Source organism: Sphingobacterium sp. MYb388 (genome assembly GCF_037479535.1).
Classification (GTDB): domain Bacteria; phylum Bacteroidota; class Bacteroidia; order Sphingobacteriales; family Sphingobacteriaceae; genus Sphingobacterium; species Sphingobacterium anhuiense.
Map to the genome: position 1 here is coordinate 1 of NZ_JBBGYV010000006.1, position 57671 is coordinate 57671.

Consider the following 57671-nt stretch of genomic DNA (forward strand, 5'->3'; position numbering starts at 1 on the left):
TTCGCTTATTTCTAAATAATAAGGTTAACTAACTGTAACATTGGGTGATTCATTTATAAGCTATAGATCTATAGCAAGACATCTGGAATAAAAAAGGACTGATTCCTTCTTTTACAAGGTATTTTTGACTGCTATACTTGAACTCCATTTCAATAACTAATTGCTGCAATCCCATAATATATATTGGTATAATGCTCAAAAAAATATTCGCTAATCTGAGAAAAACAATGATTCGCGCCCACTACAGACGTGCTCAGATAAGCATTTAATGCAGATCTTTTATAATTAACGGGAAATAGCCGATCATTTAATAGGGAATGTACATTTCAGTAGTCTAACTTTTAGCACCCGATATGTGGAGCATCAAAAGATCTTCACTTACATCTTATCCGTAACAAAAACCTTTACGTAATGAACGAAAATCTTATCTGGAACGCACATCGATTTATCAAATGCAGCATGTCGTGCTATTTTCTTGAGTCTCCCGCCCTGCTCAACCACTCCCGATGAAGACTATTTTATCTAAACATTCGAACTGGTGTTGAACGATCATCAACACTAAGCCGTTAACCTCTGTTGCTACTGAATTCAGTATACTATGCTTAGATTGAGGCTTTGCTGATGTTTCTCAAAAAGTAGTAAATGCCTATTCACCAAGAGGTAACTGAAACCAAATAGCATTCATTCTTTAACAAGGTTAAAACTACAACAGGCATATATACAAGAGTCGCAGTATAATGTTAAACAAAAAAAGGGTTGCAAATAAAATCTGCAACCCTTTTACGTATTATTAAAAATTATTAATCTTCTTCTTTCGAAGCTAATAATTGATCATATTCTTCACGTGAACCAACGATAATATTACCGTATTGACGAAGACCTGTACCTGAAGGGATCAAGTGACCCACAATTACATTCTCTTTCAATCCTAATAAATTATCACGTTTACCTGCAATAGCTGCTTCGTTCAAGACTTTAGTAGTCTCTTGGAATGATGCTGCAGAGATAAATGATTTCGTTCCTAACGAAGCTCTAGTTATACCTTGTAATAAAGGACTTGAAGTTGCTGGAATAGCATCACGTACCTCTACTAGTTTTTGATCACGACGTCTCAAGCTTGAGTTTTCTTCACGTAATCTACGTAATGAAACGATCTGTCCTGGACGTAAGTCATTAGAGTCACCTGCTTCAACTACAACTTTCTTGTCGTAAAGTGAATCGTTTTCTTCCATGAAATCCCATTTGTTAACTGCTTCTTTTTCTAAGAAACGCGTATCTCCTGGATCTTCAATATTCACTTTCTGCATCATTTGGTGAACAATCGTCTCAAAGTGTTTATCATTAATTTTCACACCTTGAAGACGGTAAACCTCTTGAATACCATTTACGATATAATGCTGTACTGCTGAAGGACCTTTAATTGATAAGATATCTGCTGGAGAGATCGAACCATCCGATAAAGGCATACCTGCTTTAATAAAGTCATTATCCTGTACTAAGATATGTTTCGAAAGTGGAACTAAGTATTTCTTAATCTGGCCATCGCGTGACTCAATAGAGATCTCACGGTTACCACGTTTAACACCACCTAAAGTTACAACACCATCAATCTCAGTTACAACTGCTGGATTAGAAGGATTACGCGCTTCAAATAATTCTGTTACACGAGGTAGACCCCCTGTAATATCTCGCGTTTTACCTGTAGAACGAGGAATCTTAACCAAGATACCACCTTCTTTAACAGTTACACCGTCCGATACAGAAACGTGAGCTCCTACTGGAATGTTATATGTACGAATTACTTCACCTTTTTTATCTAAAATCTTAATAGCAGGATTCTTCGTTTTATCACGAGTTTCAATAATTACTTTCTCTTTGTGACCCGTTTGCTCATCTGACTCTTCGCGGAAAGTTACACCTTCAACAATTGCATCAAATTCAACTTTACCGGCAAACTCAGAGATAATAACAGCATTGTATGGATCCCATGATACTAATTTATCACCCTTAGCTACTTGATTTCCTTCTTCAACGAATAATTGAGAACCGTAAGGGATATTTTGTTGGAATACAACTTTTTTAGTTTCATCCAAAATTTTAATCTCACCTGAACGACCCAATACTACTTGATGCGTACCGTCTTCACCTTCTTGAGATACTGTACGTAGATTTTCAAATTCTACAGTACCAGCATATTTAGAAGATATTTGTGACTCAGCAGCAATGTTAGAAGCCGTACCACCGACGTGGAACGTACGAAGCGTTAACTGTGTACCTGGCTCACCAATTGATTGCGCAGCAATTACACCGACAGCCTCACCCAATTGAACACGTTTACCAGATGCCAAGTTACGACCGTAACAGCTAGCACATACACCGCGTTTACACTCACATGTTAATACAGTACGGATCTCAACACCCTCAATACCTGAAGCTTCAATACGTTCAGCAACAGCTTCTTCAATATCTTCATTTTCAGAAACGAGTAATTCACCTGTTTCAGGATCATATACATTGTACAATGAAACACGACCTAAAATACGATCATATAACGGTTCTACAACATCATCGTTATCTTTTAATGCAGTTGTGTAAATACCTCTTAAACCTCCACAGTCTTGCGTAATAACAATCATATCCTGTGCAACGTCATGTAAACGACGTGTTAAGTAACCCGCATCGGCAGTTTTCAATGCCGTATCGGCAAGACCTTTACGCGCACCGTGGGTAGAGATAAAGTACTCTAATACTGAAAGTCCTTCTTTAAAGTTTGATAAAATCGGATTCTCAATAATTTCACCACCAGCTGAACCAGATTTCTGAGGTTTAGCCATCAAACCACGCATACCACACAACTGACGAATTTGCTCTTTCGAACCACGCGCCCCAGAATCAAGCATCATATATACGGAGTTGAAACCTTGGTTGTCATTCGATAAGATATCCATTACGTGTGATGTCAACTTATTGTTGATACGTGTCCAGATATCGATAATTTGATTATAACGCTCGTTGTTAGTAATGAAACCCATGTTATAGTTATTCATTACTTCTTCAACTTCGTTAGTAGCTTGTTGAATTAAGTCAGTTTTAGCAGCAGGAATGTTCAAATCTTGCAAGTTAAACGATAAACCACCTTTGAAGGCCGTTTGGAAACCTAATTCCTTCATATCGTCCAAGAACTGTGCAGCACGAGCCATACCCGTAGTTTTCACAATTTCTCCAATGATATTACGCAAAGATTTCTTCGTTAATAACTCATTGATAAAACCTACTTCATGAGGTACAACCTGGTTGAAGATAACACGACCAACTGTTGTATCTAATAACGTATCAACAATACTACCGTCTTTTGTTCTGATTTTAGTTTTTACCTTAATAAAAGCATGCAAATCAATTTTCTTCTCATTTAAAGCGATAATTACCTCTTCAGCAGAATAGAAAATCATATCTTCACCATGAACGATATGGTCTGGTGTGCTCTTACGGCCTTTAGTAATATAATAAAGACCCAAAACCATATCCTGAGATGGTACTGTTACTGGAGAACCATTTGCAGGATTTAAGATATTGTGGGCAGCCAACATTAAAACTTGTGCTTCCAAAACTGCAGCATTACCTAAAGGTAAGTGGACTGCCATCTGGTCACCATCAAAATCGGCGTTGAACGCTGTACACACTAATGGATGTAATTGAATTGCTTTACCCTCTACTAAAGTAGGTTGGAAAGCTTGAATACCCAATCTGTGAAGCGTAGGTGCACGGTTTAATAATACAGGGTGACCTTTCAACACGTTTTCTAAAATATCCCAAACAACAGGATCTTTACGATCTACAATTTTCTTAGCCGATTTTACAGTTTTAACGATACCACGTTCGATCATCTTACGAATGATAAACGGTTTGTAAAGTTCTGCTGCCATATCTTTAGGTATACCACACTCGTGCAATTTCAAGTGAGGTCCAACGACGATTACCGAACGAGCCGAATAATCCACACGTTTACCCAATAAGTTTTGACGGAAACGACCTTGTTTACCTTTTAAGATATCAGATAATGATTTCAACGCACGGTTACCTTCAGTTTTCACTGCGTTAACTTTACGTGAGTTATCGAATAATGAATCTACAGCCTCTTGTAACATACGTTTTTCATTACGTAAAATTACTTCTGGAGCTTTGATTTCAATTAAACGTTTCAAACGGTTATTACGGATAATAACACGACGGTATAAATCATTTAAATCTGAAGTCGCAAAACGACCACCATCTAAAGGCACTAATGGACGCAATTCCGGTGGAATAATAGGAACGATTTTAACAATCATCCACTCCGGACGATTCTCAATACGGTCTCTAGAACCACGGAATGCTTCTACAACGTGAAGACGCTTTAAAGCCTCATTTTTACGTTGTTGAGAAGTTTCGTTAGCCGCTTGATGACGTAAATCATAAGATAATTTATCTAAATCAATACGTTTCAATAATTCTTCTAACGCTTCAGCACCCATTTTAGCAACGAACTTTTGAGGATCGTTGTCATCTAAATATTGATTTTCTTTCGGTAATGTATCTAAAATATCTAAATATTCTTCTTCAGTCAAGAAGTCCATATAGTTGATACCATCGTCCTCTTTAATACCAGCCTGAATAACTACATATCTTTCGTAGTAGATAATCATGTCTAGTCTCTTGGTAGGAAGACCTAATAAATAACCAATTTTATTTGGAAGAGAACGGAAGTACCAGATATGAGCAACAGGAACCACTAATGAAATGTGTCCCATACGCTCACGACGTACTTTTTTCTCCGTAACTTCAACACCACAACGGTCACATACGATACCTTTATAACGGATACGTTTGTATTTACCACAGTGACATTCATAATCCTTTACAGGACCAAAGATACGCTCACAGAATAAACCATCACGTTCTGGTTTGTAGGTACGATAGTTAATCGTTTCCGGTTTTACAACTTCACCACTTGAACGCTCTAAAATTGTTTCTGGAGACGCCAAGCTTACAGTAATTGATGTAAAGTTGCTTTTAATTTTATTATCTTTTTTGTAAGACATACTTATTCAAAAGTTAAAGCTTTATGAAGAAGTTTTAGTGATCATAGCGATCACTAAAACTTCACTTTGCTTAATTAATCCAATGTGATATCTAAACCTAAACCACGTAACTCATGTACCAATACGTTAAACGATTCTGGTACAGATGGAGTTGGTAAATTGTTTCCTTTTACGATAGCCTCGTAAGTTTTCGCACGACCAACAACATCATCCGATTTCACAGTCAAGATTTCTTGTAGGATATTAGATGCACCAAATGCCTCTAATGCCCAAACTTCCATCTCACCAAAACGCTGACCCCCGAATTGAGCTTTACCACCCAATGGTTGTTGTGTAATCAATGAGTATGGTCCGATCGAACGAGCGTGCATCTTATCATCAACCATGTGTCCTAATTTTAACATATAGATCACACCAACTGTAGTTGGTTGGTCAAAACGCTCACCCGTTAAACCATTGTACAAGTAAGTTCTACCTGAAGCAGGTAAACCAGCTTTAGCTACCCAGTCTTCTACCTCTTCTTTTTCAGCACCGTCGAAAATAGGAGTTGCAAATTTAACACCTAATTTTTGACCAGCCCAACCTAAAACAGTTTCGTAAATCTGTCCTAAGTTCATACGAGAAGGTACACCTAATGGGTTTAACACGATATCTACTGGTGTTCCATCATCTAAGAAAGGCATATCTTCATCACGTACAATACGTGCAACAATACCTTTATTACCGTGACGACCAGCCATCTTATCTCCTACTTTCAATTTACGTTTCTTAGCAACGTAAACTTTAGCCATTTGAACGATACCTGATGGCAATTCATCACCGACAGAAACTGCGAATTTATCACGTTTGAAAGCACCTAACTCTTCGTTTAACTTAATGTTATAGAAGTGTAAAGAAGCTTTAATCATTTCATTCTTATCTTCGTCAGTTGTCCAACCTGTAGGGTTGATGTTATTGTAGTCTAATTCAGCTAAGATTTTTTGTGTAAACTTAGCTCCTTTCGCTACTAATAATTCTTTATATACATTATAGATACCTTGAGCAGTTTTACCATTTACAACTGTAAACAATTTCTCTACTAAACGTTCTTTCAAAATCTTAACAGCTCTTTCATGTGCTGTTTCTAATTTCTCTAATGTTTTACGCTCAACTTCTTTTGACATTTTCTTAGCGCGTGCAAATAACTTCGTATCAATAACAACACCTTTCAATGAAGGAGAAGCTTTTAATGAAGCATCTTTCACGTCACCCGCTTTGTCACCAAAGATTGCACGTAATAATTTCTCTTCTGGAGAAGGATCAGACTCACCTTTTGGAGTGATCTTACCAATCAAGATATCACCGCCATTAACCTCAGCACCAATACGGATGATACCGTTTTCGTCTAAGTCTTTAGTCGCCTCTTCCGAAACGTTAGGGATATCTGCTGTTAATTCTTCTTCACCACGTTTTGTATCACGAACTTCCAATTCAAACTCTTCAATATGAAGAGAAGTAAACCAGTCTTCTTTTGCTACACGCTCAGAAATTACGATCGCATCCTCAAAGTTATATCCTTGCCAAGGCATGAATGCAACTTTCAAGTTACGTCCTAATGCTAATTCACCATTTTCAGTGGCATAACCTTCACATAATACCTGACCTTTAGTCACACGTTGCCCTTTACCTACAATAGGTTTTAAGTTCATACAAGTATTCTGATTGGTTTTCTTGAATTTGATCAATCTATATGTTTTCACGTCGTCATCAAATGACACTAAACGGTCATCATCAGTACGGTCGTAACGAATTTTAATCTCATCCGCATCTACATACTCAACTACACCATTACCCTCTGCATTAATTAATGTACGAGAATCTTTCGCAACACGGCCTTCTAGACCAGTACCTACGATAGGTGCTTGTGGACGTAAAATTGGAACAGCTTGACGCTGCATGTTTGATCCCATCAATGCACGGTTGGCATCATCATGCTCCAAGAAAGGAATTAATGAAGCCGCAATAGACGTAATCTGGTTAGGTGCAACATCCATATAATCCAAACGTGTAGGTTCGATTACCGGGAAATCACCAAAATATCTAGCTTTTACTTTAGCATCGATAAAATTACCATTATCATCATATTGTGCATTAGCTTGACCGATTGTTTTCTCATCTTCGTCCTCAGCAGATAAATAATGTACAGGTTCTTCAACCACAACACGACCATCTTCAACACGACGGTATGGCGTTTCGATAAAACCTAAATTATTAATCTTAGCGTGAACAGCTAATGACGAAATCAAACCAATATTTGGTCCCTCAGGAGTTTCGATTGTACACAAACGACCGTAGTGCGTATAGTGAACGTCACGAACCTCGAAACCAGCACGCTCACGAGAAAGACCACCTGGACCTAAAGCTGAAAGACGACGCTTGTGCGTGATCTCTGCAAGAGGGTTCGTTTGATCCATGAACTGTGATAACTGGTTAGTACCAAAGAAAGAATTAATAACAGACGATAACGTACGTGCATTAATTAAATCTGTTGGTGTGAAAACCTCATTATCACGAATGTTCATACGTTCACGAATAGTACGTGCCATACGAGAAAGACCTACTCCAAATTGCGCGTATAATTGCTCACCTACAGTACGTACACGACGGTTAGATAAGTGGTCAATATCATCCACCTCAGCTTTAGAGTTGATTAAGTTAATCAAATACTTCACGATAGCGATGATATCTTCACGAGTCAATACCTTCGTTTCATCAGGAGTATTTAATTTCAATTTACGGTTAATGCGGTAACGACCAACATCCCCTAAATCGTAACGTTTGTCCGAGAAGAATAAACGGTCGATGATACCACGAGCAGTTTCCTCATCAGGTGGTTCAGCGTTACGTAACTGACGGTAGATATGCTCTACTGCCTCTTTCTCAGAGTTAGACGTATCTTTTTGTAATGTGTTATATATAATTGAATAGTCCGCATTGTTAGATGCATCTTCTTTCGCTAAAATAATAGATTTTACTCCAGCATCGATGATCAAGTCAATGTGATCTTCTTCTAAAACAGTCTCACGTTCAAGTATGATTTCATTACGGTCAATAGATACAACTTCACCTGTATCCTCATCAACAAAATCTTCAATCCATTTTTTCAATACCCTTGCCGCCAAACGACGACCAACGTATTTCTTAAGACCAGATTTACTAACTTTTACTTCATCAGCAAGATCAAATAATTCTAAGATATCCTTATCCGAATCATAACCGATAGCACGTAATAAAGTAGTAACTGGGAATTTTTTCTTACGGTCGATATAAGCATACATAACGTTATTTACGTCAGTTGCAAACTCGATCCAAGATCCTTTAAAAGGAATTACCCTTGCAGAATATAGTTTAGTACCATTTGTGTGTCTACTTTGACCAAAGAAAACGCCAGGTGAACGGTGTAATTGAGATACGATTACGCGCTCCGCACCATTAATCACGAAAGTACCTTTCGGTGTCATATATGGGATAGTTCCCAAATATACGTCCTGTACAATAGTTTCGAAATCTTCGTGTTCTTCATCATTACATGATAACTTTAACTTCGCCTTTAGAGGAACGCTATAAGTTAACCCACGTTCGATACATTCTTGTATATCATAGCGAGGAGGATCAATAAAATAATCCAAAAACTCGAGCACAAAAATGTTTCTAGAATCAGAAATAGGGAAGTTTTCCGAGAATACCTTGAACAGCCCTTCCTGATGGCGGTTGTCAGAAGTAGTTTCTAATTGAAAAAACTCCTTGAAAGATTGCAATTGCACATCTAAGAAATCTGGATATTCCAGAACTTTCCTGCTTGTCGCAAAATTTACTCTTTCTTGTTGAATATTATTGTTTGCCAAGGGGATATGAATTTTAGTTTTAAAAAAACTGAGCTTAACTATGCTGTTATTACTACATCTCGACTATGTTCAGCACACACATAGACTAGTAGTCAAATATCATAAATAGGAATAGACTCTAACGAAAATACGTCAGAGTCTAAACCTTTTGAGGGCTTGTTAGCTAAGATTATTTAATCTCAACAACAGCTCCAGCTTCTTCTAATTGTTGTTTCAACGCTTGTGCTTCGTCTTTAGAAACACCAGTTTTAACTTCTTTAGGAGCACCGTCTACTAAATCTTTAGCTTCTTTCAAGCCTAATCCAGCTAAATCTTTTACTAATTTAACTACAGCTAATTTAGCACCACCAGCTTCTTTCAAGATAACATCGAAAGATGTTTTCTCTTCAGCAGCAGCAGCTTCAGCTGGAGCAGCAGCAACTGCAACAGCAGCAGCAGCAGGCTCGATACCGTACTCGTCTTTTAAGATATCAGCTAGTTCTTTAACTTCTTTTACTGTCAAGTTTACTAACTGCTCAGCAAGTTGTTTTAAATCTGCCATTTTATTTTGAATTTTTGAATGTCGTTATGAAAAATTGTTATTATTAATAGTACGAATGTTTTATTTTAAAAGAGTATTCGTTAACCTCTTTGCTCTAAAGCTTTTACTAAACCTGAAATTGTATTTCCACCCGATTGAAGAGCTGAAATAACATTCTTAGCAGGAGATTCCAATGCAGCGATAACGTCAGCGATGAGTTCATTTTTAGATTTAAGACTCACTAATGCTTTCAACTGATTGTCACCTACGAATGCAGTTTCTTGAATATAAGCAGCTTTTAACAAAGGTTTATCACCTTCTTTACGTAAAGCTTGAATTAATTTTGCTGGAGCATTTGCTACCTCAGAAAACATCATTGTAGATGCACCTTTCAATGCGCCAATAATTTCTTCTGAATCAACACCAGCTTCAATTAATGCTTTTTTGATTAAAGTGTTTTTAACAGCTTTAATTTCAATACCACCTTCGAAACACTTGCGACGAATGCCGTTCACTTTTTCAACCGATAATTCAGAAGTGTCAGTAATATAGAAATTACCGTAAGATTTAATCTGCTCGGCAAGAGCTTGAACAATTTCTTGTTTTTCTTCTTTTCTCATGATTAAATACCCGCTACTGATTTAGTCTCAATATGAATACCAGGACTCATAGTTGATGAAATGTGAATGCTTTTAAAGTATGTTCCTTTTGCTGCAGACGGTTTCAAACGAGAGATAGTTTGTAATACCTCTAATGCGTTTTCATAAATTTTGTCTGCATCGAACGACGCTTTACCAACTGAAGTATGGATGATACCAGTTTTATCAACTTTGAAATCAATCTTACCGCCTTTAACATCTGTCACTGCTTTACCTACTTCTGTAGTTACAGTTCCAGTTTTAGGATTTGGCATTAAGTTTCTTGGACCTAAAATACGACCCAATTTACCTACTTTAGCCATCACACTAGGCATTGTAATAATGATATCAACGTCAGTCCAACCGCCTTCAATTTTACTGATATACTCATCTAAACCCACGAAGTCAGCACCTGCTGCTTTAGCTTCTTCTTCCTTATCAGGAGTACATAAAACTAAAACACGTACAGTTTTACCAGTTCCGTGAGGTAAAGTTGCAATACCACGAACCATTTGATTTGCCTTACGGGGATCTACGCCTAAACGAACGTCGATATCCACAGAAGCATCGAATTTGGTCAATGAGATTTCTTTAACTAAAGCCGCAGCTTCTTTTAAAGAGTATGCTTTACCAGCTTCAATTTTGGATAGTGCCGCTTTTTGATTTTTTGTTAATCTAGCCACTTTTCTTAAATTGATTTCTTAATTAATTGTTCCAAGGAGCATTACCTGCTACAGTAATCCCCATACTACGTGCTGTCCCAGCTACCATTCTCATAGCAGCATCTAAAGTAAACGCGTTTAAATCTACCATTTTATCTTTAGCAATAACTTCTACTTGTTCCCAAGTAACTGAAGCTACTTTCTTACGGTTAGGCTCACCTGAACCGCTTTTTAAACCCGCAGTTTCTTTCAATTGAATAGCAACTGGTGGAGTTTTAATGATAAAATCAAAAGATTTATCAGCGTAAACTGTAATGACAACAGGCAATACTTTTCCTGGTTTGTCTTGCGTACGAGCGTTGAACTGTTTACAGAAATCCATAATGTTCACACCTTTAGCACCTAAAGCAGGTCCTACTGGTGGAGATGGATTCGCAGCTCCGCCCTTAACTTGTAATTTTACTAACGCACTGACTTCTTTTGCCATCTTGTTTTGAATTAAATTATTAAATGTTTGTTAGTAAGTTGGAAGCAAATAACGTAACATTTATTATTTCACCTGGTTATTAACTTGCGTTTAACCACCAAATGAGGTGCAAAGATATATAGAATTAAATCTATTTGCAAATTTATTTTAACATAAAAAGAGCAAAGTTGTGCTTTGCTCTTTTTATTATTCTTTTTCTACTTGCATGTAGTTTAATTCCAATGGTGTTTTTCTTCCGAAAACTTTCACCATCACAATCAGTTTTTTCTTATCTTCATGAACTTCTTCGATCTCACCTGTGAAACCATTAAATGGACCATCATTCACTTTCACTGTCTCACCAACGTAATATGGTACATTAATTGTCTCACCTTGCTCAGCCATCTCATCTACTTTACCTAGAATACGATTAACCTCAGCTTGGCGCAACGGAATAGCATTACCTGCTTTATCCCCTAAAAATCCAATGACACTATTAACTCCTTTTATAATGTGTTCCAACTCACCATCTAAAGCAGCCTCTAGCAAAACGTATCCAGGATAGTAGTTACGCTCTTTAGCCACTTTCTTTCCATCACGCATCAAATAGTACTTCTCCATCGGAATCAACACTTGAGTAATCAAATGCTCAATTCCTAAACGGCTAACTTCGGCATCGATATATTGCTTTACCTTCTTCTCCTTACCACTCACTGCACGAACTACGTACCATTTTAAACTTTGATCTGCCATAAATAATGTTTGATGAAATTAAGAAGCAATACCGTACAATAACTCTAATACGTTACTTGAAGCTTTATCCATTACAAAAACCAATAATGCTATTATAACAGAAGCAACAAGTACAATCACAGCGGAGTTCTGTAATTGACCCCAAGTAGGCCAAGTAACCTTCTCTGTAATTTCGACATAAGAGTCTTTAAAAAAATCAAGTACTTTTGCCATTTTCAGTTTATTTATTAAGCACGGGAACAAGGATTCGAACCCTGATCAAAGGTTTTGGAGACCTCTATTCTACCGTTGAACTATTCCCGTGTATTATCTTATTTTGATGATGCAAATATAGTGTTTTTAACTATTCCCTGCAAATTTTTTTAATCTTTTTTTATTGTTTTTTAATCAATATTTCAGACTGAAAAAATAAGCTAATCAGTATGAACTGATTAGCTTATTATATGTGATTCTAGAATCTTTAAAGACTATAAAATTTCAGTTACCTGACCAGCACCTACAGTTCTACCACCTTCACGGATAGCGAAACGTAAACCTTTTTCCATAGCAATAGCAGAGATCAACTTAACAGTAATCGTTACGTTATCACCTGGCATTACCATCTCAGTACCTTCAGCTAAAGTGATTTCACCTGTAACATCTGTTGTACGGAAATAGAATTGAGGACGGTATTTGTTAAAGAATGGAGTGTGACGTCCACCTTCAGCTTTTGATAATACGTAAACCTCAGCTTTGAAGTAATCGTGTGGAGTTACTGAACCTGGTTTAACGATAACCATACCACGACGGATATCAGTTTTCTCAATACCACGTAATAATAAACCTACGTTATCACCAGCCTCACCGTAATCCAAAATTTTACGGAACATCTCAACACCTGTTACTGTAGATTTCAAACCTTCAGCAGCACCCATACCTAAGATCTCAACTGGATCTCCAGAGTTGATTACACCTCTTTCAATACGACCTGTAGCTACTGTACCACGACCTGTGATCGAGAATACATCCTCTACTGGCATTAAGAAAGGTAATTCAGTTAAACGTGGAGGGATTGGAATGTAGCTATCAACAGCATCCATTAATTCCATGATTTTAGCAACCCACTCAGGCTCACCGTTAAGAGCACCTAAAGCAGAACCTTTAATTACTGGAACATCATCTCCTGGATAATCGTAGAATGATAATAATTCACGAACTTCCATTTCAACTAAATCTAATAATTCTTCATCATCTACTAAGTCAGTTTTGTTTAAGAAAACAACAATAGCAGGAATACCTACTTGACGACCTAATAAGATGTGCTCACGCGTTTGAGGCATAGGACCATCAGTAGCAGCAACTACGATGATAGCGCCATCCATCTGAGCAGCACCAGTTACCATGTTTTTCACGTAATCGGCGTGACCTGGACAGTCAACGTGTGCATAGTGACGTGAAGCAGTTGAGTACTCAACGTGTGCAGTATTAATAGTGATACCACGCTCTTTTTCTTCAGGAGCAGAGTCAATTGAATCAAATGAACGAGCTTCTGATAAACCTGCGTCTGCTAATACTTTAGTAATAGCTGCAGTTGTAGTAGTTTTACCGTGGTCAACGTGACCGATTGTACCAATGTTTAAGTGTGGTTTACTACGGTCAAATTTCTCTTTTGCCATGTTTATGCGAATTAGTAATTATAAATATTTCTATACTTGTTATACAATGTTGTACGAGCCAAAGATGGGATTTGAACCCACGACCTCTTCCTTACCAAGGAAGTGCTCTACCCCTGAGCTACTTCGGCTTTTCGAAAATCCTATCTACAGATTAATGCCCCCACCTTTAGATATAATATTATCAAAGAAGACAGAGACTAAAAATCAAGACTTAAAAATTTGAGCGAAAGACGAGGTTCGAACTCGCGACCTATAGCTTGGAAGGCTATCGCTCTACCAACTGAGCTACTTTCGCTTTTTTTGCGTTTTTCTTAGACTTTCGTCACCAACAGTACGCTAACTGCTTAGTGTGGGGGGAGAAGGATTCGAACCTTCGAAACCGAAGTAACGGATTTACAGTCCGTCCCATTTGACCGCTCTGGAACCCCCCCATAACTCTAAAGTTATGTTTGAGCCTCTTATCGGAATCGAACCAATGACCTACTGATTACAAGTCAGTTGCTCTACCAGCTGAGCTAAAGAGGCATCTTTATTTAAAAGCTTTTTTAATCTCCAAACGCAATTTCTTTTGTTTAGCGAGTGCAAATATCTATTTTAATTTTGACACTTGCAAGCTTTTTTTTATTTTTTTTCACTCTTAAAAGAACTATCAAACTTTCTGTGTTAGCATCGCTATTTCCTTGTTTGCTGATGCAAAGATATACACTAAACCCACATTACAAAAATATTTTTTTAAAAAAAACGCTACTTTTTCACAACACTACTGATACGCAGATAAATAAATTTCAAGCGAAATAAGACAATTAATAACGCTGGTGCAAAATTCGGTATTTCATCTACTAGATTATTATCCTTGACAGCTCGGGATCAAGAACAGAACAGCAAACATAAAGCCTAAAAAATAAATGTTAATCGATAAATTTGTTATCTATATGACGCAATTAAAATTGTAAATAAAACAAATTTATCTAAGTTTGGCCATGCAAAATCGAGATCAGCGTAAAGTGATCAAAATACTAGTTTCAATACTATTCATTGTTTTCATCACCGATACACATATTGTAAAAGCTCAAAATATAATAGAAAAAGTTACAAAAAAAGTTTTTTCGACCTCAAAGGACTCAACAAGATCTGGCGTATTCATGGTATTGCCGGCTTTGGGTTATGCGCAAGAAACAGGTGCTGAATATGGCATCGCCAGCAATTACAATTTCTATTTTAACAAAAAAGATTCAAGTATTAGGTCATCAAACATTTTATTAATGGGTACCTATACAACTAAAAAACAATCAAATATTAAACTACAGGCTGATATTTGGACAGATAATAATGATTATCATATTATTTCAGAGATCCGGTACCGCAATTGGCCCTCGAATTACTATGGTATAGGTATGGATACAAAAAAAGCTGACGAAGATCTTATCAGTCAGAAACTTTTCCGTGTCAAATTAGAAGTAGAAAAAAGAATTGCGTCCAAATATTATGCTGGTGTCAATATACAATATGACTATGTACAATTTAAGGACAAGGAAATAGACGGTATCTTTGACGACGCATCGTTACTAGGAAAAAATGGTGGACAGCAGTTACTGCTGGGTATTTCACAGCTATTTGACAGCAGAAACAATGTATCTTACACGACTCAAGGATATTACGCAAGAGCTAAACTAGCTTATGCTCCAAAACTATGGACAAAAGAAGATTTTGAAGGTGGCAATTTTGACGCTGATCTGCGTGCATTTTTTCCTATTCATCCCAAACTAACATTGGCTGCTCAGGCTATTTATAGATCTACCTTTGGCAAAACCATTCCATATTACGCCTATAGAGATTTAGGCGGAGACATGATGATGCGGGGTTATTATATCGGTCGGTATAAAGATAAGAACTACCTGGCATCGCAAGCGGAATTACGTTACCGCTTTCATCCCAGATTTGCAGCAGCAGCCTTTACAGGTGTGGGATCTGTCTTTTCAAAAGAGTATAATGCTCGATTTATTCCATCGTATGGAGGAGGATTTCGTTATTTTTTCAGCTTAGAACATAATAGTAATATTCGAATTGATTACGCTTACGGTGAACAGAGGCCTGGAGAAAAAAGACAATCGGGATTCTACCTTTCTCTTAGCGAAGCATTTTAAAATAAAATACCAATAATTAATTGATCATCTTTTCCTAATAAGAGATGATCAATTTCATAAATACCCCTTCTTTTAAAAACGAATGACAAAATCTTCTTTTCTTTGACCTTTTTTAAAAAAAACCAATCCTAAATGGAAAAGATCAATAGTCACAACTACCTTTTCAGCTTGTTTTAGTAGGTTCCAGTATTTTTCATGGTTTTTAGAAGCATGTGGCTCTTCAATGATTAAAATAGCATGTTCATCAACATCATCCAATACAGATAGATAATCCTCATCGGTATCAATATAATAAATAACTCTAGGGAAGTCATCTCTTCTAATTTGCCCAAACAATTCTAAAAGATCCTGCTGGACCAATTTACCTCTTATTTTAAAGGTTTTAAAGGCAAATGTCCCAAAAAAACGTTCTAGAAATAAATATTTTTTAATAGCCCTCTTCCCTGCTCTCTTATAAAATAATGGTACAGCATCCAACTGTTCAACAGTAGGTTTTCGATAAAGAACTTCATCAACCAATTTATATACAAAAGGTGAATGAGTCCCATGACGACTATGAGAGATTAAGTAATGGCGTAAATATTTTAGATAAAACTGCATTTCGAGAACAAATTTACATAGAGTTATACATATTTGGATCACCTGTATAGCATATTGGACATTTCTTTAGCGTTTATACTAATTTTACTTAGTATTAATAGAGGGTTTATAGAGCTTTACCTCTATGAACCCTCTATCAAACCTCTAGAAAAGCTCTATAAATCCTTTAGAAAATAATAATAAGGCCTACACATATTTCCTATTAAGAAACAACATGATCTACCTTCGTTTCTCTAAAAAGATATAAAACAGGAAATATTTCACATGGAACATTCGTGAATGGTTGATGATAAAACACAGAAACATAGGACTAACCAGCGGAGAACTGTTAGCGATAAAATGAGTCAATAGCAAGAAATAACTTAAAACTGTAAAATAAAAACACTTCCTTTTCCTTCTTCACTATTAACAAAAATCGTCCCTTTGTGCAACAGCATGATCTGCTTGCTCAATGTCAAGCCAACACCTGTACCGGTCTTCTTTGTTGTAAAAAATGGTGTAAAAATTTGTTCTTGCAAATCACTGGGTATACCAATTCCATTATCTTCAATCCTTACCTGTATCTTACCGTCGGCTTCTATGGCAGAAAGACTGATATATGGATTGTCATTTAATTTAACTGCGTCAATAGCATTTAACATCAAATTGATGATAACCTGTTCAATCAGATTAACATCAGCGTGAAGAACCAAGCGCGTATTCTTCAGAATAATATCTACATCCACATTCTTTTGAAGAATTGTCGGTTCCAATAATTGGTAAATATGTTCAAAAAGCTGTGCCGCAGAAATGGGAACCAGCAAAGGCTCGTCGACCTTATTGATCATCCTGTAGCTTTTAGCGAAATGCAAAAGTCCCTGACTTCTGCGCTGGATGGTCGAAATTCCTACTTTTAAATCCTCTATATCTTCCTGTCCTCTGAAATGATTTAGCCTTCCGTTTAAAGTCTCTGCTAGCGAACTGATCGGAGCAATTGAATTCATGATTTCATGCGTCAACACCCTTAAAAGCTTTTGCCAGGCTTTCGTTTCGGTCTCATCCATCGCTTCATTGATGTTTTGATAGACGACAATCCGAAAGACTGCGTCTTGTGTTTCAAAGCTGGAACTCTGAATAAGCAACTTTATCTTTCCTTTTTTTGACTGTACAGATTCCATTTGTTGCTGTCCAACATCCAAACGCATGGTCTTTTCGTACAATTCTTCGTGTTTTTTCTTCAGGGCAGAAATATTTCCTAGATGCGGCATATGAAACAATTGCTTAAAAGCATCATTTACCCACATCACTTTTCCGTTGTCCAATTGATAGAATATAATAGCCGAATTTAGCATATTAATAACCCTGTCGAGATATTGATGCTGGATCTCCTTATCCATGCTGATCTCCTTATAGGTGTCGTTAATCTGATTAAAAGAGGTAAAAAGTCTACCTTCCGTTGATTTCGCATTTTTAACAACGAATCTACGTGTAAAATCATGGTATTTCACCGCCTCGGAAAACTCGACCACTTGCTGCGATAAAAAGTGGATTTGCTGATAGATGCTGTAAGCTAAGCAGGCAAGCAGAATAAAAATCAAAACAGCATAGGTATAAAAACCCTTAAACACCAGAAAGGCATCGATCACACATCCTGCCAACAAAATCAGTAATTTAACTAGATTAAAGAATCGATTACCTTTCATTCTTTAGATATCATATTTTTCCAATCTTCTGTATAAGGCTGCCCGTGTCAGTCCCAACTCCTTTGCTGCTTTACTTATATTTCCATTAAATCGGTCTATCGCCGCTTTAATCGCTTTTCTTTCTAATTCTTCCAAATTTGTACCAGCAATGCTCGTGTCAAATGAACTTTCTTCGGGCTGTTGCTCAATTGGGGAAAAAAAGATATCGTTACCGCTAATACTCGCTTGGTCGGCCATAATCACCGCGCGTTCAATGCTGTATTGTAATTCTCGTACATTACCCGGAAAATGATAAGAAAAGAGTTTTTTTATGGCATCTGCTTCAAATCCGTCAATCCGTTTATTATATTTCTTAGCATAAACGTTTAAAAAATGTTCTGCGAGAAGTTGAATGTCATGTCCCCTATGTCGTAAAGGTGGAACCTGTATTTCTACAGTATTGATCCGGTAAATCAGATCTTTTCGGAACCTATTTTCATCCGCAAGTACTTTCAAGCCAGCATTTGTAGCTGTTATGAGGCGGATATCGACAGGAATCATCTGATGTGATCCTAATGGCGTCACATAACGATTTTGAAGGACGGTCAATAATTTAGACTGTTGCTGCAGCGAGATATTTCCAATTTCATCTAAAAACAAAGTCCCTCCATTGGCTGTTTCAAACCGACCTTGACGATCTTCCCGTGCATCCGTAAAAGCTCCCTTTTTATATCCAAACAATTCGCTTTCAAACAAACTTTCCGTTAAAGAGCCTACGTCAACTTTCACATAGACATCATTGGCACGAAGTGAACGTTTCTGAATGGCCTGTGCGATCAGATCCTTTCCTGTACCATTTTCTCCTAAAATCAATATGTTTGCATCTGTCGGAGCAATCTTCTCTAACTTATATTGCAACTCATCCATTACGACCGACTGCCCGATTAAATCGGGAACACCGTCCAACGTTAAAAGCGAATTTTTAACTTTTTTGTCTTGATTTTTATTTTCTGTCAGCGCACTTTCTATTGTAGCCAATAGATGTTCGTTAATCCATGGTTTTACCACGAAATCTGAAGCTCCCTGTTTGAGCGATTTCACGGCTAGGTCAACAGCTCCATACGCTGTAATCATGATAACCCGAATATTTGGATATTTTTCTTTTATCCGTGACAACCAGAACAATCCTTCATTACCCGTATTGATTGTACTTTTAAAATTCATATCCAGTAAAACCAGATCGTACGACATCTTATCCAGATGTCCCATGAGATTTTCTGGATTAGATTCTACTTGCACATGGCTCACTTTGGGCTTGAGTAATATGCGTGCTGCTGTTAATAAATCATGGTCATCATCGACGACTAAAACTGCTGACTTTTTCATTAAAATAATTTGTTCTGCACTGGCAATGAGGTTATCATGAGTAATTTATTGTTCATTATTCTAAAAGAATACTCATGCATGCATTTATTCAGATACTAAGATAACTATAAATTCAACGAGCCTGCATAATAATCATTGATATATTTTTGAAGCAACCATTCATATTGCTTCACAAGCAACTGAATCTGACTACTGTCCAATTTATTCTTTGCTGTTAAGAAAAGTACGGAATTGCTATTTCCTGCCTCAAAATGTACCTGTGCAATACGAAATGATTCCGAATAACTTTGTTGCTGTTCTTGCAATTGAACGATGTTATTACTGACATTTTTCAAATTAAAAACAGCCTTAGCCGTCTCGGTACGTAATTCATTGAGACTAACATCTTTTTGAAATTTGGCAGATTCCAAATCTAATTTAGCTAATTTCACTTGATTATATACAGCGAGATGATTGAAGATCGGAATGTTTAAATTGAGTCCAATTGACTTCCCTAAATTATTGTTGAATTGCTTAAAATAACCAAAATCAGCACCGTTTGAATAATTTGTAGATAAACCTGCACTGAAAGACAAGGATGGCCAATAATTTGATTTCACCACTTTAATATTGCGTTCAGCAGCCTTGATCCGCCAATCCAGTGCTGGTATAATTGGCAAATTCTCACTTGCAGCATCAAACAATTGCGCTGCAGTTTTAATTTCAGCATCCTGTTTAAATTCGATCGCTTTCAACTCGCCCAAACTTGTTTCATCTACATTCAATAAAGTAGATAACCTCACTCTATTGAGATACAAAATCTGTTTATTATTTTCAATTGCATTGATATCATTCGCCAATTGTCCTTTCAGATCAAAATAATCCCCCGGTGCAATTGCACCTTCTTTATGAAGTACTTCTGCCCTACGAACCTGTTCCCTGGTCACCTCTGTTTGCAATTCGGACTGTTTCAAGACATCCTGAGCAGTCAAAATCTGAATAAACGATTCGATCACATCCAGTTTAAGCGTATTGATCTGCGAATCGAATTCCAACTTGCTGGCAGTTTTTGCATCAGCTTTCATACGTATGTCGTGCAAAATTCTAAATCCGTTAAATACAGGAACAGTTACTCCTAAAGAAGCTCCTCCCGAAGAATTGTTTGTTGTAGTATATTGATTGATTGTTTTATCCAAATAACGCCCCGTACTAAAACCGTGATTTAAACCTGCATTGACATCTGGCAATCGATTCGCTTTTGCCTGTTTCAAATTAATATCCGCCCTTCTTACATCTAGTTCGTTCTGCATTAAAGCCGGATTTGCTTTTATAGCCAACTGTATGCATTCATTCAACGAGCGCTGTTGAACTTGTGCACGCACAAAAGTCAAGCTATAAAGAAAACACAAACTGTATATAAAGATTCGTTTCATATTTCATATTTTCCAAATCTTTAACCACAGGCCATGCCAAACAAACAAATCACTAATTATCAACTAAATAACAATAACCAATAATGATATATGTTCATCTTCGTACATGCAGGTGTTCGCTTTCGAACACTTCAAGAATACACTCATTGTTCACCATAAAAAACGGCTTTGTGATCAAGTTGTACGCAGCCGAACAATAAGTGTTCGATTACGAACACTAAACAAATAGCTAAAACACAATAATTAAATGAATATCAATGCATTACATTTATGGCACATCTTTCATAGATAATAACAAAATTGAAACGTATTATGGACAGACCTTTAGAAAAGAAGAAGTGGAATAACAAACGCATATTAACCTTAGTCGGAATTACAGGTTTGGTCGGCCTTATAGCCGCAAGCTTTTATTTTACAAGCGGTAACAGCAAATTGAATGTAGAAGCAGATCGTATTTCCATCGTTGAGATTAAAAAAGACAATTTTCAGGAATTCATTCCAATCAATGGATCTGTTCTTCCTATTAGCAGTATTTATTTAGATGCTTCCGTTGGAGGCCGTGTGGAAGAAAAATATGTAGAAGATGGTGCGACCTTAAAAAAGGGAGATCCAATCATGCGGTTGTCCAATACGGATCAGGAACTTAATCTTATTCAACAGGAAACACAGGTTTTAAACCTCTTGACACAATCACAGATTGCCCAAACCAATGCACAACAGGTTTCGATCAATAATCGTAACCAGATGGCAGATGTAGAACAGGCTTATAAAGAGGCTGAACGTGTATATCAATTAAATAAAAAATTATTGAATGAAAAAGCGATTGGATCACAAGAATTTGAAAAATCAAAAAATGAATATAACTACCAAAAAGAACGGGTTAACTTAACAAAACAAATCCTAAAACAGGATGAGGTTTCGACCAATCAAAAAGCGCATCAGGATAAAGAAACATATCAACGTACACAAAGTGCTCTTGAATTGATGAAGAGAAAAATCGGCGATTTGATCGTTCGTTCTCCTGTAGATGGTCAATTAACATCATTTGACGCTGAGATTGGACAAAATAAAAATGCAGGTGAACGTCTTGGACAGATCGACGTACTTACGGGATTTAAGGTTCGTGCGGATATTGACGAGCATTATATCAATCGAATTTTTCCGGATCTTCAAGGTGAATTCACGATTGGTGATAAAGCATATAAGTTAAGAATCAAAAAAGTATATACACAAGTAACAAATGGACGGTTTCAGGTCGATATGGAATTTATCAATGAAGTTCCTAAGGGTATACGCAGAGGGCAGACTTTACAGATCAGATTGGCTTTGAGTGACGAGACCAAAGCAGTATTACTTGCAAAAGGAGGATTTTATCAGCAGACCGGTGGTAATTGGATCTTTAAACTGGATAAAAATGGAAATACTGCTTACCGTGTGGATATTCAACTGGGAAGACAGAATCCTGAATATTATGAGGTCATTAAAGGTCTACAGCCTGGTGATAAAGTAATTGTATCCAGCTATGAAACTTATGATAAAGTACAGGAGTTAAATATTAAACGCTAATAAAACTTATGATAGGATGCTCGCGCTAATCCTCCAAAAAAGTAAAGAGAAAATTTCTGAGGTGTTTTTCAATAGTTTAACACCTCATTCTAATACATTAAAGACATGATTAAAAATTTTATAAAAGCCACCTTTCGTAACCTTTGGAAAACCAAAAGCTACAGCTTTCTTAATATTTTTGGGCTCGCTATTGGCATTGCCGCAGCAGCTTTAATTTTTCTATGGGTAGAAAATGAGATAAACTATAATAAGAACTTTACGAAAATAGATGACATCTATGTTGTTAAATCCAAACAGACTTATGATGGTGCTACTTTCGTATTCGAATCAACTCCAGGCACCTTAAGCCAAGCTATTGAAAAAGAAATTCCAGGTATAAAACATGCAGTAAGAGTTGGCTCGAATAATTCCCTATTGTTTTCAAATGGGGAGAATAATCTCTATCTAAATGGTTATCATGCCGAACCCGAAATTCTCGATTTATTATCAATAAATTTCCTACAAGGTAATCGTTCTGAAGCACTTAAAGAGCCTAATAATATTATTCTTAGTTTGGATGGTGCAAAGCTATTATTTGGGGATGAACCCGCACTTGGAAAGTCTGTTCATATCGGTAACAATGAATCGTATATTGTTTCTGGTATTGTCCAGGATTTTCCGAATAATAGCAGTTTGAAATTTAATTGGATGATTCCTTTCAAAAAATTTGAGACCGGACAAGAATGGTTAAAAGAATGGGGTAATAATGGAATCATGACCTTGATCCAACTGGAGAAAAATGCTGATGTTAATCAGATTAATGCTAAGTTATTAGACTTTGTTAAAAATAAAACAAACGGCCAAGTTACATTTTCTAAGAACTTCCTTTATCCGATGAACCGCTGGCGCCTTTACAATGCATTCGATCAAAATGGGAACGAGAAAGAAGGTGGGATTAAAAATGTCAAGTTATTTAGTCTTGTCGCCTGCATCGTATTACTAATTGCTTGCATTAATTTCATGAACCTGGCTACAGCCAGATCGGAAAAAAGAGCTAAAGAGGTTGGTATGCGTAAAGTGGTTGGAGCAACAAAAAATTCTTTAATTGCTCAGTTTTTGGGAGAATCTTTGATCTTCGCCTTTCTTTCCGCATTATTGGCGATTGTGTTTGTTTACATCTCAATTGGACCATTTAATAGTATTATCAATCAAAAACTCGAGGTAAATCTATTCAGTACAAACCATTTATTATTTCTACTCACTATCGTATTGTCATGTGGCATATTTGCAGGAAGCTACCCTGCATTTTATCTTTCGTCATTCAATCCTATTTCGACTTTAAAAGGACACAGGCAGAAAGCTGGTGCGTCAATTTTCATTCGAAAAGGATTGGTAGTTTTGCAATATACCGCATCAATTGTTCTTATAATAAGTACGATTATCATTTATCAACAGATAAACTATGCTAAAGGTCGAGATTTAGGTTACAATCGCAGTCAAGTCATTACCACAAATCTCCAAGGGGATTTATCGCAACATATTGATTTAATTAAAGATCAGTTAAAGGCTACAGGAAGTATTGAACATGTAGGCATTAGCGACATGAGTATTTTAAATATCGGCAGCAATTCAAGTGGGTTTGAATGGGAAGGGAAAGATCCCAAATCCAGTATTCTAATTAGTATGTTGCGAACTGATGATGGTTTTATTCCAAGCATGGACATGAAAATGATAGATGGACGTAACTTTAATCCACACTTTTTAGGAGATAGTACATCTATTATCGTAAATGAGACTCTCGCAAAAATGATCAAAAAAGATGGAATGGTTGCAGGAAGTACGATTACCTATGGAACAGAATCCTTTCGAATAGCGGGTGTTGTTAAAAACTTTCTTTATAACAGTGTCTATTCATCGCCAATGCCACTTATTTTTATTCCTTTTTCTGCATCTAATGGAATCTTAAATATTAAAACTAAAAATGGTGTTGATTTTCCGGTCGTTATTCGGCAAATTGAAAAAATTATTAAAAAATATAATCCCTCTTATCCTTTTGAATATCGGTTTTTAGATGATTCTTTTAATAATACATTTCAATCTGAACTGTTTATTCAAAAATTAGCCTCAGTGTTTTCCATCCTTTCTATTATCATCTCTTGCCTAGGTCTATTTGGACTGTCAGCTTTTGCAACAGCACAGCGATCAAAAGAAATTGGTATTCGAAAAGTATTGGGAGCATCTGTTACGCGACTGATCAATATGCTCAATCGTGAATTCATTATACTCATCTTTCTATCTTGCCTAATTGCTTTTCCGATCGCGTGGTACATGATGAATCAATGGTTAGGTAATTATGGTTATCGCATTGATATCTCCTGGCTAGTATTTTTACTCAGTGGAGCACTTGCACTTGTTATCGCCATCATAACGATTTCAGGCCAAGCTTTAAAGGCGGCATTATCTAACCCTACAAACTCATTAAGAGATCAATAATAAAATAGAACAATTACAAACAATACATAAAGATATGAGCACAAAAAATATGATCAAAATCAGTAATCTTCAAAAGTACTATCGTACAGAAGAAGTGGAAACCGTAGCACTCAACAATTTGAATATCCATGTTAAGGAGGGTGAATTTGTTGCCGTCATGGGACCTTCTGGATGTGGTAAGTCAACGCTGCTCAATATTATCGGGCTTCTGGATGATTTGGATGAAGGTAGCTACTTATTTAATGAAATCGAAGTCGCTAAATTCAAAGAACGTGGCCGTTCGGATTTACGTAAGCATAATATTGGTTTTGTCTTTCAGAGTTTTAACCTGATCGATGAACTGACGGTATTCGAAAACGTGGAATTACCACTTGTTTATACCAATGTTCCTGCAGCAGAGCGTAAACGTCGTGTTGAAGAGGTGCTGGAGAAAGTACAGATTATGCACCGACGCAATCATTTCCCACAACAATTGTCTGGAGGTCAGCAACAGCGTGTTGCAGTGGCCCGCGCTGTGGTCAATAATCCAAAACTAATTCTTGCCGATGAGCCTACAGGTAACTTAGATTCCAATAATGGTAACGAAGTGATGCAATTATTAACAGAGTTGAATGAAGCTGGAACAACGATCGTCATGGTAACACATAGTGAGCATGATGCTAAATTTTCAGATCGTGTGATCCGTATGTTAGATGGACAAGTAATTATGGAAACAGCAACATTATAATTGAGCACTTTAATAAATAATTGAAATAATAGCAACCCTAAAAAACGGAATTAGGATTGTAAGTAAAAGTGTAACAGTTGCAGTAACGTAAAGTAAGATGATAAAGAACTATTTAAAACTAACCTTTCGTAGCCTTTGGAAAATCAAAGGGTACTCGGCTATTAACATTCTTGGACTCACTGTAGGTCTAACTAGTTTCTTGATGATCTTATTATACCTCAACTATGAACTTAATTATGACCGTTGGGATGCGGAACTTGAAAAAGTATATAAAGTATCGCTTCGTGACGCCGAGAATGATATTTCTCCCAATACACAGGCACCTTTAGCGACTTTATTGCTTGAAAATGGTTCTCAAATCGAATCTAGCACTAAAATTTCAACAGATGCTACTTTTGAAGTACCTCTTTCTGTAGGAGAAAAAACATTTTCACAAAGTGGTACCATATCTGCAGACTCACTCTTTTTCTCAGTCTTTCCATATAAGATTGTAGCAGGAGATGCATTAAATCCTCTACAAAAACCAAATGCCATGGTCATTAGTGAATCGATGGCTAATAAACTTTTCGGAAATGAAAACCCAATAGGAAAGACTATTAAAACATTCAATTCATTTGATTTCGAGGTGACTGCAATTATGGAAAATCCAGAAGGGCCGACTCATCTGAATATTGAAATCGTATACCGTTCACCATTTGAAAAACAAAACTATCATTGGGGAAATTGGTCCTTCCATACGTATGTTAAAACCAAAAATATCCTAGCTGGAAATGATTTGGAGACAGCAATAGACCGTATTTATTATACGGAAAGACTTATGAAAGAAACAGGCAAGACATATGATCAGTATATCAAATCTGCCAATCACACAAGTCTTTTTGTCGATGCCGTTCATGATATCCATAATTTCCCTAAACACGGAACTAGCAATATTGGCACGATTTCAATCTTATTGGTTTTAGCTATACTGCTTCTCTTTACCGGAGCAATTAATTTTAGTAACCTTTCGATTGCATCTTCTTTGAGACGCGCTAAAGAGGTGGGGATCAAAAAAGTTCTTGGCTCTAGCCGTGCTAATTTATTTTGGCAATTTATGGTGGAAATTGCCCTGCAATGTACCATCGCATTATTCTTATCCTTCCTACTTTTAAGCGTAGCCATACCTTATTTTAATCAGGAATTCGGAGTCTCTTTAAATTTATTTGGTATAGCATCTTCGTGGTCATTAATTGCTCAGATTGCCGGTTCCCTTGTTACTGTCACCTTGCTTTCCGGACTTTATCCGGCCGTTTTCCTCTCGCGCTATAACACCACAAAAGTTCTTAAAGGTGATTACTCAACCGGAAAACAAGGACTTGCTTTACGAAACGGATTAATTGTGGTTCAATTTGTTGTGGCGACCTTCTTCATTATCAGCATTGTAGTTGTTAATCGGCAATTGACTTACATGCAGCAGTCAGACAAAGGGTTCTCGAGTGAACAGGTGCTACGTGTGCAAGCATTCATACAGAAAAACAGAGACGAAAACTTTGACCAGGTTAAAAATGAACTGCTTCGTATACCGGGTGTACAGTCTGTGGCGAAAACAACCAAGGTTCCTGGTGATGTTTTATCGGATACATCGACAATGAATTTTAAACATGCAGGGGCTTCCTATCGCCTGGGGTCGGTCAAAGTAAATCAGGATTATTTTAAAACGCTCAACATTGATTTAGTTGACGGCAGGTCATTCAATGACAATCATGCTGACCAGCATACAAGATCGGCTATTATCAATGAGGCCGCAGCTCAAAAATTAGGTCTTAAACATGCTGGAGGAGCATATATTAGTTACCCTGACTGTGATAGTGTTCCAATCGAGGTGGTAGGAATTGTGAAAAACTTTAATGTGCTGGGCTTTGAGCGGGAAATACAACCGACTGTCTTCACGATAGGTAATGATGCTTGTGTTTTTCAATCAGGAGGTGCGATTTTGGTTAAACTTTCTGGCGGTGACACGCACAAAACGGTTGCAGGTATTGAGAAACTATGGAAAGGTATTGAACCTGGTTTAGGAATTCGTCACTCTTTTTTAGATGAAAATTTTCAACAACTATTTGCGAGTCATCTGCGCTTAAAACGCATCGTCACCTTCTTTGGATTTACAGCCATTGCAATGGCCATTATTGGGTTATTCGCGCTAACTGCATTTTTAATTGGACGTAGGACAAAAGAAATCAGTATCCGTAAGATTCTGGGAGCAGACTTAAGCGATTTAGGAATGTTACTTGGTAAAGATTTTTTACGTCTAGTTGCTTTAGCTGTATTGATTGCGATCCCGCTTGGTTGGTGGGCGACAAATGCTTGGTTGCAAGGCTTCGCTTATAAAATATCTCTTAGTGTGTGGCAATTTGTACTATCGGCAGCTGTCTTACTTATTGTCGCAGCCTGTACGATATGCATTCATATTGTAAAAGCATCCCGTTCAAATATCTCTGATAATCTAAGGAATGAGTAGTATATAAAGAATAAAGCACTTACCGGTTTTAATAGCCTGTGTTATAAAAAAATTATGTTAAAGAATTATATCAAAATCGCATGGCGTAGTCTTTGGAAGAATAGATTTTTCAGTATTCTCAATATATTTGGTTTAGCCATAAGCTTGTCCGTTGCTATCCTATTGATAACTTACGGTCGCCAAGAATTAAGTTTTAATAAGCAATTTAAGAAGGAAGCCAATATATATCGTGTTCTATTGGAATCCAACGGGGAATATAATTATGAGAAATGGAGCAATCTTCCTAATGCGGTTGGTCCCGCAATGCAAGATGATATTCCTGAAGTAAAATCAACCGCCCGATTGGTAAGGCTAGATTTTACAGGATTTGGTTCTGTCCGTGCTAATGATAATAATTTCATCGAAAAAAATATTTATCTCACCGACTCCTCCTTGTTTAATTTATTTGATGTGGAATTTATAGAAGGAAATAGTATTACTGCCTTTTCAAATCCAAAAAATGTTGTCATTTCATCCAGTAAGAAAAACAAAATATTTGGTAAAGGACCTGCATTAAATAAAAAAATAATTATTAATCAACGAGATACTTTAAACATTTCGGGTGTGTTTCAGGATTTTCCGGAAAATAGTTCCTTTGAAGGCGACATTTTTTTGAATATGATGGATTCTTGGATGGGAAAAAATGTGCACTGGTCTAACGCAAGCTACTATACATTTTGCTTATTAAGCAATCACACTGATCCTGCTCAAATCGAAAAAAAAGCAACAGCCCTTATTGATAAGTATGTACCAAAGGACAATCAATATTTCACTAAATTTTACTTACAACCTTTATCCCAAGTTTATTTACAATCACAGGATTTACGCGATAATATGTCTACTCGAGAAGGAAATATAAAAACTGTTAAAACAGTATTTTTTCTTTCCTTTCTTATTATCATGATTGCGTGCATTAATTATATGAATCTTGCGACAGCTCGCTCGCAAAAAAATGCAAAAGAAGTAGGAATTAACAAAGTTTTGGGAGCACATCGCAACCAGATTAAATTTCGTTTTTACATTGAAACAGGTATTATTGCATTTTTGTCTATTACTGTTGGAATAATTTTGGCTCTTGTAGCACTCCCTACATTTAATCACATTATTGGCTCTGGTCTCGCTGTTCCTCATTTATTTACCCTAGAAAATATGGGCATCTGCCTGACTATATGGTTAATTATAACGCTTGTAGGGGGTAGTTATCCTGCCTTTATGATGGCCAATATTCCGAGCCTTTCCCTTATGAAAAATGTCATCACACAAGGTAAGATTGCTCAATACCTACGTAAGGGTTTGGTTATATTTCAATTCACCTGCTCTATTATATTGATTATTGGCGTTATCATTATTTCGCTACAGATGAGACATATTTCTAAAAAAGATCTCGGATATCAGGCGACTAACATTGTTACGATTCCAATACGCTCCGTGCCTTCTATGGACAAATTAAAGAATATTAAAGAATCTATTCAAAAGTTAACAGGCACTGTTAGTATCGCTACTTTACAAACATTCCCTGGTTTTGGTGAAAGTGGAAAAACAATGCATAAACCAGGTGATACGAATGAAGGTCTACCAATCAATACTTCAAGTAGTCTTGGAGCTGTAGTTCCCACACTAGGACTACAGCTGATTGCAGGAAAGGATCTGCCGGAAGTATTAGCTCCTACAGATTCTACCTGTTATATTTTGATTAATGAAGTAGTTGCTGCCTATTTAGGCTATGAAAATCCAAGCGATGCTGTAGGACAAAATATTCCAACTGAAATAACTCCAAATACGACTATTGTAGGAGTCGTTCGAAATTTTAACTTTCAAAGTTTAAAAGAATCCATTGGTGGGTATATGTATTACCGTATGCACATCCCCAATGAAAGTTATCGTTATTTACTTATTCGATACGATACGCAAAATGTATCTTCCTATATTAGCCAAGTCCAACAAATATTTACACAACAGGTTCCTGAGGCAGCATTTGATTATCAATTTTTAGATGAACACATCAAGAAATATTACACAGCCGAGAACCGAACAAATAATATCATTTCAACATTCTCCATTTTAACGATTTTTATTGCTTGTTTGGGTTTATTTGGTTTAGCGGCATTTACCGCTCAGCAGCGAAAAAAAGAAATTGGAGTACGTAAAGTACTTGGTTCAAGTACTTTTAAAATCGTTCAATTGCTTTCCGGCCACTTTCTAAATTTGATTATACTTTCATTATTTATTGCTATACCTATAGCTTGGTGGCTATTTTCTCATTGGCTTCAAGATTTCAATGATAGAATTGCATTCCCATTATGGTCATTCGCGATTGCTGGCTTATTTGCTCTGATAATCGCGTTTGTAACCGTAGGTTATCAAGCTCTAAAAGCTGCTTTAATAAATCCTGTAGAAAGTTTGCGAGATGAGTAAATCGTTTTTAATCAATACTAAAAAAAACACTATTGATTCTGTCAGTAAAATCAATAATAAACCTTACGATAATGAACAATTTTAAATTAATATTTAGACAATTATGGCGCAACCGCCTCTTCACCTTACTTAATATTGTAGGGTTATCCATCGGTATCAGTGCCTGTTGGGTGATATTCCGTATTGTCAATTATGAATTTAGTTTTGACCAGAAACATCCTGATAAGGAATTGATTTATAAAGTCCACACGAGCTATCTTGAAAACAACAAAACAGATCATTTTGACGGTATTCCTGCACCACTACCCGCCTTTGTAAAAGATAATTTTTCTGATGTAGCATTATCTGTTCCTGTATTCAGTGAATATTTTGAAAAGGTCAGTTTACCGAATACTAAAGCATTAGCTTTTGAAGACCCAAAGGAAATTATTGGAACTACACCAGATTATTTCAAACTCACCGATTATCGCTGGTTGCAGGGAAATAAAGATATCGTATTTAAGAACCCTAATGAAGTGGTTTTGACGGCATCAAGAGCAAAATTATATTTCCCGAAAAACACGTTTGCAGATATTATTGGCAAAACCTTATCCTACGACAGTACGTTATTTACAGTTGCTGGAATCGTGGAAGATCTAGCTTACCCAAGTAGTTTTATCGGTAAAGAATTTATGCAGATTCCGGAAAAGGATTGGACAAGTACCACTTGGACAAATTCTAATTCCAATTGGCAGATGTTTATTAAGGTTAAATTGCCGAACGTTATTGCTCCCATTTTAAAATCGGTTAATGCTAAATTCCATGAGATGACCAATGAAGAATTTAAAAAATACGGCTTCAGTATGTCATCAAACTTAATTCCGCTATCTGAATTACATTTCACATCATTTGCACAAAAAAGTAGCGACAAAAAAACAATGTATGGCATTATTGGCATCGGAATTTTTCTACTGATACTTGCTTGCATAAACTATATCAATTTAACGACAGCCCAAGTTCCACATAGAGCAAAGGAAATAGGTATCAGAAAAACATTGGGAGAGAGCCAAAAGAGAATAACCGTCATCTTCTTTCTCGAAACATTTATCATCACAATATTGGCACTCTTATTATCATGGCCACTAGTTAAAATTATCCAATCGAGCTTAAGTTCCTACATTCCGCAGCAGATGTACAGTTTTGCTGACAACTTAATGGTTCTATCATTTATAGCCGGGACGACAATTTTAATCACACTACTATCTAGTTGGTATCCGGCCATGCTCATTAATAGAGTTAAAATCTCCGAAGTTATCAAAATTACAGGAGGCAGTAAAGTGAAAATGGGCGGCCTGTCTTTACGAAAAACACTTATTGTATTTCAATTTGTGATTGCTCAAATATTTGTTGTGTCCACGTTTATCATCGGAATGCAACTTAAACATTCTTTAAATAGTAAACTTGGCTTCAACAAAGAAGCAATTATTACGCTACAGCTTCCACATAAAAGCTTTCAAAATGCTGATACGGATCCCTTCACCTATAAGCATGCTTTGGAAGGACTTTCTGTCATCAAACACGTTTCTTTGGGGCATCTCCCGATGAGCGGTGATCATTGGGGTAATTCGATCGTTGTAAAAAGTGATACCGGAGAAGTACGGGTGGATCATCAATTTAAGTTTATAGATGATGACTATTTTAAATTATACAATATCAATATACTGGCTGGTCGAGCGATTAAACTATCGGACACAGCTTCAGGTATTGCTCTAAATCTAGTGGCTATTGAGAAACTAGGATTTAAATCTGCATCAGAGGCTATTGGTAATTTTGTAAAAATAGATGATCAGGATCGACAAATCGTTACCGTGATTGATAACTTTCACAGTAAAAATATGCACAGTAAAATTGGCCCTTTAGAGCTCAGACCTTCAAACAAAAAAGAACAATTAAAGAATATGAGTATTCAATTGCCGGATCATCAGGAAAAATGGCCATCTGCCTTGCAACAAATTGAAAAGGAATGGAAAAAATACTATCCAAATGCTCCATTTAAATACGAATTTTATGATCAGCAAATAAAAAATCAATATGAAAACGATACGAAGTTTTCAAAAATAATCAATTTGTCTACCTCAATAACCATTTTATTAAGTTGCTTAGGACTGATTGGTCTTGTGACGATTACTACAGCCCAACGGACAAAAGAGATTGGAATCCGTAAGGTATTGGGTAGCAAAATTTCTGGAATCATTGCATTACTATCCAAAGAATACATCAAATTAATTTTCATTTCGATTCTGATAGCATCTCCAATTGCCTGGTGGGCGATGAATCATTGGCTGAATGATTTTGCTTACAAAATTACGCTTAGCTGGTGGATGTTTACAATTCCTGCAGTGATTACTTTGCTTATTGCATTTATTACCATGAGCTATCATTCCATCAAAGCCGCAAACGCCAATCCCGTTGAGAGTTTGCGCGATGAATAAAGCTAAAATTTAGACATTAATGTTAACATCTTAAATAATTACAGCCATGATCAAGAGCTACATTAAAATAGCAATAAGAAACTTAAAGCGAAATATTTCTATTTCATTAATCAATGTATGTGGATTAGCTTTAGGCATTGCGACCTGCTTACTCATCAGTCTGTATATCACTGATGAACTTAGCTATGATCGTTTTAATAAACAGGCTGACCGCATCGTTCGCGTAGTTTTTAAAGGAAAAGTAAAGGGTGGCGATATCAAGGAAGCTCATATCATGCCACCTGTTGCTTCAACGATGAAGGCTGAATTATCGGATGTCGAAGAAACGGCTCGCTTACGCATGGGAGGAGTTCCGCTATTTCAAATAGGCAACCAGGTTTTTCACGATGCCAATTTAGCATATGTTGATGCATCCTTCTTCAAGATATTCACATTACCTTTATTGAAAGGAGATCCTTTAACCGCATTAGCGGAGCCGAATACTGCTATTATTACTGAAACGATGGCACGTAAATACTTCAATACCATTGATGTGATCGGGAAAGAACTACCAATAAAGGGAAATGGGACAATTCTTAAAATAACGGGTATAATGAAAAATATACCCAAAAACTCTCATTTTAATTTTGATATTTTCACTTCCATCGATGCGCTTGAAGATGCACGATCTATTTCCTGGATGACTTCGGAATATTATACCTATGCGCTATTAAAAAAAGATGTAACAGTTAAACAAGTGGAGACTAAACTCGCGACCTTATTTGACAAGCATGTGGGACCTCAGTTTATGGCAGGTTTCGGAATGAGTTATGAAGATTACAAAAAGACCGGGAATAAGATCGGACTTTATCTGCAGCCTTTAACTGATATCCATCTACACTCTGACTTTGTATATGACCTGAGTCCGTCTGGCAATATCAGATACCTTTATATTTTTGGAGTAATCGGCATCTTTATGCTCCTGATTGCTACGATCAATTTTATGAACCTATCGACCGCCAGTGGGTCTAAAAGATTTAAAGAAGTTGGCGTAAGAAAAGTATTAGGAGCTGGAAAACAAAAACTGTTGATTCAATTTTTCACCGAAGGTATTCTGACTACTTATATTGCTTTAGTATTAGCTATAGCTATTGTATTACTTGCACTCCCCTTGTTTAATCACTTTTCGGGAAAATATTTGGAGATCGGACAGCTTTCCTTCATCACAACAATTCCTTTATTACTTGGATTTGGTTTACTGATCGGTTTATTCTCCAGTAGTTATCCTGCTCTATACTTATCATCATTTAATCCTATAATGATCTTAAGAAACAGGTTCAACGCCTCTGGAAATGGTCTGGGATTAAGAAGTGGCCTTGTGGTATTTCAATTTATCGTTTCAGTCGGATTGATATTTAGCACTGTAGTGGTAAGTCGTCAGCTGGACTACATGCGTCATATCAAACTTGGTTATGACAAGGAAAATGTTGTCATTATTCAAAGCTGGCCTCTAGGAGCTAACGAAAAAGATTTCGCTGAACGCCTAACTCAGGATAGCCGCGTACTACATGTTTCACACTCGTCTTATCTTCCTGCGGGAGCTACCTACAATAACAATTTTTTTATCTATCCAAAAGAGAGCCCTAACCAATGGGTAAAAACTCTCCGTTATGATGTTGACGAGCAATACATTCCTACCATGGGTATGAAGTTGAAAGAAGGGCGCAATTTTTCAACAACCTATGGCAACGATAGCCTATCGGTTGTGATCAACGAAACTGCTGCCAAAAATCTAGGTTGGAAAGATAATATCATTGGTCGAACATTAACCGATAAGGATAATAAAGTCTTGCAGGTGATCGGTGTTGTTGAAGATTTTCATTTTAAACCGCTGCATGAAACTATTGCTCCTTTGGTGATGGTATTGAATGATCAGGCAGGAAATCTGATTATCAAAACTAAGGCGACAGACATGGAAAAATTACTGGCAACAGTAAAACAGTATTACAATGCATATCCTTCGGATCTTCCCTTTGATTATTCTTTTCTTGATGATCGTTATAATCAGACCTATCAGTCGGAACTTAAGACCGGACAATTACTGACTATCTTTGCGTCACTGACCATTTTTGTTGCCTGCCTTGGATTATTGGGATTGGCGATTTTCACCACGCATCAACGTAAAAAAGAAATTGGAATCCGAAAAGTAATCGGTGCTTCTGTGCCTGATATTGCGCGTATGTTATCCTTTGAATTTATTCGATTAGTGGTCATTGCCATCATTATTGCCTCCCCTATTGCCTGGTGGATGATGCACATGTGGCTGGAAGATTTCGCTTATCGCATCGACATTCAATGGTGGATGTTTGCTGTTACAGGACTTTTAGCTGTCGTCATTGCACTGTTTACAGTCAGTTCACAGGCTATACGGGCAGCAGTTGCCAATCCTGTTAATAGTTTAAAAGATGAATAGAAGAATTAAAGCATAAGTAGTCCTAAATAAATCGCTACTCTAAATTATAAACTATGTTTAAGAACTATATAAAAATCGCTTGGAGAAACCTTTGGAAAAACAAGGGTTATTCTTCCATCAACATCGTTGGGCTAGCCATAGGGTTAGCTTGCTGTTTATTAATCGTCTTATATATTCATGATGAATTATCCTATGATAAATACCATGTAAATAAAGACCGCATTTACCGTGTTATTAATTCTTTCGAAGACAACGAGAAATTAATCCGAAAAAATGTATGGGGTGTTGCGCCTATAGGTCCAGCTTTAAAAGCTGATTTTCCAGAAGTCAAGAATGTGGTTCAATTTTCAGGAGTTACGTCCATTTCTTTAAAGAATAAGGAAAAGGTTTTTCAGGAAGAACGTGTTTTTTTCATGGACTCAACTGCATTTGATGTTTTTAGCTGGAAAGTACTGGCTGGTAATCCAACAACTGCTTTGACAGCACCCTATACTGCTGTTTTAACTGCAAGTACAGCCAAAAAATATTTTGGAAATGAAAATCCGATTGGCAAAACACTAGAAGGGGGACTTGCCTCCGGACGGGCAGATCCGGGACTATACAAAGTCACAGCGGTTATTGAAGATGTTCCTTCCAACTCCCATTTTACATTTGATGCTTTGCTCTCGATGAGTACCTTTAGAAAAGCTTTTACAGATCGTTTTGAAAGCTGGGGATATGTCGATTTTTATACTTACATACTGGTATCCGATCAATTTAACCTTTCTAATTTTAATAAGAAAATTCCGCAATTTCTCAAAAAGAATGTTCCTTCTGCAGAGGGCAAGTATAATTTCCAACTCGAACCTATACTGGATGCCTATATGCATTCGTCTGCAGGCAGACAGCCTGGTGTAACGGGGAGCGTACAGAATCTGTACATATTTGCTATCATAGGGCTATTTATCCTTTTCATCGCCTGTGTAAATTTCATGAATTTGGCTACATCTCGTTCCATGGAGAGAGCGAAAGAAGTAGGTGTGCGAAAAGCGATTGGCGCGAACCACCGTAATTTGATTCTTCAATTTATGTGTGAGTCGTTAGCTTTAGTTTTTATCGCTGCATTACTGGCATTGCTATTGGTTATCGTACTTCTTCCTTCCATGGAGGCCTTTGCAGGGAAACATTTTGCATGGAGCAGTCTATTCAATTTGACAACATTCAGTATCTTTCTAGGTATCGTGACCATAACCGGTATTGTTGCTGCTAGTTATCCGGCTTTTATTTTAGCGCGTTTTAAACCTATCGAAGTTTTAAAGGGAACATTTAAAACTGCTGCTGGAGGGCAATTTTTACGAAAGGGATTAGTAATCTTTCAGTTTGGTTTATCCATTGTACTTATTGCAGGAACCTGTATTGTCTTTTCACAATTATATCACCTGCAACATACGAATCTTGGTTTTCAGAAAGATCAGATGCTGGTTATCGATTATAATTTTGACGATGGGGTCAACAAGAATTTAGAAGCAATTAAAAATACGTTTAAGAGAGATAAGGACGTCATAGCGGTATCATCATCGCGCAGTGTTCCGGGTACATTTTTCCCTAATGCGGGCACAGAGATAGAGACTAAAGAAGGAAAAATGACGATGTTGGGTCCTGCACTTTTTGAGGTGGATATTGATTTTATCCCGAACATGGGGATTGAAATGGTCGCAGGACGGGCTTATTCCCGGGATTTTCCTGCCGACACTGCGCACTCCATGATAATCAATGAAGCTGCAGCTAAACTTTGGGGCTATAATAATTCACAGGATATTATTGGAAAGCGTTTTACGCAATGGGGACAAGAGGGACAGGTTATCGGCGTTGTAAAAGACTTTAACTATATGTCTTTACATAATAAGGTTGAACCACTTGCTTTGCGATTATCACCGTGGAGCAGCAAATTTATAACGATTAAATTGCAAAAAGCGAATCAACCGGAAACTATTGCCCGCATCGAAAAGATCTGGACAGGTCTAGCTCCCCAGATTCCTTTTAATTATACATTTTTGGATCAGAGTTTTAAACGTCAATATGAAGCAGATTATCGTTTCCAAAGAATTTTTACCACATTTTCAGGATTTGCAATTTTTATTGCCTGTTTAGGGCTCTTGGGGCTTGTGACTTATACCGCTCAACAACGCACCAAAGAAATTGGCATCCGTAAGGTCCTCGGATCTAGTGTTTTTGGAATCATACAATTATTATCTCTTGACTTCATCAAGCTGGTCATTATTGCTATATGCATTGCCATACCGGTAGCCTATTGGGCAATGGGTAAGTGGCTCAATAATTTTGCTTATCACATTGATATGCAATGGTGGATGTTTGGTATAGCGGGAGTAAGTGCATTGTTCATTGCTTTAACAACTGTCGGTTATCAAGCTCTGAAAGCTGCAAAGGCAAATCCTGTTGATAGTTTAAGAGATCAGTAATTTAGTGTACGTTTGCGAACGCCAACTGTTCGGAAACGTACACTTATGCAAATACACAACTCACCCTAAACACCTGTATACAAGAATATTAAAATAATGGCTTAGGGATTGGCCTTTAAAATTAGAAAAGGAACAAAAATATAATCAATTAAACCTTTATGATTTTTAAATATATTAAAACTGCCTGGCGAAATCTAAAAAAAAGCAAGTTTTACACCGCCATCAATATCGTAGGACTTTCGATCAGTATTGCCACAGCAATTATGATATTGCTATGGGTACAGGACGAAATCAGTTTTGATCGTTTCCACAAAGATTATAAACAGATATACAATGTCCATAACATCTGGAAGGGAGGTGGTAAAGAAAACATTTCTAGTAACACACCTGGGCCAGTTGCATTCTATGCAAAAGACGTTCCTGCAATAGCATCATCAGTGAGAATAGCCCGCGAGTATTCTGGCATCATTCGCCTAAAGAACCAAAAAGATTCTTATACGGGTTTATCCATGGCTTATGCAGATAGTTCATTTTTTAAGTTCTTCTCTTTTCCGCTACTGCAATCCAGTAAGCCAAACTTATTGACAAATATAGACGAAGTGACCATAAGCGAAGCGCTAAGTCAAAAACTATTTAAAGGAGAAGATGCCATTGGCAAAATGATTTTATTTGAGAAAACACCATTTTTCGTCACGGGAGTTTTCGTTGATATGCCGCAGAATTCAACATTAAGATACGATGCAATTTTTCCAATGACCTATCGTGCAAAAATTTTTACTGAAAATGGAGGGAATGGAATATGGAAAACGATTGATGAAGATCTTGGTAATTACTCCTTTGATACCTATTTCAAATTAACTCCAGAAGCAAACCCTGATCAAGCAATTGCTCAAATAAATAATAGCTATATTAAAGCTAGAGAAGGTAATAAAAATACCATTTTTAAATTAGGATCACTTGCTGATAAACATTTAATCGATCCTGACGGAAACAAATCAGCCTTACGCATGGTGCAGATATTTGGTGCAGTAGCTTTACTCCTACTTTTTATTGGCGCTATTAACTATGTTAATCTTGCTACAGCTCGGGCTATGGACCGTGCTAAGGAGGTAAGTATTCGAAAAATTGTGGGCGCAAGCCGTAAACAACTATTTTTTCAATTTATGGCCGAAACCTTCCTGACATTTACCTTAGCAACTTGCGTTGCAGTTATATGGATTGGATTATCCTTTTCTACTTATAACAGTATTTCGGGAAAATCAATGGCTTTTAATCTGAATAATCCCACGCTTTGGCTTTTAATAGGGTCTTCTTTACTAATGACCGTTTTATTTTCCAGCATATACCCTGCTATTCAACTGTCATCTTTCAAACCTATTGCAGCACTTAAAGGCAAATCATCCAAACCCACAAATAGTATTTTCCGAAAGGGCTTGGTTGTATTTCAATATGTATCATCAATTATTTTAATCATCTGCACCTTGGTTATTGAAAAGCAGATGAAGTTTATCCGCGAATTTAACTTAGGATATGACACTTCATATATTTTTACCGTAGAGCTCAATGAAGGAGCCGTTGAAAATAAATCTACTGTAGCGTCCAAACTTTCTGAAGATCCTTCCATTGTTTCCTATTCCATTAATGGAATATATAATCCAATGGACTATGGCAGTTCAACTGGAGATATCGACTGGCCAAATCGTACTAAAGATCAATCACTCATAGTAACCCAAGCTACAATAGACAAAAATTTTATTCCCATGATGGGCATGGAATTCATCGAGGGTGGTAATATCAAAGGAACACCTGCCGACTCATCAAGTTATATCATCAACGAAACGATGGCAAAACAATTGGGATTGGAAAAACCGTATGTTGGCGCGCAAATGTCATTACATGAGGTACCCGGAACGGTGATTGGTGTTGTAAGGGATTTCAACTTCAGTAATCTGAAGAATAAGATTGAACCTCTAGTCTTTTGGACTCATCGTTATGCAGGTACCTTATATGTTAAAACGACTGCTTCACATGCTCAAAAGGCAATTGAGAAGGTAAAAACGATTTTTAATAGTTATCCTTCGGAACAACCTTTCGAATATACATTTTTGGATAGCAAATTCGATAAAATGTACAAATCGGACTTACGTACCGGATTGCTTTTCAACATCTTTGCTTCGATCGCAATTTTCGTTTCTTCACTAGGTCTTTTAGCTTTGGCCACCAATGCGGCACAAACGAAAGTAAAAGAAATCGGAATCCGCAAAGTCTTAGGTGCTAGCATACCACAAATTGTTCAGTTATTAGGTAAAGAGTTTGTGAGCTTACTCATCATCGCAATTTTAATTGCAAGTCCTCTTGCCTGGTATTTTGCAAATGAATGGCTGGCTAATTTCAGCTTTAAAACAGAATTGAATGTTTGGATATTTTTAATCGGCGCAAGTATAGCGCTATTAATTGCAGGATTGACCATCAGTTATCAAGCCATTCGAGCGGCAAAAGTAAATGTGATCAATAGCCTAAGAGATGAATAGGTAGTATGTGTTTTATAAGTTAAGTATTAAGTGTGAAATGAAGGTCGTCGGATTGTGAAACCGACGGCTTTCTATGTTAACGAAAACAGTATAGTGACCAATTAAATCTAACCACTGACAATCACCTCAATCATGATAAAGAATTATATAAAAATCGCATGGCGAAGTATTTTCGCTAATAAATTCTATACAGCCATTAATATTTTAGGATTGTCGGCGGGATTAGTCGTAGGGATATTCCTCCTACTTTGGATTCAGGATGAGCTATCTTTTGACAGATTCCATAAAAATGAGCGTAAGATCTATAAAATTGGTATTGAAGGTGGAACTGGAATCACTAAAAAAATATTTGAGAATATCATTGCCCCTGTTGGCACTTTTGCAAAAAAAGAGATTCCGGAAGTAAAAGACGCCGTACGTATCCTCAAAATTGGAGATGGTCCCATCAAATATAAAGAGAAAATATTTATCGAGAAAAGCTTTGCTTTTGTAGATCCGAGCTATTTTTCTGTATTTAATTTTCCTTTGGTTCAAGGCATTCAAAAGTTACCTTTTCCAGACAACAATTCGATTGTCATCACAGCCAGTACTGCCCAACGCTATTTTGGAAATGAAGATCCCATTGGTAAAACGGTCACCATAGGTCTAGATGAACTTTGTGTGGTATCGGGTGTTATCGCAGATTATCCCGAAAATTCGAGTTTACAATTGCAGGTACTTCTTCCCCTTTCTAGGTTTAATGAGCAGGCATATGTAAAAAATAAAACCACTTATGACAACAAAACATATTTGTCATCCATGGATATGGATTGGTCCAGTTTTTCATTTGAAACTTATCTACTGCTAACTCCCCAAGCGAACCTCACTGCTTTAACTAAAAAGTTACAACAGATACATGAGCGCAATAAACCTGAAGATACACCTGTACCTTACGTAGCACAACCACTATCTAAAGTTCACTTATACCACATGGATGGTAGCGATGGAGGAATCGGCGCTGTACATATTTTTATGGGAGTTGCCCTGATGATTATAGCAATAGCGAGTATTAATTATATTAATCTTTCGACTGCCCGTTCTTTAAATCGGGCCAAAGAGGTCGGAATTCGAAAAATTATTGGAGCTGGCAAAAGGGAACTTTTCTTTCAGTTTATCATAGAAACTACATTGTTGTTTCTTTTTGCAGTGACCATTGCGATAACGGTCGTTTTTATTTTTCTCCCTTCTTTTAATAACTTCTCTGGAAAACAAATATCATTGGATCTCACTAGTATTAATTTATGGGTCTACATTTTCATCTTACTGATTGGAACACTTCTCTTAGTGAGCATCTATCCGGCTTTACTGCTATCAACTTTTGATCCTATCAAAGTCTTAAAAGGTAATCTGGGAATGAAAAAATCTAGTTCCAGAAAGGTATTAGTTGTATTACAGTTTACGGTTTCTATTGTTTTGATAACCATGACAATTGTCATTGGTCGTCAATTAGAGTTTATCCGCAACAAAAATCTTGGCTACGAAAAAAGCCATATTTTCGCGGTTCCTATGGGATCAAAAATGGGCGAACATTTTGATGCCATCAGAAATGAACTGATAAAAAACGAAGGAATAAATGATGTAATCCGACTGGGGCGTGATATGATACACGGCGGTGATGCTACTGGAGATAACGATTGGGAAGGAAAACCTGCAAAGTCAAATCTCTGGTTTAATATCACGCATTCAGATCAGCATACGCTCGATTTCTTTAAGATAAAACTAGCGGAAGGACGAAACTTTACGGGCTCATTAGCGGACTCTACCCATTTTATTCTAAATGAAACGGCTGTTAGAGAGATGGGGTTAAAAAATCCTATTGGCACCCGTTTGAGAATCCGAACTGTACCCGGAACTATTATTGGTGTCGTGAAAGATTTTAATTACGCTAGTGTACGTCAGAAGATTGAACCTATCGTTTTTAAGTTTAATCCAAAAAATTCTCGACAGCTTTATATAAAAACGAATGAAAATAAAACTGTTGATGCTATAGGCGCTATGGAAAAAATTTGGAAGCAATACTATAATGATATGCCTTTCACTTATAATTTCCTGGATGAAAGCTATCAAAAACTATACACAAGTGAACAAAAACAGGGTACCATATTTAACTTCTTTGCTGTCATAACCATCTTAATATCTTGTTTAGGTCTTTTAGGTTTATGTACATACACCGCACAAGTAAAAACAAAGGAAATTGGGATTAGAAAGGTGCTAGGTGCGACGGTTTTCCACATTATACAAATGCTGAATCGGGAGTTTTTCATCTTAGTCATTATTGCGAATATTATTGCGATTCCTCTTGCTTTATATTTCGCAAATGACTGGCTTCAGGGGTTTGCCTTTAGAACTAATTTACCTATATCTATATTTTTATTTTCCGGTATTCTCACATTGTTCATCACGGCACTTACAGTTAGTTTTCAATCCATTAAGGCTGCAATTATCAATCCTGCAAATAGTTTAAGAGACGAATAGTTACGACCTTTTCATATAAAAGAGATTGCTAAATAAAATAATTGATTCAAAATCATGATAAAACTATTTTTTAAAACTTTTCTACGCAATATAAAACGTAATCCATTAAGTGGAATTATCAATATAATCGGTCTAGCATTGGGATTTACAGTCGTCATAATTAGTTCATTGTGGATAATGAAGCAGTTTTCTGTTGACAAAAACTTCAAAAACTACGATGATATCTACCAGGTCATGATCACAGGTACATTTAATGGTGAGAAGTCTACAGATCGATCTACTCCCATACCATTGGCTAAGCTATTGCAATCTGATTTTAAAAATGAAATGCAACATATTACTTTAGTCAGTAAACGTGAAAATGCTAATTTTAAGAGTGGTGAAAAAAGGATCACTGGCAAAGGATTGTATGCAATGGGTGCATTTTCTGAACTTTTCACATTTGAATCTATAAAAGGAGACGTATCTACACCTGCCCTACCATCAAAAATGATTATTTCCGAATCATTAGCACGTCGGTTATTTGGAGATGTAGACGTTATAAGTAAAGTCGTTGAACTTAACGGTAAAGCGCAGTACCAGATAACAGGCGTTTATGCTGACTTGCCAGAAAATAGTACTTTTCATCAATTGGATTATATATTGCCATTTTGCGACTATCTGAAACAAAACCCTGATGCCGATCAAAGTTGGGGTAATTGTTTTTTCCATACCTATGCCTCTATTCAAAATCCGCTCTCTCTACCTTCATTAGAGAGAACGACAACCACCATTTTAAAATCGAAACTTACAGACATAGATCCTGAAGTTCTTTTACATCCTATGTCTAAATGGTATTTGTATGATGATTTTAAAAATGGTAAAAATATCGGTGGGCAGATTCAATATGTTTGGATGTTTGCATTGGTAAGTGCTTTGATTATTTTGCTAGCATGTATTAACTTTATCAACCTCAGTACCGCTAGAAGTATCAAAAGAGGTAAAGAAATCGGTATATTAAAATCGATCGGCGTAAATCGCCGCCAATTGATTCAGGGCTTTTTATTTGAATCTATCTTATCTGTATTTTTAGCATTTATACTCAGCCTCCCCCTTATACTCTTACTTCTTCCATGGATAAACGGTTTTATAGGAACTGAATTACGAATACCTTTTCATTCGATATTTTTCTATCTTATTGCTTTCTTAAGCATCGTTCTTCTTGGTCTTTCATCCGGATTATATCCATCCCTGTTCCTAACTTCATTTAATCCAATTTTAGCACTTAAAGGAAAATCAATTCAAGGAAATAGTAAATTTAAAGCGCGGAAGATTATGGTTGTTATTCAGTTCGCTATTTCTATTTTTATGATGATCGCCACATACCTCGTCATCACCCAATTAAACTATGTAAAAGATCGTCCAATTGGCTACAGCAACAAAAATTTAGTTAATGTCACGAGTTCAAGCGGTGAGATTATTAAAAAATTCGACGTCCTCAAAAAAGAATTGTTTGACAAGGGACTAATCCAAAACGCAACTTTATCCTCTAGTTTTGTAAACAATCTCGCTTTAACAGGCGGTGGATTTACCTGGCAAGGTAATGATGCTAAAGAAGGATCAATCATGGGCATATATACTATTGACGAAAATTTTGCTCCTACTGTCCAATGGAAATTTATGAAAGGTAGAAACTTTTCGAAAGATTTTAAAACAGATTCTATTGCTGTCATTTTAAACGAAGCTGGTGCAAAATATATGGGAGTATCCGATTTGAATAGCAAGCAATTAAGTTTTAGAGGTGTAAAATACAGAATCCTTGCCATCATACAGAACACAATGTCGGAATCTCCTTTCAAATCAATCACACCAACGGTTTATTTTCTTGATTTCCTTCCTAAAAACAAAATTACACTTCGCTTAAAAGATGGAGAAAATCAAAGTCAAATACTAAAAAATATCGGGGAGAAATTTTCTGCTATAGATCCGAATCTGGTATTTGAATACACATTTACAGATCAAGAATATGCGAAACAATTTAAGCAGATGGAAATGATTCGTAGTTTAACCAGTTTATTTACTGGTCTTGCAATTTTGATTTCCTGCCTAGGATTGTACGCCCTCGTTTCATTCTTAACTGAACAACGTGAAAAGGAAATTGGGATCCGAAAGGTATTAGGCGCATCTGAGCTCGGCTTATGGAAGTTACTATCAACCGAGTATATCTGGCTTACTTTTATCGGTTTTATGATAGCCACCCCGCTTGCTTATCTTTTTATGGAAAAATGGTTAGAAAATTATGTTTACCGTATTACTATTAGCTGGTCCATTTTTGCTGTCACGGGAGGTCTTGCTCTTTTCATTACGTTAATCACCGTAAGTTATCAGGCTATTAAAGTTGCTTTATCAAATCCTATTGATACACTACGGAATGAATAATCACCCTCATAACCTGTACGCTTACGAACGCTAGGTGTTCGAAAGCGTACAGTTAAAGAAGGATACAGCAATAAACAATTAACTGATTAGCAATAATTTAAAACATTGGCTTATGGATTGAACTTAAAAAGTGGCAAAAAAATACGAGTCTAAAGTTTAAACAAATGATACAGAACTATATTAAAATAGCATGGCGCAATCTTTTGAAAAGTAAGGGATATGCAACCATTAACATTATTGGCTTAGCTATTGGTATGGCAGCTGTATTGTTAATAGGCATCTGGATACAGAATCAATCACAATTTGACAATTTCTATAGCAATAAAGATAATCTATATAGACTCTGGAACAAATATGACGAGGAGGGTGAAATCAACTTGCTAAACATCACAGCAGGAACTGCTTCATCTACTTTAAAAGCAGAATATCCAGAGGTGGAGCATGCTGCTCGTATGTATTGGAGCACCGATAGATTATTATCCTTTGATAATAAAAAGATAAAATCTAAAGGAAATGAAGTTGATCCAAATTTTATTGAAATGTTCGATTTCAAACTTTTAAAGGGTAATCGCAATGAAGTATTAAACGGTCCAAACAATATTATCCTAACAGAGCGACTCTCAAAAAAAATATTTGGGGATGCGGATCCTTTGAACAAAACGATTACATTGGATAACAAAGAACCTTATCAGGTGACTGGAGTAATAGCAGATTTACCCAGCAATACAGATTTTGATTTTACATATCTGATTCCCTTAATCAATGCAAGTAGTCAATCTCCCACTTGGAACATAAATACATTTATGACTTATATCCAGCTAAAGAATGGGACAAATGTAGATGCCTTTAATAAAAAACTAGTCAATATCATTGCAAAGAAAACGAATAATGAGCAGAAAGGTTCACTCTTTTTATATCCAGTATCCAAAATGCACTTGTATTCTAAATTTGAACAAGGTATCCCAGTTGGAGGCAAAATCACCCAAGTTAAACTTGTTGCTGGTCTTGGATTTTTGATTTTAGTGATCGCTTGTATTAATTTCATTAATTTAAGCACTGCGCGCAGTCAAAAGCGAGCAAAAGAAGTCGCGGTACGTAAAGTGGTTGGCGCCCAACGCAGCAGTTTGATTATACAATTTTTAACAGAGTCGGTCCTACTATCTTGTATTGCAGGAATACTTGCCATAGGATTAACATCTATATCCCTCCCACTATTTAATAAAGTATTGGACAAACCTTTAGTTTTTTCGATTACAGATCCTATGATCTGGGTCTCTCTTCTCGGATTTATATTGTTTACAGGAATATTAGCTGGGTTATACCCTGCATTTGTGCTATCGTCTTTTAAACCCGTTAAATCATTGAAAGTATCTGGAAAGTCTCAAAGATTTGCCTTCAATTTCCGTGAAGTATTAGTTGTTTTCCAATTTGGAGTTGCCTTAATCTTGATTATTGCAACCCTGATCGTCAATAAACAGATTGAATATGCAGGAAAACGTGATGTTGGTTACTCACCTTCACAACTGATCGAAATTCCAATGGAAGGTGATATGACAAAAAATTATGAAGTTATCAAATCTGAATTGATCAATAAGGATATTGCGCAAGCTGTGACCCGTACCGGATGGTCAATTACCCAAAACAATTCCAATTCAGGGGGTAATTTTTCATGGGAAGGATCTACCCCTGAACAAGGAAAAAAAATCGTATTCAATATTGGAAAAGCTGAGAGTGATTTTGTTAAAACTCTGGGATTAAAATTGATCGAAGGTCGTGATATTGACTTCGAGCGATTGGCTTCTGATAGTATGTCGGTACTCGTAAATGAGGCTGCTATCAAAGAAATGAAATTGAAAAATCCTATTGGCAGCATTTTGAAATGGGGAAGTAATAACTTTACAATTATAGGAGTTATCAATGATTACATCAGCGGATCTCCATACAGTCCAGTTACTCCACTTCTTATTCATCCTGCCAAAGAGTGGATGTTAAATATGGTTGTTCGTACTCCTGCATCTGTACCTATAGAACAGAGCTTGAAACAAATGGAGCAGGTACTCAAAAAATTCAATCCGGCGTACCCTTTTGAATACAAATTTGTTGATCAGCAATTTGCGGCAAAGTTTAAAGAGCAACAACAAACAGCTCAGTTAGCACTCATATTCTCTACATTAGCCATTTTTATATCTTGCCTTGGATTATTTGGACTGGTATCGTACATCGCGGAATTGAGAACGAAAGAAATTGGTATCCGCAAAGTATTGGGTGCGTCTGTAACAGGTATAACAGCGATGCTCTCAAGAGATTTTGTAAAATTGGTTCTTATTGCCATTTTAATTGCCTCACCTATTGCCTGGTGGATCATGAATAAATGGTTGCAGGATTTTTCTTACCGCATGGAGATTCAATGGTGGGTCTTTGCTTTAGCGGGGATTGCCGCATTAACTATCGCAATTATTACGGTGAGTACACAAGCCATTAAAGCGGCCAATACAAATCCTGTAAAAACATTACGGGATGAATAATAACATACACTTACTGTAGGGTTATCTGAATGAATTAATGAAAAAAGCTTTAAAGCATAAAAAATGATACGAAACTATATTAAAATAGCATGGCGGAATATTCGAAAGAATAAAGGGTTTTCACTGTTGAACATGTCGGGATTAACAATTGGAATAACCTGCTTTTTGTTATTAGCTACTTACATATACCATGAATCCAGTTATGAACGTTTTTTCTCTCATGCAGATCGCATTGCGTATTTCAGCCTATCATACAAGGCTCCAAATAGCCCAGAAATGGTTTCATCCAGTACAACGCCAACAGGTCTACAACAGACTTTACAATCTGATTTTCCCGAAGTTGAGCAGGCCAGTCGTTTATATCCGTATATACAAGGTGGATTAGTTGATATTGGAAATCAATCTTTAAAGGAAAATAAGCTGATTTATGCTGATAAAAACGTATTTGAAATTCTCGATTATGATTTTATTGAGGGAAACAAAAAACATGTATTGGATGAGCCTAATCAAATTGTATTAACAGAAACCTTAGCTAAAAAATATTTTCCAAATGAATCGGCTATAAATAAAACATTGATTATTGATAAAGTGAACTGGAAGGTATCTGGGGTAATAGCCGATATGCCAAGTAATACGCAGTTCAGATTTTCTGCCATTCTCTCTAACCAAGGTCTAGCACGCTATAAAGAAGCTTCATGGAATTCAGCTAACGATATTACTATAGGATTATTAAAAACTGATCAAAGCTTTCAATCGGTGCAACTTAAACTGGATAATCTGGTTAAGGACAAATTTAGTGAGTCTATTAAACAGGGATATGAATTCGGTTTTAAAGTAGAAAAATTAAGTGATATTCATTTGCACTCAAAAACTGCAGGTACAGGAAATATCCTCTATGTTTATATTTTAATGGCTTTGGGTATTGCTCTTATCGTCTTGACCTGCATTAATTTCACCAATTTGATTCTTGCAAATGCGATTGAGCGCAAAAAAGAGATCGGTGTAAAGAAGGTACTGGGTGCAGGACGAAAAACAATATTCTTTCAGTTTCTCTTCGAATGTAGCTTAATGATTTTGATATCCTTAATTGTAAGCTTAGTGGCAACATGGTTACTGTTACCTCTATTCGGTCATTTTATGGGAGTAGAAATGCAGATCAACTTTTGGAACAAACCTATCCTCTATATAGCAATATTAGCTTTCTTTATTATCCTGTCACTACTTGCAGGTGGTTGGCCTGCCTACTCGATTTCGAGTTCAAAACCGATTTCAATATTCAGAAGTAAACTGATCGAAAAACAGACAGGGATATCCTTGAGTAAAGTGCTGATTGTGTTCCAATTTTGTATTTCCATATTTTTTATCATCTGTACATTATTTGCTGGTCAACAAATGAAATTTATTCAATCTAAAAATACAGGACTGGATCGTTCAGATATATTGGTGCTCGATGGCCGAGGATGGCAGGATAAAGAGCGTCAATTGCTAAAGGATAAGCTAATTCAATTAAACAGTGTTAAAGGCGTAACGGCATCTTATGATAGTCCGGTTAATATTCAGGGGGGCTATACGATTAATGAAGTAGAAGGACAGGCTCCAGACTTCTCTATTGATGTCACTGCTATTCCTATTGAAAAAGACTTTGTATCCGTGTTCAACATTAAATCTATTGCTGGTTCTTCCCTATCGGATACGGACATTTTAAGAGCAAGCGATACCGTCGCTCCGGAGAATAGTTTTATTATTAATACGCTAGCTGCAACTGCTATGGGCTGGACTCCTAAAGATGCAATCGGTAAAAAAATAAATTTAAATGGCCGCAAGGGCACTGTAAAACAAGTGGTTGAAAGCTTTAATTTTAAATCTTTACATAATGAAATCACTCCTGTTGTGCTCTTTCCTGAATATGGTTATTTCGGAAATATCTTTATTAAGCTGCATGCTGGAGTTCCTACACAAGACGCATTGAATCAGATCAAAACGATTGTAAAAGAGATCGCTCCGAAAAACAATTATGACTATCATTTTTTAAATGACGACTTTAATCAACTTTATCTACAGGATCAACAGACAACACGAGCGATGCAACTTTTTTCATTAATTACTATCTCCATAGCGTGTATGGGATTATTTGCACTTTCGACCTATACGGTGCAACAAAGAATTAAAGAGATTGGAATCCGGAAAATTGTTGGTGCATCTGTTATAAAAATTGTTAGCTTATTAAGTGTAGATTTCCTCAGGTTAGTAGTTCTTGCGCTCGCTATTAGCATTCCTTTTGGCTGGTTTGCAATGCATAAATGGCTAGACAATTTTGCTTATCATATTGAACTTGACTGGTGGATCTTTATACTTGCCGGTGGCAGTGCTTTACTCATCTCGTTCTTAACAATAAGTTACCAGACTGTCCGTGCTGCTATGGTCAATCCAATTGATTGTTTACGGGATGAATAATTTACTGCATTAAAAAAATTGACTACTTTATACGATAACGATGATAAAGAACTATATCAAAATCGCATGGCGTAATTTATTGAAAAATAAGGCTTTCTCTAGCATCAACATCATTGGATTGGCTATTGGTATGGCCGGAGCTTTGCTTATTGCGCTATGGTTGCAAAACATGCTGAGTATGGATCGGTTTCACGAGAAAAGTGATAGGCTCTATGCGATAAGTAACCGAGATGATCATACTGGCAAGAAATGGGCATGGTTAAATACACCCAAAATAATGGGACCAACCTTGAAAAATGATTTTCCTGAAATTGAAAGTTTTACAAGACTTGACGATGGAACTGGTAATCAATTTATTGCAACATACAAGGATCAAAAAATAGTATCCCAAATCGGATTCGCTGATCCTGGATTTTTCAACATGTTTAGTTTCCCTTTGTTGAAAGGAGATAAAAACAACCTATTGAATGATGCTAACTCGATCGTAATCACACAAAAATATGCAAAGACTCTCTTTGGAAACGAAGATCCTATAGGAAAGATCATTAAAATTGATTCTGTCAATTTGGTTACTGTAACTGGACTTCTTCTAGATCTGCCCAATAATAGCAGCATGAATTTTGAAGGTTTAGTTTCTTGGGATTATGCAAAAAAAATAAGATATGTAGATACAAATTGGAGTAATAACTCCACCTATACCTATGTACTATTAAAAGCAGGGACATCGTTGCCAGCATTCAATGAAAAAATAAGATTAGTTAGTCAAAATCATATAAACATTGGCGATAATGAGATCAAGTCCACAAATGAAATCTTTGCATTTCCATTTAAAGATAGTTATCTCTACGATAAAGGTGACGGTGGAAACTATACTTCCGGTCGCATTCAACTCGTTCGTTTGTTCGCTTGGATCGGTGCTTTTATCTTGCTCGTCGCCTGTATTAATTTTATGAATCTAAGTACTGCTCGCTCTGAAAGAAGAGCCAAAGAAGTAGGTGTTCGTAAAGTTGTAGGTGCTGATCGTAAAAGCCTCATGTTACAATTTATCTCTGAAAGTATTTTGATCAGCTTGTTAGCTATGGTACTTGCAATCACATTTATGGTGTTGGTACTACCGGCTTTTAATAATTTAGTACAAAAAAATCTAACACTTTCTCTTCTCTCAGTCCAAACCTGGTTATCATTAATAGCATTCAGTGTAATTACGGGTATACTGGCAGGAAGTTATCCAGCATTTTTTCTTTCATCTTTTAAACCTTTGAAGACATTGAAAGGAAAGTTAAATACTTACAATAAGGGAATGAGCATCCGTTCGATGTTGGTAATTATTCAGTTTTCACTCGCCATTATCTTAACCATTGCTACTATAATCGTATCAAAGCAAATTCAATTTACGAAAGACCGGGAACGTGGTTACGATGAAAATGGTTTAGTTTATACCAGTATCTCCGGGAAATTAGATAAAAATTATGTCAGTTTACGGAATGAGTTACTAAACAGTAATGCAGTTCTTTCGGTATCAAAAAATATGTCTCCAGTTACTGATCGCTTTAGCAATGGCTGGGGATTTAGCTGGCCAGGAAGTACTGAGAGTGACAAGAAATTATTATTCAATCGCTTTAGTTCGGATGCCAATGCTGTACAAAATTTAGGATTTAAACTCGTGAAAGGTCGAGATATTGATGTATACAAATATTCTACTGATAGCAATGCAGTGTTACTGACAGAAACAGCTGTAAAATCCATGCGCTTAAGTAACCCGGTCGGTCAAGTCATTCAAGCCGACGGCGAAAATTGGCCAGTGGTTGGTGTAATCAAAGATTTTATCATTGATTCACCCTATGACGAAATAGCGCCAATGATTATTCTTGGTCCTAAATCCTGGTTCACAACGATACATTATCGACTGAATCCGAATAACAGTACCGAAACAAACCTAAAAAAGATAGCGGATATCTTCAAGAAATTTAATCCTGACTATCCTTTTGATTATAAATTTATTGATAAAAATTTCGAATCTAAATTTAAAGAGACACAATCCATTGGAACAATTTCTATGCTATTTGCAGGATTAACAATCTTTATTTCATGTCTTGGACTATTGGCTCTTATCGCCTACATGGCAGAGACACGGATGAAGGAAATTGCTGTTAGGAAGGTATTGGGGGCATCTGTTGGGCAATTAACATCTTTGCTCTCTTTAGATTTTCTAAAATTGGTCCTTATAGCAATTCTTATCGCATCACCGATAGCATGGTGGACAATGAATGACTGGTTGAAAGATTATAGTTATCGCATTGAAATCCAATGGCATTATTTTGCTATTGCAGGTCTTATGGCTATTCTGATCAGTTTGGCAACGATTAGTTACCAAGCGATCAAAGCCGCTCTTTCAAATCCTGTCAATAGTCTACGTGATGAATAACAGCTTAATAGATATTTTAAATAATTTAGAACAAGCTAATGATTCAGTTATTTTTTAAAACAGCATTTAGGCAGCTCTTAAAGCACCGGTATTATTCAATTCTGACAATTATTGGTTTAGGATTAGCGATTGCATGTGGTTTGTTCATTTATATTTACAATAGCTATCAGCTTAGCTACGATCAATTTCATCATCAAAAAGATCGGACTTACATGGTTGTTTACGATCTTAAGCTGGAGCAGGTTGAGCATGAAAAAGGAGGATCATTTGCCATGTATGAGGCCATTTCGAAAGAAATGCCACAGATCGAGAAAACTGCTTTATATATTGACAAAAAAGATTTCACTATAGGCATCGAAGATAAACAGTTCAAAACTGATGGAAAAGCAGCTTTTGCTTCTTCAAATTACTTTAATATGCTTGATTTCCCCTGGAAACAGGGAAATCCTAAAGACTTAGATGCGCCTAATACTGTCGCGCTTACTGCATCTACTGCTAAGCTTTATTTCGGAGATGAAAATGCAATAGGAAAAACAATCCTAGTTGAGGGTGAGTTTCCTATAAAAGTTATTGGTATTATCGAGGATAGTCGAAAGAATTCTGACTTTAGATCGGAAGTTTACTTTTCCTTAAAATCGATTCCGACACTTTTTAAGATTGATACCAAGGATGATTATTTTCATAATTGGGGTTATACAAATACGAACAACAATATTTTATTGACTTTAAGGAATAATGAAGATAAGGTTCAGGTAGAAAAAACCATCCATGAGCTTGTCGGAAAATATTATGATAAAAGTGTACTAGAATATTATTCCTATAAACTGCTTCCGTTAACCGATTTTCATTTTGATAAAGACTATGGAAAAGGTACCCAAAAATCGCTACTACAGATATTGTCAGTTATTGCCCTTGGCATTAGTATCATGGCAATCGTGAATTACAGCAATATTCTTTTTGCGCAACAAATGAACCGTAGTGTTGAAATGGGGGTAAGAAAAATTTTAGGGAGCTCAAAGAAACAACTCTTTTTCCAGTTTTTATTGGAGACTTTAATATTGACCTTTCTGTCCACTATTTTTGCACTCATTTTATTAAGCATTTTCCTAAACTGGAGTAATGGATATCTTTTTCAAGATGAACCTATAGCAATTCTTTCTTTCAGTTCACTGATTAGTATTGTCGGATTGACCTGGATCTGCACGGCTCTTCTGACTAGTGTTTATCCTTTACTTTTCGTCAATAGGACACCTATACAAGATGCTCTAAAAAAACTGACAATGGGTCCATGGAGTTTCACCAGAAAGTCTTTCATTATTTTGCAAAATGTAATCGCGATGGTACTTCTGATCGCAACCTTAGTGATCATTCTTCAAGTCCATTATCTTAAAAATACGGATCTGGGATTTGAGCGCGAGCAGGTATTCCTTTTTCCTATGAAAAAAGAAATGTTTGCCAGCAAAGAAAAAATTAAGCATTTCCTTGCGAAACGGCCTGATATTACCTCATTTAGTTTTTGTGATAATCCGCCAGCAAATGATAAAGTTTGGGGAGGAACTATTCAATTTGATGATCGATCAGATTGGGAAAAATGGCCTGCCCGTTATGCTATTGCTGACTCTTCATATATTAAAACATTTAATATCAAACTTGTCGCTGGACATAATTTTAATGATAACCCCAAGAATCCGGAGTTTTTGATCAATCAAAAAATGGCTAGGGACCTTGGATATGAGAACCCATATGATATCTTAGGAAAAAGCCTTAACGCGGGAGGATTAAATGAGGAAAGCATCGGAAAGATTGTTGGTGTTGTAGCTGATTTTAGTACAAACTCTCTAAAGGAAGGTATAGCGCCGACAGTTATCGGTTATAATGCGGGGCGTTTAAAAAATATAGCCATCAAGTTTAATGGTACAAATCCACAGCAATTTATACATGAATTTGAACAGCAATGGAGGGATTGGTACCCTAAGGAAATATTTGAATACAAATTTTATGATGAACAAATCGCTAATTTGTATGCAAAAGAAACACTAACTGAAAAACTGATTTGGATCGCTGCAGTCGTTTCTGTTATCATAAGCACTATGGGCTTTTTAGGATTGTTATCGATTACTATTCTGAAGCGAACCAAAGAAATTGGTATCCGAAAAGTTCTTGGCTCTTCTATAGCAGGAATTATTCAATTATTGACGCAAGATTTCGTTAAATGGATGATCATTTCTGGTATAATAGCTACGCCTATTGCCTTTTATTTGATGAATAGATGGCTAGAAGATTTTCCTTTCCGAATTGAGCTGACATGTTGGATTTTTGCTTCAGCGTTGCTCTTTGGAGTCATGATTACGTTATTGGTAATCAGCTTTCAATCTTTCAAAGCCGCGCGAGCAAATCCGGTAGACAGTTTGCGGGATGAATAATTAACGCGATTAATAAACCCAAAATAAGATAATCAAACCCGAAGCTTAGCGCTGCGGTAAAAAATATAGCTATGTTAAAGAATAATATCAAAATCGCCTGGCGCAATATCATAAAACGTAAGTATGAAAGTTTAATCAATCTTTTGGGTTTGATCTGCAGTATTACTTTCGTCATACTGGTCGGCGCATATGTTTGGGAAGTGCATCAGGTCAATAGTGAACTTCGCAACAAAGAGCAACAATATATATTACAAAGTAATTATAAGAAAGAAGGTTTCGGCATCCCACTAACAAGTATTGGTGCTTTGCCAAAAGCTTTAAAAGAAGAGTATCCACAATTGGTGGCAAATTATTACCGCATCGACGGTTTGACCTGTATTGTCTCCCATGGCGACCAGATATTTGAAGAAGGGACAGTTTTAGGCGATCCGACATTACTGGATATGTTTGGTTTTGAGGTTTTTGCTGGAAATTCAACAACTGCATTAACGAAGCCTTTCACTGTGGTCATCACAGAAAAAGCTGCTCAAAAGTATTTTGGAAAAATAGATGTTTTGGGTCAAACACTTGAAATCAAAAACTTCAAAGGCGATAAGCAACCCTTCACCATTACAGGTGTAATCAAAGAAAATACTCAAAACTCCGTCATGCAATTAAATGACGCCATGAAGTCCGATGTTTTTTTACCGATAGCGAGTGAATCGTATTTTGGAAGGTCTATCGACAACTGGCAAAACCCTTATATTGCATCATTTATTGAGCTACAGAAAGGTGTTACGCCTGAGCAACTCGCTATTCCTATCCAGGATCTGGTAAAGCGCAATACGGATGGTGAGTTTTCAACAAACTATGCCCCGGATTTAAAGCCTTTGAAAAGTTACTTTCTAGATGATAATAAGGGAGCTGTCCGCAAAATGATTGCTACTTTATTATGGATTGCAGGCTTCGTATTGTTGATGGCCATCATTAACTTCATCAATATCACCATCAGTCAAAACATTACCCGATTGAAAGAGATCGGGATTCGCAAAATGATGGGTTCTTCCCGTTCACAGATCATTTCCCAGTTGATAGCCGAATACATGACAACCATGCTGATTGCTGTCACGATCAGTCTTCCTATTTATGTACTTTTAAGTCCTATTTTTGAAGAAATCTTTATGCGCAAGTTACCATCGTTGACAGCACTACCTTTTAGTTTTTATATTTTACTTTTCTTATTTGCATGTATTGTTGGTCTTTTAGCAGGTATCTATCCAGCAATCAAACTTTCAGGCAATGACATTCTACAGTCTGTGAAAAATAAGTTTACACAAGGTAACGGCAAGCAGGCCGTTCGTCGTGTACTCATCTTCACACAGTTTGCGGTCGCTGTCATTATACTAATGGCTACAATCATTATATCGAAACAAATTAATCTATTTATAAATGGTGAGCTGGGCTATAATAAAGAATCGGTATTGAACGTTCAGGTACCCCGTGACTGGACTGAACAGGGGCTTAAAAAGATGGAAACGACGCGAGATGAGTTCCAAAGACTTCCACAAATAGAGTCCATTAGTCTTTCTTATGAGATCCCTGGCTTTATAGGAGGCAATAATCAATCACTTTTCAACACGAAATCGGAAAAAACAGTGCACTCTAAGATCATTATGTCTGATTCTTATTTTGCAAAAACGTATCAGATCCAGCTATTAGCGGGTCATTTTTTAAATCCTAACAGTTCACAAAATGACCAAAATCCTGATGTAGTCATTAATAAAGAGGCACTGCTCGCTTTAGGGTTTACAAAGGCGGAAGAGGCTATTGGCCGAACCATCGGTTTTGGAGAAGCTAACGTTCCTGTCATGATATCTGGGGTAACAGCAGACTTCGTTCCAAACTCCATGAACGATGAAGCTACGGCAATAGCGTGGATCAATATTTCCAGATCTGCACAATTCCGATTTTTGAGTATCCGTTTAAAGGATGGTTCTTTGTCTTCATCTATGGAGGCTTTGGAAAAAAAATGGAAAGAACTCCTTCCTGATGCACCGTTTGAGTATCAATTTACAGATGACCGCATCCAAAAATTATATGAAACAGAACTGCAATTGCAACGTGCCTCCCAGATTGCAACTATTGCATCTTTACTGATCGTCGCCTTGGGCATCATCGGGTTGATTACATTATCCATCAACCTGCGTAATAAAGAAGTCGGTGTACGCAAAGTGCTTGGTGCTTCTTTGATGCATTTAATTTTACTTTTTTCGAAAGAGTTTTATCTAATTTTTGTTATGGCTTTATTGGTAACTATACCTGCCAGTTATGTGATGATGAATGTCTGGCTACAGAATTATAACAATCGTATTGTTATCGATGTAGTGACATACCTGCTCCCATTGGGGTTTTTAGCATTATTGCTGGGTACACTGATTATCGGTA

The 57671-nt window shown here is 36.6% G+C and carries 30 protein-coding genes and 5 tRNA genes (1 of these 35 running past the window's edge); 17 read left to right on the plus strand and 18 right to left on the minus strand.

The annotated features are described in order from the left end of the window. Positions 1 to 800: 800 nt before the first annotated feature. The 14 genes from rpoC to WH188_RS17925 all read right to left on the minus strand — a co-directional run bounded on the left by rpoC (position 801) and on the right by WH188_RS17925 (position 14181). On the minus strand, positions 801 to 5078 hold the full coding sequence (rpoC, locus tag WH188_RS17860) for a DNA-directed RNA polymerase subunit beta' (RefSeq protein ID WP_132773509.1): 4278 nt from the start codon (positions 5076 to 5078) through the stop codon (positions 801 to 803). A gap of 74 nt (positions 5079 to 5152) precedes the next feature. Beyond that, complete coding sequence (rpoB, locus tag WH188_RS17865) at positions 5153 to 8962, minus strand: DNA-directed RNA polymerase subunit beta (RefSeq protein ID WP_132773507.1); 3810 nt, start codon at positions 8960 to 8962, stop codon at positions 5153 to 5155. Positions 8963 to 9131: 169 nt separating this feature from the next. Then, positions 9132 to 9503, minus strand: a complete 372-nt coding sequence (gene rplL, locus WH188_RS17870; RefSeq protein ID WP_021191047.1) for a 50S ribosomal protein L7/L12 — start codon at positions 9501 to 9503, stop codon at positions 9132 to 9134. Positions 9504 to 9583: 80 nt separating this feature from the next. Beyond that, positions 9584 to 10102 (minus strand): 50S ribosomal protein L10, encoded by a 519-nt coding sequence (gene rplJ / locus WH188_RS17875; protein WP_132773505.1) that lies wholly within the window; start codon positions 10100 to 10102, stop codon positions 9584 to 9586. 2 nt (positions 10103 to 10104) lie between these two features. Further along, positions 10105 to 10803, minus strand: a complete 699-nt coding sequence (gene rplA / locus WH188_RS17880; protein WP_021191049.1) for a 50S ribosomal protein L1 — start codon at positions 10801 to 10803, stop codon at positions 10105 to 10107. Positions 10804 to 10825: 22 nt separating this feature from the next. Continuing rightward, positions 10826 to 11269: a 50S ribosomal protein L11 gene (rplK, locus tag WH188_RS17885; RefSeq protein ID WP_021191050.1), complete on the minus strand. Its 444-nt coding sequence runs from the start codon at positions 11267 to 11269 to the stop codon at positions 10826 to 10828. Between the two features lie 186 nt (positions 11270 to 11455). Continuing rightward, positions 11456 to 12001, minus strand: a complete 546-nt coding sequence (gene nusG / locus WH188_RS17890; protein WP_132773503.1) for a transcription termination/antitermination protein NusG — start codon at positions 11999 to 12001, stop codon at positions 11456 to 11458. Between the two features lie 18 nt (positions 12002 to 12019). Continuing rightward, a complete protein-coding gene (gene secE / locus WH188_RS17895) occupies positions 12020 to 12214 on the minus strand; it encodes a preprotein translocase subunit SecE (protein WP_031288930.1) in 195 nt (64 codons plus the stop codon). Positions 12215 to 12233: 19 nt separating this feature from the next. Next, positions 12234 to 12304: transfer RNA gene (locus tag WH188_RS17900), tRNA-Trp, on the minus strand. A 164-nt stretch (positions 12305 to 12468) separates the two neighbouring features. Then, positions 12469 to 13656, minus strand: a complete 1188-nt coding sequence (gene tuf / locus WH188_RS17905; RefSeq protein ID WP_132773501.1) for an elongation factor Tu — start codon at positions 13654 to 13656, stop codon at positions 12469 to 12471. A 56-nt stretch (positions 13657 to 13712) separates the two neighbouring features. After that, positions 13713 to 13784: transfer RNA gene (locus WH188_RS17910), tRNA-Thr, on the minus strand. Between the two features lie 94 nt (positions 13785 to 13878). After that, positions 13879 to 13951, minus strand: a tRNA-Gly gene (locus WH188_RS17915). Positions 13952 to 14006: 55 nt separating this feature from the next. Beyond that, positions 14007 to 14087, minus strand: a tRNA-Tyr gene (locus tag WH188_RS17920). A 21-nt stretch (positions 14088 to 14108) separates the two neighbouring features. Beyond that, positions 14109 to 14181, minus strand: a tRNA-Thr gene (locus WH188_RS17925). 455 nt (positions 14182 to 14636) lie between these two features. Between WH188_RS17925 and WH188_RS17930 the strand changes: the two genes are divergently transcribed. Then, positions 14637 to 15800, plus strand: coding sequence for a BamA/TamA family outer membrane protein (locus tag WH188_RS17930; RefSeq protein WP_132773499.1), 1164 nt, complete (start codon positions 14637 to 14639; stop codon positions 15798 to 15800). A 72-nt stretch (positions 15801 to 15872) separates the two neighbouring features. On the opposite strand, the gene WH188_RS17935 is transcribed toward WH188_RS17930, so the two are convergent. From WH188_RS17935 to WH188_RS17950, 4 genes are all read right to left on the minus strand, one after another. Next, a complete protein-coding gene (locus tag WH188_RS17935) occupies positions 15873 to 16400 on the minus strand; it encodes a hypothetical protein (protein WP_031288932.1) in 528 nt (175 codons plus the stop codon). Between the two features lie 362 nt (positions 16401 to 16762). Beyond that, positions 16763 to 18082: a sensor histidine kinase gene (locus WH188_RS17940; RefSeq protein ID WP_021191053.1), complete on the minus strand. Its 1320-nt coding sequence runs from the start codon at positions 18080 to 18082 to the stop codon at positions 16763 to 16765. 3 nt (positions 18083 to 18085) lie between these two features. After that, positions 18086 to 19447: a sigma-54-dependent transcriptional regulator gene (locus WH188_RS17945; protein ID WP_132773497.1), complete on the minus strand. Its 1362-nt coding sequence runs from the start codon at positions 19445 to 19447 to the stop codon at positions 18086 to 18088. Between the two features lie 104 nt (positions 19448 to 19551). Continuing rightward, the gene (locus tag WH188_RS17950; RefSeq protein WP_168128204.1) at positions 19552 to 20859 is read right to left on the minus strand and encodes a TolC family protein; all 1308 of its coding nucleotides are present in this window, start codon (positions 20857 to 20859) and stop codon (positions 19552 to 19554) included. Between the two features lie 312 nt (positions 20860 to 21171). Between WH188_RS17950 and WH188_RS17955 the strand changes: the two genes are divergently transcribed. From WH188_RS17955 to WH188_RS18030, 16 genes are all read left to right on the plus strand, one after another. Then, positions 21172 to 22425 carry an efflux RND transporter periplasmic adaptor subunit gene (locus WH188_RS17955; protein WP_168128205.1) on the plus strand — a complete coding sequence of 418 codons (1254 nt, stop codon included), beginning with the start codon at positions 21172 to 21174 and terminating at the stop codon, positions 22423 to 22425. A gap of 105 nt (positions 22426 to 22530) precedes the next feature. Next, on the plus strand, positions 22531 to 24897 hold the full coding sequence (locus WH188_RS17960; RefSeq protein ID WP_168128206.1) for an ABC transporter permease: 2367 nt from the start codon (positions 22531 to 22533) through the stop codon (positions 24895 to 24897). A gap of 49 nt (positions 24898 to 24946) precedes the next feature. Next, on the plus strand, positions 24947 to 25624 hold the full coding sequence (locus WH188_RS17965) for an ABC transporter ATP-binding protein (RefSeq protein WP_132773513.1): 678 nt from the start codon (positions 24947 to 24949) through the stop codon (positions 25622 to 25624). A gap of 97 nt (positions 25625 to 25721) precedes the next feature. Next, on the plus strand, positions 25722 to 28121 hold the full coding sequence (locus WH188_RS17970) for an ABC transporter permease (RefSeq protein ID WP_168128207.1): 2400 nt from the start codon (positions 25722 to 25724) through the stop codon (positions 28119 to 28121). A gap of 54 nt (positions 28122 to 28175) precedes the next feature. After that, complete coding sequence (locus WH188_RS17975) at positions 28176 to 30575, plus strand: ABC transporter permease (protein WP_168128208.1); 2400 nt, start codon at positions 28176 to 28178, stop codon at positions 30573 to 30575. Between the two features lie 71 nt (positions 30576 to 30646). After that, a complete protein-coding gene (locus tag WH188_RS17980; RefSeq protein WP_168128209.1) occupies positions 30647 to 33046 on the plus strand; it encodes an ABC transporter permease in 2400 nt (799 codons plus the stop codon). Between the two features lie 46 nt (positions 33047 to 33092). Beyond that, a complete protein-coding gene (locus tag WH188_RS17985; RefSeq protein ID WP_168128210.1) occupies positions 33093 to 35498 on the plus strand; it encodes an ABC transporter permease in 2406 nt (801 codons plus the stop codon). 53 nt (positions 35499 to 35551) lie between these two features. Further along, on the plus strand, positions 35552 to 37957 hold the full coding sequence (locus WH188_RS17990; RefSeq protein WP_168128211.1) for an ABC transporter permease: 2406 nt from the start codon (positions 35552 to 35554) through the stop codon (positions 37955 to 37957). A 158-nt stretch (positions 37958 to 38115) separates the two neighbouring features. After that, on the plus strand, positions 38116 to 40488 hold the full coding sequence (locus tag WH188_RS17995) for an ABC transporter permease (protein ID WP_168128212.1): 2373 nt from the start codon (positions 38116 to 38118) through the stop codon (positions 40486 to 40488). Positions 40489 to 40620: 132 nt separating this feature from the next. After that, positions 40621 to 43002 carry an ABC transporter permease gene (locus WH188_RS18000; protein WP_168128213.1) on the plus strand — a complete coding sequence of 794 codons (2382 nt, stop codon included), beginning with the start codon at positions 40621 to 40623 and terminating at the stop codon, positions 43000 to 43002. A 54-nt stretch (positions 43003 to 43056) separates the two neighbouring features. Continuing rightward, positions 43057 to 45420, plus strand: coding sequence for an ABC transporter permease (locus WH188_RS18005; protein ID WP_132773475.1), 2364 nt, complete (start codon positions 43057 to 43059; stop codon positions 45418 to 45420). A 164-nt stretch (positions 45421 to 45584) separates the two neighbouring features. Continuing rightward, the gene (locus WH188_RS18010; RefSeq protein ID WP_168128214.1) at positions 45585 to 47945 is read left to right on the plus strand and encodes an ABC transporter permease; all 2361 of its coding nucleotides are present in this window, start codon (positions 45585 to 45587) and stop codon (positions 47943 to 47945) included. A gap of 63 nt (positions 47946 to 48008) precedes the next feature. Next, on the plus strand, positions 48009 to 50399 hold the full coding sequence (locus tag WH188_RS18015) for an ABC transporter permease (RefSeq protein WP_339424450.1): 2391 nt from the start codon (positions 48009 to 48011) through the stop codon (positions 50397 to 50399). 40 nt (positions 50400 to 50439) lie between these two features. Then, the gene (locus tag WH188_RS18020) at positions 50440 to 52824 is read left to right on the plus strand and encodes an ABC transporter permease (RefSeq protein WP_168128216.1); all 2385 of its coding nucleotides are present in this window, start codon (positions 50440 to 50442) and stop codon (positions 52822 to 52824) included. 38 nt (positions 52825 to 52862) lie between these two features. After that, positions 52863 to 55247, plus strand: a complete 2385-nt coding sequence (locus WH188_RS18025) for an ABC transporter permease (protein WP_132773467.1) — start codon at positions 52863 to 52865, stop codon at positions 55245 to 55247. A 71-nt stretch (positions 55248 to 55318) separates the two neighbouring features. Next, positions 55319 to 57671, plus strand: the 5' portion of a protein-coding gene (locus WH188_RS18030; protein WP_132773465.1) for an ABC transporter permease. 53 nt of this gene lie beyond the right edge of the window; 2353 of the gene's 2406 nt are visible here — the first part of the coding sequence; its start codon is at positions 55319 to 55321; its stop codon lies off the right edge, out of view.

Excerpts from the sequence above, each read along its gene's own strand:
- WH188_RS17955 (WP_168128205.1), top strand. The coding sequence starts at position 21,172 with ATGGACAGACCTTTAGAAAAGAAGAAGTGGAATAACAAACGCATATTA.
- secE (WP_031288930.1), bottom strand. The coding sequence starts at position 12,214 with ATGGCAAAAGTACTTGATTTTTTTAAAGACTCTTATGTCGAAATTACA.
- WH188_RS17950 (WP_168128204.1), bottom strand. The coding sequence starts at position 20,859 with ATGAAACGAATCTTTATATACAGTTTGTGTTTTCTTTATAGCTTGACT.
- WH188_RS18025 (WP_132773467.1), top strand. The coding sequence starts at position 52,863 with ATGATTCAGTTATTTTTTAAAACAGCATTTAGGCAGCTCTTAAAGCAC.
- WH188_RS17940 (WP_021191053.1), bottom strand. The coding sequence starts at position 18,082 with ATGAAAGGTAATCGATTCTTTAATCTAGTTAAATTACTGATTTTGTTG.
- rplK (WP_021191050.1), bottom strand. The coding sequence starts at position 11,269 with ATGGCAAAAGAAGTCAGTGCGTTAGTAAAATTACAAGTTAAGGGCGGA.
- rplJ (WP_132773505.1), bottom strand. The coding sequence starts at position 10,102 with ATGAGAAAAGAAGAAAAACAAGAAATTGTTCAAGCTCTTGCCGAGCAG.
- WH188_RS17930 (WP_132773499.1), top strand. The coding sequence starts at position 14,637 with ATGCAAAATCGAGATCAGCGTAAAGTGATCAAAATACTAGTTTCAATA.
- WH188_RS17945 (WP_132773497.1), bottom strand. The coding sequence starts at position 19,447 with ATGAAAAAGTCAGCAGTTTTAGTCGTCGATGATGACCATGATTTATTA.
- WH188_RS17970 (WP_168128207.1), top strand. The coding sequence starts at position 25,722 with ATGATAAAGAACTATTTAAAACTAACCTTTCGTAGCCTTTGGAAAATC.
- WH188_RS17960 (WP_168128206.1), top strand. The coding sequence starts at position 22,531 with ATGATTAAAAATTTTATAAAAGCCACCTTTCGTAACCTTTGGAAAACC.
- WH188_RS18005 (WP_132773475.1), top strand. The coding sequence starts at position 43,057 with ATGATAAAACTATTTTTTAAAACTTTTCTACGCAATATAAAACGTAAT.
- rplL (WP_021191047.1), bottom strand. The coding sequence starts at position 9,503 with ATGGCAGATTTAAAACAACTTGCTGAGCAGTTAGTAAACTTGACAGTA.
- WH188_RS18000 (WP_168128213.1), top strand. The coding sequence starts at position 40,621 with ATGATAAAGAATTATATAAAAATCGCATGGCGAAGTATTTTCGCTAAT.
- WH188_RS17985 (WP_168128210.1), top strand. The coding sequence starts at position 33,093 with ATGATCAAGAGCTACATTAAAATAGCAATAAGAAACTTAAAGCGAAAT.
- rpoC (WP_132773509.1), bottom strand. The coding sequence starts at position 5,078 with ATGTCTTACAAAAAAGATAATAAAATTAAAAGCAACTTTACATCAATT.
- WH188_RS18020 (WP_168128216.1), top strand. The coding sequence starts at position 50,440 with ATGATAAAGAACTATATCAAAATCGCATGGCGTAATTTATTGAAAAAT.
- WH188_RS17995 (WP_168128212.1), top strand. The coding sequence starts at position 38,116 with ATGATTTTTAAATATATTAAAACTGCCTGGCGAAATCTAAAAAAAAGC.
- WH188_RS17975 (WP_168128208.1), top strand. The coding sequence starts at position 28,176 with ATGTTAAAGAATTATATCAAAATCGCATGGCGTAGTCTTTGGAAGAAT.
- WH188_RS17980 (WP_168128209.1), top strand. The coding sequence starts at position 30,647 with ATGAACAATTTTAAATTAATATTTAGACAATTATGGCGCAACCGCCTC.
- nusG (WP_132773503.1), bottom strand. The coding sequence starts at position 12,001 with ATGGCAGATCAAAGTTTAAAATGGTACGTAGTTCGTGCAGTGAGTGGT.
- WH188_RS18010 (WP_168128214.1), top strand. The coding sequence starts at position 45,585 with ATGATACAGAACTATATTAAAATAGCATGGCGCAATCTTTTGAAAAGT.
- WH188_RS18015 (WP_339424450.1), top strand. The coding sequence starts at position 48,009 with ATGATACGAAACTATATTAAAATAGCATGGCGGAATATTCGAAAGAAT.
- WH188_RS17935 (WP_031288932.1), bottom strand. The coding sequence starts at position 16,400 with ATGCAGTTTTATCTAAAATATTTACGCCATTACTTAATCTCTCATAGT.
- WH188_RS17990 (WP_168128211.1), top strand. The coding sequence starts at position 35,552 with ATGTTTAAGAACTATATAAAAATCGCTTGGAGAAACCTTTGGAAAAAC.
- tuf (WP_132773501.1), bottom strand. The coding sequence starts at position 13,656 with ATGGCAAAAGAGAAATTTGACCGTAGTAAACCACACTTAAACATTGGT.
- WH188_RS17965 (WP_132773513.1), top strand. The coding sequence starts at position 24,947 with ATGATCAAAATCAGTAATCTTCAAAAGTACTATCGTACAGAAGAAGTG.